We start from the raw sequence: 56,795 nt of genomic DNA on the forward strand, positions 1-56,795 counted from the left end.
CTTTCCGGCGGACCCGACTTTATCAGAAGCATTTCGGCCGACCAAATCGGCGAGCTGTCCGGATAAAGATTCGGAATGGCTTCTCGGGAATCGGATCCCGGCGGAAGCGAGAGAGACTCTAGATGTTCACGCCCGAACCTGTCCAGTCCAGGCAACTGTCTGAATCTACCTCCCCACGGCTCCCGTGTCAACGGGTCCGGTGGGCGAAGAGGAGACTAGCAGCTCACAGGGCCTCTCTGCACATCCGCCCCTCAGGCCGCGGACGGGAGCTCCGCGCTCCGGTCCGCCTCGTCCACGTCACCGATGTCGCCCGCCCGGGCGGCTCGGCCGCCGAGGACGTACACGTATGCCAGAAACACCAGCTCAGCGACGACGCCGATGGTGATCCGGGCCCAGGTCGGGAGACCGGACGGGGTCACGAAGGCCTCGATGACGCCGGAGACGAAGAGGACCAGGGCCAGGCCGATGGCCATCCCGATCGCGGCCCGTCCCCGTTGGGCGAGGGCGGTCCGTCGCGACTGCGGACCGGGATCGATGACGGTCCAACCCAGCCGGAGACCGGTGCCCGCCGCGACGAAGACTGCCGTCAGTTCCAGCAGCCCGTGCGGAAGGATCAGCCCGAGGAACGTGTCGAGGCGCCCGGCGGACGACATCAGGCCGATGCCGACTCCCAGGTTGAGGACGTTGATGAACAGGATCCAGATGACAGGGACGCACAGGAACGCGCCGAGGGCCAGGCACATGGCCGCAGCCCGGGCGTTGTTCGTCCAGACCTGGGCGGCGAACGACGCCGCGGGGTGGCTGGAGTAGTACGTCTCGTAGTCCCCGCCCGGCTTGGTCATCTGCCGCAGCTCCTCCGGAGCGGCGATCGCGGACTGGACCTCGGGATGGGCGCCGATCCACCAGCCGATCACGGCCGCGAGCAGCGTGGAGAGGACGGCTGTCGGTATCCACCAGTGACGGGAACGGTAGACCGCCGCCGGAAAGCCCGCGGTCAGGAAGGTGACGACGTCCCGCCAGCCGGCCCGCCGGGTGCCGGTGACCGTGGCGCGGGCGCGCGCGACGAGCTGCGTGAGCCTCCCTGTGAGCGCCGGGTCCGGCGCGCTGGACTGGACAAGGGACAAATGCGTGGCCGTGCGCTGGTACAGGGCGACGAGTTCGTCGGCCTCGGCTCCGGTGAGATGGCCTCCCCTGCGCAGGAGGTAGTCGAGTCGGTCCCACTCTGCGCGGTGGGCGGTGACGAAGACGTCGAGGTCCATGGTCGGCTGCTGCTCCAGGCACTGGGTGCGTACGGTCCGTACTACTGCGGCGCGCTGCCGGTCAGCTTGGCAGACTGAGGAACCAAGGGGCAGGGAAGGTCGAGGAACGCGAGGGGTGGCAGCGGTGAGCGGGCTTGTGACGGGGGACGCGGTCGTACTGGGGCTGCAGCCTGCGAGGTTGCCGAGCCGGGCGCTCGCGCTCGCGATCGACCTGGTGGTGGTGTGGACGGCGTACCTGCTGGTGTCGATCGGGCTGGCGGTGGCCACGGCGTCTCTCGACGAGGCCGCGGTCATGGCGGTGTCGATCGCGACGTTCCTGCTGGTGCCCGTGGGTGCGCCGATCGCTGTGGAGACCCTCAGTCATGGGCGGTCACTCGGCAAGCTGGCTTGCGGGCTGCGGGTCGTGCGGGACGACGGCGGGCCTGTCCGGTTCCGGCACGCGCTGGTGCGCGGTGCGATGGGGGTGGTGGAGATCCTGATGACGTTCGGGGTCATCGCCTGTATCGCTTCGCTGGTCTCGGCGCGGGGGCGGCGCATCGGTGACGTCTTCGCCGGGACGCTGGTCGTGCGGGAGCGGGTGCCGGCGGCCCGTGGGGCGCTGGTGGTTCCGCCGCCGCCACCGTGGCTGGTCGGACGGTTCTCCGGGCTCGATCTGTCCGGTGTGCCGGATGATCTGTGGCTCGCCATACGCCAGTATCTGACGCGCATGCGGCAGCTGGACGCCGCCGTGAGCTGGTCGATGGCGCAGCGGCTCGCGGGCGACCTGGTGGCGCGTACGGGCACGCCGGCGCCCGAAGGTGTGCCGCCCGCCGCGTATCTGGCGGCTGTGGTGAACGAGCGTCAGGCGCGCGACTCACGGCGTGCCTTCGCTGCGGCGGCCAGGTCCGCCGAGGCCGACGATCGTGCCGCTGCGGCCTCGGGGGCACATGCGGTGCCGTCGCGGGCGCCGGACACGGAAGGGCCGGACACAACCGGGGCGGGTGTCGGCCCGGACCCGGAGGCGGCCCTTCCCGCCGGGCCGGGCAGCGAACGGCGGGGAAGAGCAGGTCAGGGATCCACAGGGCACGGATCGGTCGAATCCGGTTCGGGCGGGAGGGGCGGGGCCGCCTGGGCGAGTCCCGGCCTGGCAGCCGGGACCGATGCCCGAGTCGCGGCGGCGGGGGCGGCGGCGGTCCCGAACGGTGCGCCAGGGCGTCCAGAGCCCGTCGAGGTCAAGCCGCCGTCGTCGTCGACCGGATTCGCACCACCCGCCTGACCCCGCCCGCCCGGCCGGCTTCCCCAGTGGCGGCCGGCGGGCCGAGGCCCCGCCGCAGAGCCCGCCGTCAGGGGAAGACCGACGGCGGGCTTTCGAGGTCTTCCAGCTCGATGCCCGGCGCCGCGAGGACCACGTCGCCGGCGATGTGGACGGTGTGCTGCTCGCCCGTGTCCAGGGCGCTGACCTGGTATTCGTCCACGGTCAGGGGGCCGTTGTCAGTGGCGTGCGCTTCACTCTTCATCAGGGCCCAGGACTGGTCGACGGTGCGGGGGGCGAGGACCGGGTCCGTGAAAGCGACCATGCGTACGCGGGTCGCGGGGGCGGTGGGGGTGAGACGCAGCAGGCGGGCGGTCGCGACGAGGAAGGCGGGGGAAGTGCCGGTGAAGGCATGGGCGCGCACATTGCCTTCCGTGGCATGGGCACCGGAGGGGTCGGTCCTGACCCAGGTGACGCCGTCCAGGGCGGCGCCTCGGACCTGCCAGCCCGCTGCGTGGAGTTCGAGTCGGATGGGGCGGCCGAGATCGTCGATGGCCAGATCGACGGTGCCGGCCTGATCACCGGAGGGGGTGAGTGTGCGGGAGACGTAGCGCCAGCCGGAAGGGCCGGGGGCGCACTGGAAGTGCTCTTCACCGAGGGGGGTGTGATCGTGCGGATCGTGGAGCGAATAACGGCCGCGTGGCATGGGGGCGTGAGTGTCCTTGTGCGGTGAGGCTCGGCGGCGTGGCGACACGCCCTGACCGGACCGTTCGAGGAGAGGTACGGGGCAGGCCCCCGACACGGGGGTGCGGGGGCCTGCCTGGTACCGGTCACGTCCGCCGCCGGCATCCGGCGGCGGACCAGCGATCAGATCCGGACCAGCCATCAGATCCGGATCAGCGACCAGATCAGTGACGATCGGAGGTGATCGGTGTCGCGGTGGTGATCAGTAGCGGTAGTGGTCGGACTTGTACGGCCCCTCGACCTTGACGCCGATGTACTCCGCCTGCTCCGGGCGCAGGGTGGTGAGCTTGACGCCGAGGGAATCGAGGTGGAGACGGGCGACCTTCTCGTCGAGGTGCTTGGGGAGCACGTAGACGTCGGTCGGGTAGTCCTGGGGCTTGGTGAACAGTTCGATCTGGGCCAGCGTCTGGTCGGCGAAGCTGTTGGACATCACGAACGACGGGTGTCCGGTGGCGTTGCCCAGGTTGAGCAGCCGGCCCTCGGACAGGACGATCAGGACCTTGCCGTCGGGGAGGGTCCAGGTGTGGACCTGGGGCTTGACCTCGTCCTTGACGATGCCGGGCACCTGCGCCAGACCGGCCATGTCGATCTCGTTGTCGAAGTGACCGATGTTGCCCACGATCGCCTGGTGCTTCATCCTGACCATGTCGGAGGCCATGATGATGTCCTTGTTGCCGGTCGTGGTGACGAAGATGTCGGCCGTCTCGACGACCTCGTCGAGGGTCGTGACCTGGTAGCCGTCCATGGCCGCCTGCAGGGCGCAGATCGGGTCGATCTCGGTGATGATCACCCGGGCACCCTGGCCGCGCAGGGACTCCGCGCAGCCCTTGCCGACATCGCCGTAGCCGCAGACGACGGCCGTCTTGCCGCCGATGAGGACGTCGGTGGCGCGGTTGATGCCGTCGATCAGCGAGTGCCGGCAGCCGTACTTGTTGTCGAACTTCGACTTCGTCACGGCGTCGTTCACGTTGATCGCCGGGAACAGCAGCGTGCCTTCGCGGTGCATCTCGTAGAGACGGTGGACGCCCGTCGTCGTCTCCTCCGTCACGCCGCGGATCTCGGACGCGAGCTGCGTCCACTTCTGCGGGTTCTCGGCGAGCGTGCGGTTGAGCAGGGTCAGGATGTGGCCGTACTCCTCGCTGTCCGCGGTCGAGGGGTCCGGGGCCGAGCCGGCCTTCTCGAACTCGACGCCCTTGTGCACGAGCAGGGTGGCGTCACCGCCGTCGTCGAGGATCATGTTCGGGCCGCCGGTGGGGGTGTTCGGCCAGGTGAGGGCCTGCTCCGTGCACCACCAGTACTCCTCCAGCGTCTCGCCCTTCCAGGCGAAGACGGGGACGCCCTGCGGGTTCTCGGGGGTGCCCTCGGGGCCGACGGCGATGGCGGCCGCGGCGTGGTCCTGGGTGGAGAAGATGTTGCAGGAGGCCCAGCGGACCTGGGCGCCGAGGGCGACCAGGGTCTCGATCAGCACGGCGGTCTGCACGGTCATGTGCAGGGAGCCGGTGATGCGGGCGCCGGCCAGCGGCTGGGCGGCGGCGTACTCCTTGCGGATCGACATCAGGCCGGGCATCTCGTGCTCGGCGAGAGTGATCTCCTTGCGGCCGAAGGCGGCGAGGGAAAGGTCGGCGACCTTGAAGTCCTGGCCGTTGGCGACAGTCGACATGCGAGCTGCTCCTCGTGGTTCGGGTCGAGGGTGGGTACGGCTTGCTCTGCGGCGGCCTGGACATACGAATGCCCGGGCGCCCGCAGGACAGTCCGTCGGAGGCCCTCTCTCCCTCGGCCGGTCCGCGCGGGACCGCCCGACCGCCATCAGCAGCGACGTCTGACCGGTGACGAATCTACACCGATCAGCCCAGTCGGCCCCAGCCCGCCCGGGCCCTGGTTCCGGCCAGGTTCCGCGGTTCGCGGCCCGATCCGACAGCGCTTTCCGCGCTTTTGATCCCGGCGATGGCGCTCGGCCAGGGCCCCTCGCCGCACTCATCCGGCGCAAGCTGTACTCGGAGCAGGAGCGCGAACCGGCATGTCCGCGTTGTTCATGGGGGACCGGCAAGGTGGCCGGAGCCGAGGCGCTGGTCGCGGGCGCGTTCGCGCGTTGAGGAGCAGGGCCGAGGGGTCTCGGCGAGGAGAATGCCATCCCCCATGCCCGCCCCGGACGAGTCGGCGGTTCTCGACGTGCTGCGCGAGGGCGGGTGATCGGCGTCCCGTAGGGTGCGGGCGCCGCGCGGGTTTCGCGCGGCGCCCGCACCGCCCGTCGACGGCGGTCGCCGGGGCACGGGTGGTTCCGGGGAGGGAACACAGATGGGATCGGGGAGACCGGGGCGCGGCCTGCGCCTGGCCGGATGGGTGCTGGCGCCGCTGGGCGTGGCGCTGTTCTTGGGCTCGCTGCTGACGTTCCGGGCGAACTACTCGGGGCTCACGGTCGCGAGCGAGGGCATGAGTCCGACGTACGGCGTCGGTGACCGGCTCTTCTACGAAAAGGTCGGCGGCTCGCAGGTGCGCCGTGGGGACGTCGTGCTCTATCGCATGCCGGCCCGCTACAGGGACCTGCCCGTGGTCCAGCGGACGGTCGGCGTCGGCGGCGACCGGCTCGTGGGCCGCATCGGCGGCGGGCCGATCACGGTCAACGGGAAGCCGCTGCCGGAGCCGTACGTCCGGGATGCCGACCCCGTCGGAGGGATGCCCTTCGAGGTGACGGTCCCCGAGGACCGGTTGTTCATGCTCGGGGACAACCGGGGCAACTCCCGCGATTCCCGCTCCTTCGACGACGAGGCCGGCGGAGGGGCCGTGCCGCTCACGGCCGTGCAGGGCCGGATCGTCGAGGACGTGAGCGTGCCGGTGGCGCTCGGTGCGGCCATGGTGCTCGGAGCGGTGACCGGGCTGGCGGGAGCGGGATGCGGGCTGGCTGGGTGGCTGGTCGGACGCGGGCGCCGCGCTCCGTACGGCCCGCCCCCGGTGTACACCCCGTAGCGCGAAGGCGGTTCACGGGAAAGGCCCCGGACCTCACCGGTCCGGGGCCTTTCCCGTGCTGTCAGCGGTTCCTGTGCTGTCAGCGGCTCAGTGGCCGGAACCGCCCGGCGCCTCGCCGCGGTCGGCGCCCGCCGCTGCCGCGGACTCGTCGTAGATGTCCGGCTCCAGGTAGATCACGCGCGCGATCGGCACGGCCTCGCGGATGCGGCTCTCGGCGGCGTCGATCGCCGCGGCCACCTCGGCCGCCGTCTCCTCGTGCTGGACGGCGATCTTCGCGGCGACGAGCAGTTCCTCAGGGCCGAGGTGCAGCGTGCGCATGTGGATGATGCGGGTGACCACCTCACCGTCCACGAGGGCGGCCTTGATCTTCTCGACCTCTTCCGTCCCGGCGGCCTCGCCGAGCAGCAGGGACTTCGTCTCGGCGGCGAGCACGACGGCGATGACGATCAGCAGCACACCGATGCACAGGGTGCCGATGCCGTCCCAGACGCCGTTGCCGGTCGCGAGAGCCAGGCTCACGCCGACCAGCGCCAGGATCAGACCGACCAGCGCGCCCAGGTCCTCCAGCAGGACGACGGGCAGTTCGGGGGCCTTGGCCCGACGCACGAACTGCGGCCAGCTCAGCTTGCCCCGCAGCTCGTTCGACTCCTTGATGGCAGTGCGGAAGGAGAACGTCTCCGCGATGATCGCGAAGACGAGGACGCCGATCGGCCAGTACCAGTCCCTGATCTCGTGGGGGTGCTTGATCTTCTCGTAGCCCTCGTAGATGGCGAACATGCCACCGACGGAGAAGAGCACGATGGAGACGAGGAAGGCGTAGATGTAGCGCTCGCGCCCGTAGCCGAAGGGGTGTTGCGGGGTCGCCTCGCGCTGGGCCCTCTTGCCGCCGAGCAGCAGAAGTCCCTGGTTGCCGGAGTCGGCCAGCGAGTGGACGCTCTCCGCGAGCATCGAGGACGACCCGCTGAAGAGGAACGCCACGAACTTCGCTGCCGCGATCGCGAGGTTGGCGGCGAGTGCCGCCACGATCGCCTTGGTGCCGCCTGACGCGCTCATGTGTGCCGGGTGTCCCTTCGTGCTGACGTCGATCGCTTCCGGGCTTTGCCCGGCCTTTGCGGTGCGCCATTGTTGCAGCACCCCGAAGGGGCGCCGTCTCAGGCCACCACAGTGGCGCGGAAGAGCGTGCCCGGACCGCCGTCGGTGCCCGTGATCCGCACTGCTTCCCCGGCCGGTACGAAGGCCGACTCGCCGGGGCGGAGCGCCAGCTCACCCACCGTCACCCCGCCCGCGGTGCACAGCAGGATCTGCGGCGTCGGGGCCGTCAGGTCGCAGGGCGCCGAGTCGGCGGCCAGCACGAAGCGGGAGAGCCGGAATTCGTCGATCGGGGTGTCGTACACCTCCTCGCCGGTGGACGAGGGCTCGGGGCGCAGCACACCGGGGTCGGTCGCCTCGAAGCGGACGATGCGCAGCAGTTCGGGTACGTCGACGTGCTTGGGCGTCAGTCCGCAGCGCAGCACGTTGTCGGAGTTGGCCATGATCTCGACGCCGAGGCCGGTCAGGTAGGCGTGCGGGACTCCGGCGCCGAGGAACAGGGCCTCGCCGGGCTGGAGTCGGACGTGGTTGAGCAGCATCGCCGCGATGACACCCGGGTCGCCGGGATAGTGGCGGGCGACGGAGGCGTACGGGGCGTAGGGGCCGCCGAGCCGTTCGGCGGCGGCGGCCGCCTCGTGGACCGTGGCCGCCATCTCCTCGCGGTCTGCGGTCAGTACGGCGGTGAGGACCTCGCGGAGGGCTGCCTCCTCGGGGTGGGCGTGCAGCAGGTCGACGTACGGCTTGAGGGAGTCGACGTCGAGACCGGCGAGCAGGTCGGCGGCCTCGGCGGGTGCGCGGAAGCCGCACAGGCCGTCGAACGGCGTGAGCGCGCAGATCAGTTCGGGCTTGTGGTTGGCGTCCTTGTAGTTGCGGTGCGGGGCGTCGAGCGGAACGCCGGCTTCTTCCTCGGCGGTGTATCCGGCCTTCGCCTGGGCGAGGTCGGGGTGGACCTGGAGGGACAGCGGGGCACCGGCCGCGAGCAGCTTCAGCAGGAACGGCAGCCGGGGACCGAACTTGGCGACGGCCGCCGCGCCGAGCTCCCGCTCGGGTGCGTCGGCGATGACCTCGGAGAGCGGCCGGGCGTTCTCGCCGCCACGGCTGACGTGGGACGGCGCGCCGGGGTGGGCGCCCATCCACATCTCGGCCTGCGGCTCGCCCGTGGGAGCGACGCCGAGCAGCTCCGGGATGGCGGTCGTGGACCCCCAGGCGTAGGGGCGCACGGTGTTGGCGAGGCGATCCATGGGCTTCCCGGTCCTTCTTCGGTACGGCGGTGTGCGGGGCGGTACGGCCGGCTGCGGGGCACCGGCTCCGGTTCGTCGGCCCTTGGTACGGCGGGCCCGCGTACGCGGAGCGTCGGTTCGGCGGACGCCCGGTGTCCGGCGGGTGTCCGCTGCGCGAGATCGCCTACGACTGGTCGCCCCGGCCGCGGTCGCCCGATTCCGCGAGCGACAGGTACACGGCGGCGAAGTCCGTCACGGCGAGCAGCTCGGCGATCGATTCGAGTTCCGAGCCGTCCTCCGGTTCGAGTTCGCTGATCGGGGTGTCGTGACCGAGGGCGAGTTCGCGTGCGGCCGGCGCGGCGGTGAGCCCGCCCGCGGGCCGGTCGCGCAGCAGGACGATGCGGGCCCGCAGCGCCTGCGGCTCGTCGACCCGGTCACGGAAGAAGTCCTCGGGGTCCGCCCCGGCAGCGAAGTCCCCGACCAGGAGCACGCCGTGGGCGGGCAGCGCCTCGGGAAGCTCGGCGGCGAGCGCCGGCAGACCGGCGAGCTCGGCGAGGACGGCGGCGAAGCGACGGCCCGCGGGGGCCGCGCCCGCGCCCTCCGTCCAGATGAGGGGCAGGCTGTCGGCGAGTTCGGCGGCGAGCGTCTTGGCCGGGTTGCTGTACGTCGCGATGGCGGGCCCGCACCGCTCGGCGGTGCGGTCGAGCCGGTCGGCGACCTTGGCGAGGATCTCGGGGGGCGCTTCGAGGAGCCCCACGCGGTCGAGGAGGGACAGCAGCGGTGTCAGCAGGGCCCACAGGGCGCCGGGGCTCGCCGCCTGGCCCTCCTCGTAGAGCTCGTAGGGGGCGGTGGCCATCGGGACGACCAGGCCGTGGGCGCCGTCGACCGCCTCGGACAGCGGGGAGGTGCGGGGTGCGACGGCGACGACGGTGCAGCCGCGCCGGTAGGCCTGCTCGGTGAGCAGGGCGAGGCCCGGTTCGCTGCCGTCGGTGGTGACGACCAGCAGCAGGTCCAGCGAGCCCGCCCAGCCGGGGAGGGCCCAGCGCAGGGCGCCCGCGGCGTGGGCCACGCCCGTGGGCCGCAGTGCGATGACGGGGGCGGACGCCCCGGCGAGGGCGCCGATGAGGTCGGCGACCCCGACGGCGGCGGTGCCGGGCCCGGCGACGAGCACGACCCGCGGGCGTCCCTCGGGGGTGAGCTCGGCGACTCCGGCCTCGGCCGCGTGCCGGGCTGCGGTGCGTACCCGCGCCCCGGCTTCGGCGGCGCCGCGCAGGAGGCCTCGGTGGTCGATGCGGGCGAGAGCGTCCGGGGCGTCGAGGAGCGACTCGTCGAGCATGGGGTGGGGCCTCCGATCGCCGTGCGCGTGCGGGGGGTGTCGGTGGTGGGGCCGGTCCCGCGCGGGGCGGGGCGGCCGCGCTAGGCGGGGCGGCGGGCCTCGTCGACCAGGAGGACCGGGATGCCGTCCCGTACGGGGTAGGCCAGACCGCAGTCCGCGCCGGTGCAGATCAGCTCGGGCGTCTCGGCCTCCGTGCGGTCGTCGAACGGTGCGTGGCACGCCGGGCAGGCGAGGATCTCCAGGAGGCCGGCTTCGAGCGGCATGTCAGCGGTGTCCCTTCGGGCGTCTCACAGGTCCGGGGTGCGGTTCGGCCGCGCCGGACGTGCGGTCAGGGTCTTGCGGATCGGGCCTCGTCAGCCTACCGCCGGGAAGCGGGGTGCGGCTCGTTCTGACCACGCCCCCGTCGGTCCGGCGCGCCGGGGGCGGGCCGACGGGCGTGCGTGGCCGGAGGGGCCGGGCGGCCGGTGGGGCCGGTGGGGCCGGTGGGGCCGGTGGGGCCGGGCTCAGGCGCGGACGAGTGCGAGGACCTCGTCGCGGATCTTCGTCATCAGCGCCTCGTCCCGGGCCTCGACGTTGAGCCGCAGCAGTGGCTCCGTGTTGGAGGCCCGCAGGTTGAACCACCAGTCGCCGGTGGCCACGGTCAGACCGTCCAGCTCGTCGGTCGTCACACCCTCGCGGGTGGCGAAGGCGGCCCGTACCGCGGCCGACCGGCCGGCCTGGTCGTCGACCTGGGAGTTGATCTCGCCGGAGGCGGCGTACCGGTCGTACCGGCCGACCAGCCGGGACAGCGGGCCGTCCTGCGTGCCGAGGGCCGCGAGCACGTGGAGCGCGGCCAGCATGCCGGTGTCGGCGTTCCAGAAGTCGCGGAAGTAGTAGTGCGCGGAGTGCTCGCCGCCGAAGACGGCGCCGGTGCGGGCCATCTCCTCCTTGATGAACGAGTGCCCCACCCGGGTGCGCACCGGCCTGCCGCCCTGTTCGCGTACGACCTCCGGGACCGACCAGGACGTGATCAGGTTGTGGATCACCGTGCCGCCCGGGTGCCTGGCCAGCTCTCGCGTGGCGACGAGGGCGGTGATCGCGGACGGCGAGACGCCCTCGCCGCGCTCGTCGACGACGAAGCAGCGGTCGGCGTCACCGTCGAAGGCGAGGCCCAGGTCGGCGCCCTCGGCGACGACGCGGGCCTGGAGGTCGACGATGTTCGCGGGGTCCAGGGGGTTGGCCTCGTGGTGGGGGAAGGTGCCGTCGAGCTCGAAGTACATCGGGACGAGGGTGACGGGCAGGGAGCCGAAGACGGTGGGGACGGTGTGGCCGCCCATGCCGTTGCCCGCGTCCACGACGACCTTCAGCGGACGCATCGCGGACAGGTCGACGAGCGAGAGCAGATGGGCCGCGTAGTCGGCGAGCGTGTCCCGCTGGGTGACCGTGCCGCGCCGGGCGGCCGGCTCGGGCCCGCCGTCGGCGGACCAGGCGGTGACGAGGTCGCGGATGTCGGCGAGGCCGGTGTTCTGGCCGACGGGCGCGGCGCCGGCGCGGCACATCTTGATGCCGTTGTACTGCGCGGGGTTGTGCGACGCGGTGAACATCGCCCCCGGCAGGTCCAGGTGCCCGGAGGCGAAGTACAGCTGGTCGGTCGAGCACAGGCCGATCAGGGTGACGTCCGCGCCGCGGGCGGCGGCGCCGCGCGCGAAGGCGCCGGACAGGCCGGGCGACGAGGGCCGCATGTCGTGGCCGACGACGATCGCGTCGGCGCCGGTCACCTGGACGAACGCTGCGCCGAAGAGCTCGGCGACCTGCTCGTCCCACTGATCCGGCACCACTCCGCGGACGTCGTACGCCTTCACGATCTGCGACAGATCAGCAGCCACGGCCCAATCCTCCTGAAGTCTTGGCGGTCGCATCAAACTACCCGCCGCAGGTGTGCGCATCGTGCCCGGACCGGGCTTGCGGGATGTGATCCGCTGCGGCGCGCCCGCCCGGGCCGGGTGCCCTACGCGCCGGGCGCGCCGGCCGGGGCGACGGGAACGGGTCAAGTGGGCGGCGGTGGGGGCGAGTTGGCCGGGAACGGCAGTGCGCCGCGGGAGCGGGCGGGACGCCGGGGAAGCCTCCGGCCGGCAGCGCGGCCGGGCACCGGGGAAGCGGCGGGGCGGAGGGCGAGGGGAGCGTGCGGCTCAGTTGTCCGGGGAGCGAAGCACCCGCAGGTGGCCGCGGCGCGCGACCTCCATCGGGTCGGCCGAGCGGCGGCCGCCCTGTCCGCCCGCCTGCGCGGTACGTCCCTGGGGCCGGGCCGCCTCCCGCACCGCGTTCGCCAGCGCTTCGAGGTCGTCACCGCTGGGGCGGGCCGGGGCCGAGCCGTCCGTGAGCCGCACGACCTCCCAGCCGCGTGGAGCGGTCAGCCGCTCGCTGTGCTCGGCGCACAGGTCGTAGCAGTGGGGCTCGGCGTAGGTGGCGAGCGGGCCGAGGACCGCAGTCGAATCGGCATAGACGTACGTCAGTGTCGCGACGGCAGGGCGGCCGCACGCGGTGCGCGAACAGCGACGTACAGGGCTCACGACGTTGGACGGTACCGCACTCTTGAGCGGGCTGCGACGACTCTCCACCAGGTCACTCCCCCGTGTCGTGATGTGACATCCGACAAAACGGCTGTTCCTGCAACTGGCCTGACCTGCACGGAAAGAGAACCACACGGGCGACGGGCGCACAGGTGCCGGTCACGACTTGGGGTGAACAATGTCAATCGGGCCGAGATCACCGATCTCCCGGGTCGTGCAATCGAGCCGAACCTTGGCCGGAATGGTCAATTGGCGACAAGGGGCGTGGCAGGGTCCACGCGCCGGTCGCCGCTCGCGCGGGAGAGTTACCCTGCGTCGGTGATGGACAGTCCTGTACCGCCCCGCCCGACCGAGCCGAGACCGCGCCGCCGCGACCGCCACGGCCGGGGCATGCGCGGCCCGGTCGCCCCGCCGCAGGTCCCGCTGGCCGCCAGCCGCTCGGAGACCTTCCGTGACCTGGTGCAGGACTCCGTGGAGCGACTGGAGCGGCACTGGCCGCAGCTGGCCGATGTCGACTTCCTGGTCCTGGACGTACCGGCCTCACCGGACGACTCGGTGCCGCTCGGCAGCGCGGAGCCTGCGGCGAAGGACCGTCCGGCCCGGATCATGATCTACCGCCGGCCCGTCGAGATCCGGACGAAGAACCGCGACGAACGAGCGCTGCTGGTGCACGAAGTGGTCGTCGAGCAGGTCGCGGAACTGCTCGGGCTCTCGCCCGAGTCGGTCGACCCCCGCTACGGCCAGGACTGACCCGGCCGCCCGCCCAAGGCCGCCCCGGGGCTCACGCGTGCCGGTCGGACCGCCGACGACAACCTGTGTCCGGCGCCCCGCCGCAGGAGGGACCCGCGACCGGCCCGGCCCGCGCGCCGCGGCGCGCGGGCCGGGCTCGCATCGTCAGTCGTCGAGCACGGACAGGTCCTGCTCCGCCTCCGGGACGACCACCGTGCCGCGGTCGTCCGGGAGGTTCTGGATCGTGAACATCGGGATGCCGTCGTCCGCGATCTCCAGCGCGCGCGACGCGTGCACCGGTCCGCCCGAGAGCGTCTCGACCGTCACCGCGTAGGAGCCCTTCAGCCCGGCCGGCACCGGCGGCGTGATCGCCAGGGTCGTACCGGCCTTCACCTTGTACGTCTTGACGGCCTGCGCGCCCCCTTCCGTGCCCGCCGACGCCGTGACCCTGACCTCGGCCGCCTCGCCGGGCGCGGTGAGCGAGAGGACCGAGCCCTTCGCGCGGTTGTCGGCGGCGGTGGCCCGCTCGCCGACCGGCGCGGCGGCGGGGACGAAGGCGATCTCCTTCTCGTCGCCCTTGCCGCGCACCACCCTCAGCGCCGCCACGACGGGCGTGGCGCGTCCCTTCTCCGCGGGACTGAGGATCAGCGATCCGGCCTCTCCCTTGGTGATGTCGGCGAGGTCGACACTCGCCGTCATCCCGGACTTCACGTGCAGCAACTCGTGTCCGGCCGGGGTGATCGTCCCGGTGGAGCCCGCGAGTTGGACCTTCAGCGCGGCGTCGTCGTCGCCCGGGGCGAAGGCCACCAGCTGCACCGACGTCGCGTCCGACGGGATGCCCGGCAGTACGACGGTGCCGGCCGGGTCGGCGGAGGCGGCGAGCCAGTCGCTGCCGTCGGTCTCGTCGGCGGCCCGTACGACCGCGCCCACGCGGCCGGTACGAGTGGTCACATGGACGGTCACCTCGTCCGCCTTGTCGGCGGTGAGCGTCGGGAGCAGCACGGGGACGCTGGAGCCGGCCGGAACGGGGATGCCCTCCGTCAGCGTCGTCCTGAGTGCCCCGTCCTTGCCGTACAGCTCGATGTCGGCGACGGCCCCGGCCTCGTCGGGGTTGGTCAGGTGCACGTAGTCCTGGCGGCCCTCGGCGAGAGAGGCGCCGGGGAACCAGAAGTCGGTGTCGGGTCCGGTGCAGCTGACGCCGAGCAGCCCCCGCCCGCTGCCCGCGGTGACCGAGGTCGTCTGCTGGGTGGTCCAGCCGGGCGCGAGGGAGCCGGTGGCGGTGCCGACGAGGGCGGGGGCCTCGCCGCCGTCCACCTCGGCGGAGACCGGCTTGCCGGGCTCCTTCACGGCGACGACGGTCTTCTCGGGAGCGGGCTTCTTCGCGCCGTCCTTGTCCGCGCCCTTCTTCTTTGCGTCCTTGGCGGGCGCGGCTTCGGTGTCGGCCGACACGGCGGCCGAGGGCCGCAGTGCGGCCGAGTCCGCCGGCTCGCCGGCGTCCTTCTGTCCCCCGCTCTGCTTCCGCGCGGGCGTGAACGAGATGTAGCGGGTCTCGGCGATCTCCGAGCTGCTCGGCGCCGGGCACAGCAGGCTGGAGCGTTCCACGGGCAGCGGCAGCGCGAGGTCGCCGCGCGTCGGCTCGGTGCCGTCCGGGACGGTCAGCGAGGCGAATCCGGTGACCGCCGCGAGGGCGGTGGTGACCGCGATCAGGGAGATGGTCGTGCGCTTCACTCTGACTCGCCTCGCGTCGTGCCGGGGGCCTGGGCGGGCGGCTCGGGGTACGGGCCGCCGTCGGGGTACTGCTCGCCGTATCCGTACGGGTCGTGGTCGCGCCCGTCCTGCGGGTACTGCTCGTCGCCGTAGGGCTCCGTCCCGTACGGGTCGCCCTGGTAGGGCTGCTGGTACGCGCCGTCGCCGTAGGGCTGCTGGGAGCCGTAGGGCTGCTCGCCGGCGTACTGGCCGCCCGGGTACTGCTCGTTGCCGTACGCGTAGCCGCCGTCGCCGTAGGGCTGCTGGGCCTGCCAGTCGCCGTAACCCTGCTGGGGAACCGCCGCGTAGGGAGCGGCCTGTTCGTCCTGCCCCGCGGTGAACGGGGCGTGGGCGTCCGGCTGTTGGGCGTACGGGCCGGGGTCGGGTGCGCTGTCCTCGGCGGCTGCCGCCTCGGCCTCGGCCTGGGCGCGCAGCCGGCGCGCCCTGCGGCCCTCGCCGGCCTCCGGCTGGAGGGGAACGGCCACTTCCTCCTCGGGGAGGTCGTCGTCGATCTCACGGCGGCGGCCCGGCAGCGCGAGCACCACCAGGACGAGCGCGAGGAACGCCTGGACCCAGATCCACGCCGTGTGCGTCGCCGGGTCCTCGTACGTCAGGTCGAGCCGTCCGCCCTCGGCAGGCAGTTCGAAGCCCTGCGCCCAGCCGTCGACGGTCGTCTTCTCCAGCGGGCGGCCATCGAGTGCGGCCTGCCAGCCCTCGGCGGCGCGGTCGGCGATGCGCAGGACGCGGCCGGAGCCGCCGGCGGGGATCTCGGTGTGCGCCTCGACGGCGTCGGAGGCGATGGGCAGCGGATCGCTCCTGCCGTCGACGATCGTGGCCCGGGCGACCTGGCGGTCCACGCGCCACAGCGCGCTGCCGTCGAGCTGGCTGAGCCGGCTCAGTCCGGGGGTGGCGTCGAGGACGCGGCTGGTCTGGCGGGGCACTCCGTCGCGTACGAGCACGTAGCGGATCGCGTAGCCGCTGAGCTGGTCGGTCTGGTCGGCGCCGGAGCCGGCGACCAGGTGCGCGACGATCTTGTCGAGGCGGGTGTCGCCGCCGCCCGCCTCGGCGAGCTCGGCGTCACCGAGCCGGCCGCCGGAGCCGCGCACCAGGGTGTACGAGACCTTGGCGTCCGAGGTGCCGCCGAGGACGAGGGTGCGAGGCTGGTCGCGGGTGTCGCTCTCCTCGGCGACGAATGCGGGCACCTGGACCGGGTCCCGGCGCGTGAGCGGGCCCGCGGCGCCGTCGATCATCCAGCCGGCCGCGGCGGCGACGGGTGCGAGCGCCGCGGCGAGCCCGACCAGGGCGGCGACCGGCTGCCGCCAGCCGAAGCTCTGGGCGGCGACGCGGGTGCGGCCGCCCTCGGCGCCGAGCACGGCCGCGGACAGCAGTGCGATGCCGTAGACGAGGGTGGCGGGCCCGGCCCAGCCGGAGCCGTTGGTCAGGGCCGCGAGGACCAGGGCGACCAGGGCGACGACCCAGGAGGTACGGATGGCGAACTGCCGCTCCTCGCGCAGCAGGGCGGCGAGCGCGGCCAGCACGATGCCGAGCATCAGGACGCCGCCGACGGCTCCGGGGCCGCCGGGGCTGATGCCGAGCAGGTCGAGCGCGTCGGCCGAGCCGCTGCCGAACTCGAGACCGGCCTCGCGGAAGAATCCGGAGGGGCTGGTCAGCAGGGAGAGCGACCAGGGAGCGAGGACGAGCACCGGGGTGCCGACGGCGGCGAGGAAGCGCAGCGCGTAGGCGGTGATGTCGTTCCGGCGCAGGACCAGCACGGCGATGCCGGTGAACACGGCGAGCGGCCACACGACGGGCGTGAAGGCCATCGCGAAGGTCAGCAGCAGGGCGTACGCCCAGGTGGCCCGCCAGCTGCCGCGACCGCCGCCCCTGATGCGCAGTCCGTGTGCGGCGACGGCGGCACGGGCGACGAGCGGCAGCACGATCGCGAGGACGGCGGTGCCGAGCCGTCCGGTGGCGAGTGCTCCGGTCGCGGCGGGCAGGAAGGCGTACGCGATGCTCGCCCAGGCGCGCAGCAGGCGGGACTCGACGATGGGCCGGGACGCGAAGTAGGCGGTGAGGCCGGCGAGCGGGACCGAGCAGACGAGCAGCACGGTCAGGGCGAGACCGGTGGAGCCGAGGAACAGCGCGGACAGGACGGCGAGGACCGCGAGGTAGGGAGGTGCCGTCTGGGTGCCGCCGGTGCCGACCGGGTGCCAGCCGTCCGCGTAACGGCTCCACAGGTCGAAGACGTCGGCGGGTGCGGGCAGCAGGGCGCCGCCGGCCAGCGCGCCGCCGCCGTACAGTCCCCGGCAGGCGACGAGGGAGACGACGAGGAGGACGGCGAAGAGGAGCGGCCCCGGCTTGCGGGCGATCTTCTTCAGCCGCGCGAACTGCTCGATCTCCAGGAATTCCGCGTCGTCGCCGCCGGGCCCCGACTCGACGACGCCGTGCCGGGAGCCGCCGGAGTCGGCCTGCGAGCCGCCGAAGTCCGAGACGACCTGTTCCACGGTGGCGCGGACGGTCGCTCCGGGGGGCGGGAACAGCGGTCGCAGCTCGCTCGCCTCGACCGCCCGCCGTGCGCGTCTGCGACGGCCCGCGAGGAGGCGCTCGGGCCGCAGCAGGACGCCGAAGAGACCCATGACCTCGTCGACGGCCTGGCCCGGGACCTTGCCGACGAGATAGGCCAGGGTGCGCAGCAGGGTGCCGACGACGAGGCGCATCAGGACCCAGGGCAGGGCGGCACCGCGGGTGTTGGTCAGCAGGGTGTAGACGGCGCCGGCCTTGTCGACGCGGTGCGGGCTGGCGACGGACCGGCCCACGCAGTCGACGGTGCGCCGCTCGCGGGCGGCGGCCTCCGCGTGGCGCAGGACGGCGCCGGGGGCGACGAGGACGCGGTGTCCGGCGGCGTGGGCGCGCCAGCACAGGTCGACGTCGTCACGCATCAGCGGCAGCCTGCGGTCGAACCCGCCGAGCTCCTCGTACACGTCGCGGCGGATGAGCATGCCCGCGGAGGAGACGGAGAGGACCGAGCGGATCTGGTCGTGCTGGCCCTGGTCCTGTTCGCGCCGGTCGAGGCCGGTCCAGCGGCGGCCGCTGTTGGCGATGGAGACGCCCGCTTCGAGGAGCTGCTTGCGGTCGTACCAGCCGCGCAGCTTGGGGCCGACGACCGCGGCGTATGCGTCGGAGTCGGCGACGCGCAGCAGCTCGGCGAGTGCCGTGGGCTCGGGTGCGCAGTCGTCGTGGAGCAGCCACAGCCACTGCACGGGCTCGCCGTGCGGCAGCTCGGGCATGTCGTACGCCTCGTCGCGCCAGGTCCTGGTGACCGGGTCCCAGCCGCTGGGCCGCTTCAGGTAGGGCAGATCGTCGGGGGTGAGCACCCCGGCGGTGCGGACGGCCTCGTCGACGGCGGCGCCGAAGCCGGTGCGCCGGGCGAGGTGCAGGACGCGGTCGGCGCCGAGGGCGTCGGTGAGCGTCTGCGCCGAGTCGTCGGCACTGCCGGTGTCGGCGGCCACGACGTTCTGTACGGGGCGTTCCTGGCCGAGCAGTCCGGCGAGGGCGTCGGGCAGCCAGCGTGCGCCGTCGTGGGAGACGAGCACGGCGGTGACGACGTGCCTCGGGAACTCGGGCGCGTGTGCCGGGACAAACGCGGCGGTGGTGGCGGACATTGAGGTACGGGCCCTCCGGCCAGGGTCGCCCCGAAGGGGCGTTGGTGCGTCACGGACGGGGCCCCACACTAACGGCACGAGGAAAGCGCTGCGGCGCGGAGCGCTTCGTTGAGGGGCGGTGGCCGGGCGACGGGAGGGCGAACGGTCCGCCGCCTGTGCACCGGGCACAGACGGCGGGCCGTTTGCTTTGTAGTCAGTTGTACCTTTTGGCCGGGCGGTGACCGGCCCGCGATCAGACCGCGGCCTTCTTGAGCCGACGGCGCTCGCGCTCCGAGAGGCCGCCCCAGATTCCGAATCGCTCGTCGTTGTTGAGGGCGTACTCAAGACATTCGGAGCGGACCTCGCAGGCGAGGCAGACCTTCTTGGCCTCCCTGGTGGAACCGCCCTTCTCGGGGAAGAAGGACTCGGGATCGGTCTGGGCGCACAACGCGCGCTCCTGCCAGCCGAGTTCCTCGTCCGCGTCCTCGACCAGCAGTTGCTGGAACAGCTCGGTCATGTGCGCCCCTCGTCTGTCTTTACGTCCCCGTGATGTTGCCGCGATCGTTTTCGGCCGAACGACACGAGTGAAATTACAAGTGTGTGGCTCCGGGCCAGTCAAGCCACGATCTGCTATTGGGCCCGGTATTCACTCTGCGGAACCAAGGCTATGCGGAAAGTGTTCAAATCACCAAAAACCTGACACATGCCAGCGGCCTGTTCCGCACCTCCTCCCTCGGAGGGGGAAGACGTCGCAAACATCGATCATGTTGCGATCAAGCCATCGAAGCGATCCGGATCACAGTACGGTCACGGCGCCCCAACGGCGTTTGCGAGAACGGTTGCTGCCGCATGTCTCCCGGCCAGCGACTGCACAAACCTTTCTCTGCTCGCAGCAACCGGATGTGATGAAACATTGCCGCCAAATCGGTCATTGGGTTGACATGGGGTAAGGGGAGCAGTCACCTTTGATCCCATGCCAGCGACCTCAGCGCCCCACGCGACCCGCCTCCGCGGGTTCCGCAGCGCTGTCCAGGCGCGCTGTTGCTGTTGCTGTTCCAGCTGTTGACGCCCACGAGCTCCAGCTTCTTCTTCTCGCATCGCCCCGCACTGCCTGCTCTGCGACACCCCAGCACTTCCTGCCGAGGAACCCCCGCACCCATGAACAGCGACAGCGACCTCCAGATCGCCGGCGACATCCTCGCCGTCCAGCACCTGCTCCAGCCCGCCCGCGAGCACCCCGCCACCGTGGCCGAGTTCGCCGGGCTCGCCCGGTCCATCGCCGCCGACCGCGCGCGCTGGGAGCACCTCGTCGAGTACGACGCCACCTCCCGCTGGTACCACCGCCTGCAGACCGGCCCCGGCTACGAGGTCTGGCTGCTGAGCTGGGTCCCCGGCCAGGGCAGCGGCCTGCACGGCCACGGCGCCTCCTCCGGCGTGCTCACCGTGCTCGACGGCGAGCTCACCGAGCGCACCGAGGGCGGCGAGCGGTCCCTGGCCGCGGGCGCGCAGCGTGTCTTCGCCCCCGGCTACGTCCACGAGGTCGTCAACGACTCCCTGGAGCCGGCCGTCAGCCTGCACGTGTACTACCCGGGCCTGACCGAGATGCCCATGCACACCTCCGCGCGGTGCACGCAGGAGTCCGTTCCGGTCTGAGGGGCCGTCCGCGCGCCTGCCAAGATGGGCGCATGCGCATTGTGGTTCTGGCCGGCGGTATCGGCGGCGCCCGTTTCCTCCGTGGTCTCCAGCAGGCCGCGCCCGAGGCGGACGTCACGGTGATCGGCAACACCGGTGACGACATCCATCTGTTCGGGCTGAAGGTCTGCCCCGACCTCGACACCGTGATGTACACCCTCGGCGGTGGCATCAACGAGGAGCAGGGCTGGGGACGCAGCGACGAGACGTTCCAGGTCAAGAGCGAGCTGGCCGCGTACGGCGTCGGGCCCGAGTGGTTCGGGCTCGGCGACCGCGACTTCGCCACGCACATCGTCCGCACCCAGATGATCGGCGCAGGCTACCCGCTCAGCGCCGTCACGGAGGCGCTGTGCGACCGGTGGCAGCCGGGCGTACGGCTGCTGCCGATGTCCGACGACCGCGTCGAGACGCATGTCGCCGTCACCCTCGACGGAGAGCGCCGCGTCGTCCACTTCCAGGAGTACTGGGTCAGGCTGCGGGCGTCCGTGCCCGCCGAGGCCGTCGTGCCGGTCGGCGCCGAGCAGGCCAAGCCGGCGCCCGGCGTGCTGGAGGCGATCGCCGAGGCGGACGTCGTCCTCTTCCCGCCGTCCAACCCCGTCGTCAGCATCGGCACCATCCTGTCCGTGCCCGGCATCCGCGAGGCCATCGCCGACGCGGGCGTGCCGGTCGTGGGCCTGTCCCCCATCGTCGGCGACGCGCCCGTGCGCGGCATGGCCGACAAGGTGCTCGCTGCCGTGGGCGTGGAGGCGACGGCAGCGGCCGTCGCCCGGCACTACGGCTCCGGGCTGCTCGACGGCTGGCTCGTCGACACGGTCGACGCGGCCGCCGTGCCGGACGTCGAGGCGGCGGGCATCCGCTGCCGCGCCGTGCCGCTGATGATGACCGGCACCGACGCGACCGCGGAGATGGCCCGCGCGGCCCTGGCACTGGCCGAGGAGGTACGGGGGTGAGCTCGCCCTCCTACCGGGTCTGGGCGCTGCCCGGCATCGGCGAGGTCCAGCCGGGCGACGACCTGGCCAAGCTGATCGCCGCGACCGCGCCCGGACTCGTCGACGGCGACGTCCTGCTCGTCACCTCGAAGATCGTCAGCAAGGCCGAGGGCCGGATCGTCGAGGCGGCGGACCGCGAGGCGGCGATCGACGCCGAGACGGTGCGGGTGGTCGCGCGGCGCGGCACCCTGCGCATCGTCGAGAACCGCCAGGGCCTGGTCATGGCCGCGGCGGGGGTCGACGCCTCCAACACGCCCGCGGGCACCGTGCTCCTGCTCCCCGAGGACCCGGACGCCTCGGCCCGCGCGATCCGCGCGGGGCTGCGCGACGAACTGGGCGTCGAGATCGGCGTGATCGTCACGGACACGTCCGGGCGGCCGTGGCGCAGCGGGCTGACCGACGTCGCGATCGGCGCGGCGGGGGTGCGCGTGCTGGACGACCTGCGCGGCGGCACGGACGCGTACGGCAATCCGCTGACCGCGACCGTGGTCGCCACGGCCGACGAGCTCGCCGCCGCGGGCGACCTGGTGAAGGGCAAGGCCGAGGGGCTGCCCGTCGCCGTCGTCCGGGGACTGGCGCACGTGGTCGACGAGGCCGGCCCCGGTGCGCGGGCGCTCGTACGGGACGCGGCCGACGACATGTTCCGGCTCGGGACGTCGGAGGCGGTGCGCGAGGCCGTGACGCAGCGGCGTACGGTGCGCGCGTTCACGGACCAGCCGGTGGACGGCGGGGCGGTGCGCCGCGCGGTCGCGGCGGCGGTCACGGCGCCCGCGCCGCACCACACCACGCCCTGGCGCTTCGTCCTGCTGGAGTCCGCGGCCTCCCGCGTCCGTCTGCTCGACGCGATGCGCGAGGCGTGGGTCGCGGATCTGCGGCGCGACGGCGCGACGCAGGAGGCGATCGCGAAGCGCGTACGGCGCGGGGACGTCCTGCGGCGCGCGCCCTACCTGGCGGTCCCCTGCCTGGTCGCCGACGGCGCGCACACGTACGGCGACGAACGCCGGGACACCGCGGAACGCGAGATGTTCGTGACGGCGGTGGGCGCGGGCATCCAGAACTTCCTGGTCGCGCTCGCGGGCGAGCGGCTGGGCTCGGCGTGGGTGTCTTCGACGATGTTCTGCCGCGAGGTGGTGCGCGAGGTGCTGGGGCTGCCGTCCACGTGGGACCCGATGGGCGCGGTGGCGATCGGTCACCCGGCGGCCGCGCCGACGGCACGGCCGGCGCGGGACGCGGCGTCGTTCATCGAGGTGCGGTAGCCCCCGGCCGGGCGGCGGCCCGGGTCACGCCCTCGGGTGCGGCCCCGGTCGCACCGGGCGGTGTCACCACGCCGCGATGTCCACCCGGCGCATCTTGGGCTCGCGGCGGGGCGGCACGCGGCCCGAGAGGAGGATCAGCCGAGCGGCGCGGTGGCGCTGGCCCTCGTAAGGGGCCAGCAGCTCCAGCATCGCCGCGTCGTCCGCGTTCCGGTCGCCCGCCAGGGCGTAGCCCACGATCCGGGGCAGATGGAGGTCGCCCACCGTCACCGCGTCGGCCGCGCCGTTGCTGCGCTGCACCGTCTCGGCCGACGTCCACGGGCCGATGCCCGGGATCAACTCCAGCCGCGCTCTGGCCTGTTCGGGCTCCATCGCCGCCGCCTCCTCCAGGCGGCGCGCCACCTTCACCGCGCGCAGGATCGTCGAGGCACGCTTGTCGTCCACACCCGCGCGGTGCCACTCCCAGGACGGGATCATCGCCCAGCCGCGCGGATCCGGCATGACGTGCAGCCGCTCGTCCGGGCCGGGCGCCGGCTCGCCGTACCGGCGGACCAGCAGCCGCCACGCCCGGTACGCCTCGTCCGACGTGATCTTCTGTTCGAGGATCGAGGGGATCAGGGACTCCGTCACCAGCCCCGTGCGCACCAGCCGCAGCCCCGGCCGGCGGTGCTGGGAGGCGGCGACCAGGCGGTGGCGCGGTGTGAAGCCCTCGGGTGTGTCGGCCGCGCCGAGCAGGTCGGGCAGCCGGTCGAGCAGCCACTCGCCGCCCGAGCCCCACGCCTCGGCCTCGACCACGGCGCCCCGCAGGGCGACCCGCAGCGTGCCGGGACCCTCGGGCGTGCGGCTGGCCCGCCAGACGGAGCCGTCGGGCGTGGTGCGGAAGGTGGGGTCGGCCGGGCCGCGGCGCAGCGGCCCGAGGACCAGGCCCAGGTCGAGGGGCCACGGCGGCGTCCACCTGCGTGTGCGGGCGGCCGAGACCTGACGCGGTACGGCGGCGGGTACGCCTGTCGCGCCGCCACGCACCCTCGCGCGGCCGGCGCCCGGTTCGAAGCGTCCTGCCATGCGGTCAGGCTACTGGTCGGAGGAGAAGCGGACCGCGCCCGCCGGGAGCACCGCGTCGCACCACACCCGCGCGCCGTCCCTGAGCTCGTTGTCCTCCCCGACGACCGCGCCGTCGCCCACGACCACGCCGGACAGGACGGTACGGGCCCCTATGCGCGCGCCTTCGCCGACGAGGGAGGCGGAGATCACCGCGCCCGCCCCCACGACGGCGCCCGCGAGGACCGTGCTGCCGTCGATGCGCGCGCCCTCGCCCACCACGGCGCCCTCGCCGACGACCGTGCCACCGGTCAGCTTCGCGTCGGCCGCCACGCGCGCGGAAGGCAGCACCAGCCGGTCGCCGCGCCGGCCGGGGACCGCCGGGGACGGGGCGCGGCCGAGCACCAGGTCGGCGGAGCCGCGCACGAACGCGTGCGGGGTGCCGAGGTCCAGCCAGTACGTGGAGTCCACCATGCCCTGCAGGTGGGCGCCGCAGCGCAGCAGCTCCGGGAACGTCTCGCGTTCGACGGAGACGGGCCGGCCGTCGGGGATCGTGTCGATGACCGAGCGACGGAAGACGTAGGCGCCGGCGTTGATCTGGTCGGTGACGATCTCCTGTGGCGTCTGCGGCTTCTCCAGAAAGGCCGTGACGCGTCCGGTGCCGTCCGTCGGCACGAGGCCGTAGGCGCGCGGGTCGTCGACGCGGGTGAGGTGGAGGGAGACGTCCGCACCGGTCACGCGGTGGGTGTCGACCAGGGCCCCGATGTCGAGGCCGGTGAGGATGTCGCCGTTGAAGACGAGAACGGGGTCGTCGGGCCCGGACCGCAGCCGGGATGCGACGTTGCGGATCGCGCCGCCGGTGCCGAGCGGCTCCTCCTCGGTCACGTACTCCAGGTGGAGTCCGAGCGCCGAGCCGTCGCCGAAGTACGGCTCGAACACCTCGGCCAGGTAGGAGGTGGCGAGCACGATGTGCTCGACGCCCGCGGACCGCGCCCGCGCCAACTGGTGGGTGAGGAAGGGCACACCGGCCGCGGGGACCATCGGCTTCGGTGTCCTGACGGTCAGCGGACGCAGCCGGGTGCCCTTGCCTCCGACCAGGAGAATCGCTTCTGGGGCCTGGTTCAATGCGGTCTCTGCTTCCTGCTGGGGCCGGCACGGTCGCTGGTGGGACCGGTCAGTTTATGCAGTGGGTGCGGCTGTCACGACGCGCACGGCCCCGGGTACGGGTCAGCGGCCCTGGTAAGAGGCCGATGCCGTACGGGTGATGCCGAGCTTGCCGTAGAGCCTGCCGCCGGGGCAGTCCGTGTCGAACCCGTCGCGGTGTCCGGCGATGGCGTTGAGTGTGACCTCCGTGCCCTCCGCGTACTTGCCGCTGCCACCGGAGGTGAGTGTGACCTTGCCCCTCGGGTTGACGCCGTACAGTCCGAGCTTCCACGCCGTCAGCCTGGCCACTGCGGTCACGGCGGCCGCCGGCGGATTGGAGGAATTGTACGAGCCGAGGACGGCGATTCCGGTGCTGTTCTTGTTGAAACCGAGAGTGTGGGCGCCTTGCACCGGCTTGGCCACGCCTCCTGCCCGGCCTTCGTAGATGTTTCCGCACTTGTCGACGGCGAAGTTGTAGCCGATGTCGCGCCAGCCGCTGCTCTCGACGTGGTAGCGGTAGATGCTGCGCAGGACGGAGGGCGCTTCCTGGCAGGTGTAGTTGTTGCCGGTGTCGCTGTGGTGCACGAAGGCGGCCTTCACGGAGTTCGTGTAGACGAAGCCCTCCTCGCGCAGGCTCTCGTCCGCGCCCCACCCCCTGCGGGTGACGATGCGAGGGCGGGGCCCGATGTAGGGCTTGGCCGTCACGGCGTCGAACACGAGGTCGCCCGCCGCCGCTGCCTCAGCTTCCGTGTCCAGCTGGTTGAGCGCCGGGATCTCCAGTCCGCCGGCCGGGGCACGCCCTTCGGAGCCCTCGGTGCCGGGGCCCGGGGTGATGGTTCCGCTGTCCGCCGGGTCGTCACCGGGATCGACGAGTTCGAGGCGCATGCCCTCCGGCAGCGGCCGGCCCGCCCGGCGGTGGGCCTGCACCCGCACCTCCACTCCGTCGGACGCGCCGACCCATAGGGGCGCCGTGGTCCCGCGCACCCGGCCCGACTCGCTCTCCGCGGTGCCGGGGTCGGCGGCGTGGTCCTCGTTGTGGGTCTCGACCTCCTGCCAGGCGGACCAGGTACGCGAGCCGATGCCGCGGGTGCGGATCTCGACGGTGCCGTCCAGCGGGACGGAGGCGTCGTCCCAGACGATGCCGACCAGGGAGAACGACTCCACGTCCTGGCGGGGCAGGCCCTGGACCGGAGCCTGGAGCGTGCGGTCGGCCGTTGCCGTGCCGAGCGGCCGCAGCGGCATCGACCGCGTGCTGCCGGGGACGTCCGGTACGTCACTCCTCATGCCGCCGAGGACATCCGGTACGTCACCCCTCATGCCGCCGAGGACGTCCGGTACGTCGCCCGGGGGTGCGGCGAGCGCGCCGGAGGTGAGCGAGAGCGGAAGGACGAGCGCGGCCGCGCACGCCACGGTGATCGAAGATGCCAGGTATCCACGCATGGCAGAAATCCTGGGACGGGTGCACGCAGACCGCCTGCCGGGAAATCGGCCCCGCACCCGGCCGACCGGAGGACCCCGTTCACTGGTACGGCGGTCCCGCCGGGCGCCCCGGCGTACGCTTGCGCGGGTGAACGCCAGCGACCGTACCCCTGCCGACCTGCTGCGATCCGCGCTCGCCGCGGACCCGGCACGCCCCTTGGTCACCTTCTACGACGATGCCACCGGTGAGCGCGTGGAATTGTCCGTCGCGACCTTCGCCAATTGGGTGGCCAAGACCGCCAATCTCCTTCAGGGAGACCTCGCCGCCGAACAGGGCGAACGCCTGGCACTGTTGCTGCCGGCGCACTGGCAGACCGCCGTGTGGCTGCTGGCCTGTTCGTCGGTGGGCGTCGTCGCGGACGTCGGCGGCGATCCGGCCCGCGCGGACCACGTGGTCGCGGGTCCGGGCCAGTTCGACGCCGGTCTCGCGTGCCGGGGCGAGCGGATCGCCCTGTCGCTGGCACCGCTCGGCCGCCGCTTCCCCGTCCCTCCGGCCGGCTACGCCGACTACGCGGTGGAGGTTCCCGGCCAGGGCGACCGGTTCGCCCCGTACGCGCCGGTGGACCCGGGCGAGGCCGCTCTCGCGGTGGCCGGTCTCGAGCTGAGCGGCGCCGAACTCGTCGATCGGGCACGCGCGGACGCGGAGCGCCTCGGGCTCGGCCCGGGCTCCCGGCTGCTGTCGGGTCTGCCGTACGACACCTGGGAGGGACTGTCCGCCGGGCTGTTCGCTCCGCTGGCGGCGGGCGGTTCCGTCGTACTGTGCCGCAATCTCGGCGAGTTGTCCGAGGACGGGCTGGCGAAGCGGATCGAGAGCGAGCGGGTCACGGGCACCGCGGTATGACAAGCCGCTGAGGTCCACTCATGTGGCGCACACCCGGGCCGAGCCCTCCCGGCCCGGGCGTCAACTCCGGTGGATGATCGGCGACAAGCGCGTTTGCCACGCACAACCAAGCGCCGGGTTCAGCTGTCCAGCCGGGTGTCCGGCGGCCCAGCGCGCCGCCGATGCCATGAAGGATGGACGCACACGTGACGGACAAGGCTGGTACGCCCGCCGAACCGGACGGCCCGACCGGGGACGAGGCCGAGCCGTCGGACGCGGCCGCCACGGATGCGGACTCCGGCCCGGACGCGGACTCCGGCCCGGACGCGGCTGCCGTGGCTCCGGAGGGCGTGGACGGCGGGTCCGGGAGCGGTGACGAGGCGGGGGACGCCGATTCCGGGTCCAACCTCAGGCGCCACTGGCTGCGTTGGACCGCGCTCGGCACCTCGGTCGTCGTGCTCGCCGCCGCGGGCGCCGGCTGGTGGCTCTACCGCAAGCTCGACGGCAACATCACCACCGACACCTCGGCCGCGGCGGAGCTGGAGGCGTACGAGAAGGAGCGCCCCACCGCGCTCGTCACCGGCGCGCAGAACATCCTGCTGCTCGGCTCCGACACGCGGGAGGGCGAGGGCAACGACAGGTACGGCAAGGACGCGAACGGCAGCGAGCGCTCCGACACCACGATCCTGCTGCACATCGCCGGGGACCGGCAGAGCGCGACCGCCATGTCCATCCCGCGCGACCTGATGGTCACGATCCCCGGCTGCGGCAAGCCCGACGGCAAACGGACCAGGGAGCAGATCGCGCAGTTCAACTGGGCGTTCCAGTTCGGCGGCGCGGCCTGCACCATCCGTACGGTCGAGCGGTTCACCGGGATCCGTGTCGACCACCACATGGTGATCGACTTCCGCGGCTTCAAGGACATGGTCGACGCGGTGGACGGCGTCGAGGTGTGTCTGACCGAGCCGATCGACGACAAGGCCGCACGACTCGAGCTGCCCGCGGGCCGCCAGACGCTGCGCGGCGAGCAGGCCCTCGGGTTCGTTCGGGCGCGGAAGACACTGGGTAACGGCAGCGACACCGAACGCATGGAGCGCCAGCAGCAGTTCCTGGGCGCCCTGGTCAAGAAGGTGCAGAGCAACGGCGTGCTGCTCAATCCGACCCGGCTCTATCCGGTGCTGGACGCGGCGACCAAGTCCATCACCACGGACGCGGGGCTCGACTCCCTCAAGAACCTTTACGACCTGACTCGGGCACTCCGCAACGTACCGACCGAAAAGGTGCAGTTCCTGACTGTCCCGCGCAAGCCGTACCATCTCGATCCGAACCGGGACGAGCTGATGGAGCCGGAGGCGAGCGAGCTCTTCGAGCGGCTCAGGGAGGACGCCGAGGTCGCGGTCGTGCCGAAGGAGAAGACGGACCGGGAGGAGGGCGACGGCGCAAGCCCCGCCCCGACGCCGACGTTCTCGGGCACCAACGCGGCCGAGGGCATGTGTGAGTAAAGCAATGGCCGAACGGAGACCGGCAGCTCAGGCGAATTGGGCGGAATGGCCCCTTGTAAGGGCCGTGGAATTTGTCACGGCCGTCGCTTGCAGCTGAACTGGGCGGATAGTGTGACGCGATCCGGTGCTTCCGACCCTGTGTCGCGCACTGCTGGATCGAAGGACCGAGCGCCTGCCGGGGGAGGCGCCTCGCGTGGCACCGACGGAGGACTCAAGCAACCGTGGATGCACAAGGCCGTGGACGGGCGGACGAGATCGACCCCGCCGACCAGTGGGTGATGAACCCGCACACCGGCAACTACGAACTGCGACTGGACCAATCCGCACCGCAGTCGACAGCCTCCCCCAGCAGAGTCTCGGGCGCAAGAAGGTCTCGGCGGTCCGCGGAGTCCTCCGAGGCGGCGACCCCGGCGGCCGGCACCGCCACGCGCCGCAGGCCGGCGAACCCGGCCCCCGAGGTCCCCGCGCAGCGCAGCCGCCGCGCCGGTGGCGCCCAGGGCCGCGTACCGCAGCAGCAGGCCGGGCGGCGCAAGCGCAGGCAGGCCGCCTCGGGCAAGAAGAAGGTGCTGCTGTGGACCGGTGGCACCCTCGCGCTGCTGATGGTCGCGACCGCGAGCGCGGGATACCTCTACTACGAGCACCTGAACTCGAACATCACGTCCGTCCCCGACGACAACGCCGGCACCGGCGGCTTCAGCAAGGACCGGGCGATCAACATCCTGCTGATCGGCACGGACAAGCGCACGGGCGAGGGCAACGGAAGCTACGGCGACAAGAACAGTCCCGGCCACGCGGACACCACGTTGCTGCTGCACGTCTCCAAGGACCGCACCAACGCGACGGCGCTGAGCATTCCGCGTGACCTGATCACCGACATCCCCGACTGCCCGACCACGCAGGAGGACGGCTCCAGCAAGGTCATCCCGGGGACACAGGGCACGCGGTTCAACGAGAGCCTCGGCCAGTCGGGCCGAACGCCGAGCTGCACCATGCGTACGGTCACCGAGCTCACCGGCATCAAGATGGACCACTTCATGGTGGCCGACTTCAATGCCGTCAAGACGCTCTCGTCGGCGGTCGGCGGCGTGCCGATCTGCCTCGACAAGGACATCAAGGACGACAAGTCGAAGCTGGACCTGCCAGCGGGCGATCACACCCTCGAGGGCGAGCAGGCGCTCGCCTTCGTCCGCACACGGCACGCGGTGGGCTTCGGCGGCGACCTCGACCGCATCAAGATCCAGCAGCAGTTCCTCAGTTCGCTGATGCGCAAGCTGAAGTCGAACGACACGCTCACGAGCCCGACGAAGCTGGTCAAGCTGGCGGAGGCGGGCACCAAGGCCCTGACCGTCGATTCCCAGATCGACGACATAGGGAAGCTCCGTGACCTCGGTCTGGAGCTCGGTAAATTCGACATGAAGAACCTCACCTTCGCCACGGTGCCCGTCCTGGACAACCCGGCGGAGACGGTCAAGGCGACGGTCGTGCTGGACACGTCCAAGTCGGACGCGCTGTTCTCGATGGTCAGGAACGACGTGTCGCTGACCGAGGTCGAGGAGAAGAAGAAGGCGGCCAAGGACAAGCAGGCCGACCTGCTCAAGGGGCCGAGGGCCGAGGCCTCCGACGTCCGCGTCGACGTCTTCAACGGCGGCGGCCCCACCGGATCCGCGCAGAAGACGCTGGACTGGCTCCAGAACACCGAGGGCGTGCTCAAGTCCACCAACAAGGGCAACGCGCCGGCGGACGTCACCAGGACGACGCTGGAGTACGCGCCGAACCAGGCCGACCAGGCACGCAAGCTCGCGGACCTGATGGGCCTGCCCGCCGCGGCGCTCAAGCCGGGCACGGAGGACGCCCAGGGCCTGGAGGCGATGACGCTGACGCTCGGGCCCGACTTCAGGGGCGCGGGCGTGCCCATCACCGGTCCGGCGAAGGCGCCCAAGGACGCGGTGCAGGCGGACAAGAGGATGTGCGCCAAATGACACCGGTCGGCGGCTCATGGGGAGAGCCTGAACACAGGGGGTTCTAGGGGTGGGAAACAGCAGCGTGCGTGGGGAGGGGACGCGGCGACGCGGACCGCACGCCCGCGATCTGGGCTGGGACGACAGCCTGTACGAAGAGGAGGCGGGGCGCGTCCCGGGCGCCCGTACGGCCCTCGACGACGAGCAGGACCGAGGGGGCGAGCGGGACCGAGGGGGCGAACGGGACACGGCGGCGGAGGGCTCCGGCCCGCACCGCCGCCGGGCGCCCACCCGGCGCGCGAAACGCGGCAGACGCCGCATACTCCGCGGGATCGCGGTGACCGTGTCCGTGGTGGTCCTGGGTACCGCGGGGGCCGGGTACCTGTACTACGAGCACCTCAACAGCAACATCCGCAAGGGCCAACGCACTTCGGGCGATTCCGACGTGAAGAAGTCGGCCCCGAACGCGGCGGGGCAGACCCCGCTGAACGTCCTGCTGATCGGCTCCGACAGCAGGAACTCCACCGAGAACCTCGAACTCGGCGGCTCGAAGAAGAGTGTCGGAGCGCCTCCGCTCGCGGACGTGCAGATGCTGCTGCACGTCTCGGCCGACCGCAAGAACGCCTCGGTGGTCTCCATCCCGCGTGACACCAAGGTCGAGATACCCGCGTGCACCGACTCCAAGACGGGGGAGGAGCACGCCGCCACCAGGGATCTGATCAACGCGACACTCGGACGAGGCGGCCCCGGCTGCACCCTCGCCACCTGGCAGGAGCTCACCGGCGTCTACATCGACCACTGGATGATGGTCGACTTCGCGGGCGTGGTTGACATGGCGGACGCGATCGGCGGCGCCGAGGTCTGCGTCAACCACAACGTGTACGACGGCCCCAAGCCGGGCGTGCCCGGCGGCTCCGGCCTCCGGCTGACCGAGGGCTCGCACGAGATACAGGGCGTCAAGGCCCTCCAGTGGCTGCGCACCCGGCACGCCTTCGAGAGCGACTTCGGCCGCTCCAAGGCCCAGCACATGTACATGAACTCGGTGATCCGCAAGCTCAAGGAGCAGAACGCCTTCACCGACGGCGGTCAGCTCATGGACCTGGCCGAGACGGCCACCAGGTCCCTTCAGGTCTCGGAGGAGATCGGCACGGTCAAGGAGCTGTTCGACCTCGGCATGACGCTCAAGGACGTGCCGACCGACCGGATCGCGATGCTCACCATGCCGCGCGTCCCGGACCCGGACAACCCGAGGAACCATGTGCTGCCCGCCCCGGGCGAGGCCGACCGCCTCTGGGAGATGCTGCGCGACGACGTCCCGGTGGACGGCAAGGCCCCGACGTCGAAGCCGAAGACGCCGGCCGCGCCGAAGGACCCGGCCGCCGACCCTGCCGACATCGGCGTCATGGTCCGCAACGGCACGGGGGCCGACGGGCCGGCCACGCCCCAGCGGGCCAACGCCGTCGCAGTCCTGCTGACGCAACAGGGCTTCACCGGAGCGAAGGCCGACTCGACTCCCGATCCCCAGGAGCGCACGCAGGTGCTGTTCCCGAGCGCCGACCTCCAGGGCGACGCACACGCGGTCGCCAAGGCGCTCGGGGTGCCCACGAGTGCGGTGAAGAGGTCGACGGACGTCTCGGGCGTGACCCTGGTGGTCGGCGCCGACTGGCGGACCGGGGACACCTTCCCCAAGCCCGAACCGGCCGCGGGCCCGCCGAAGAACACCGAGACGGTCATGGGCGACGACAAGAAGGCGTGCATGGACATCTACGCGCCGTACCGCTTCTGAGGCCACGCACCCATACGGACGCCGGTCCGCCCCACTGGGGCGGACCGGCGTCCGGCGTTGTGGTGCGGGCGGGTCAGGCCGCGGCGGTCTTCACCGAGGGGCGTCGGCTCGCGATGACCTTCTTCGCCAGCGAGCGCGGGCTCGTCAGGAAGCCGTACCCCCACGACATGTGCATCGTCGCCAGCGCGAGGGGGATCTGCACCCGGGCCTTCAGGGGCAGTCCCTTGCCGGCGGGGACCGAGCCGGCCGTGATCGCGGCGAGGTAGCCGCCGGGCACGACGAGGGCCCACGGGGTCACGGTGGCGCCCAGGACCAGGCCCGCGGCGACCGCGCACACCGCGGTCGGGGCGGCGAGGTAGCGCAGGTTGATGGAGCCCTGGTGGTAGCGGGCGACGACATGGCGCCAGCGGCCGTAGTCCTTGTACTGCTTGGCGAGCGCCCGCACGGACGGCCGGGGGCGGTACTGCACCCTCAGCTCCGGCGAGAACCAGATCAGCCCGCCCGCCTCGCGGATGCGGAAGTTCAGCTCCCAGTCCTGGGCACGGATGAACTCCTCGTTGTACCCGCCCTGCTGCTCCAGGGCCTCCCGCCGGAAGACACCCAGGTACACCGTCTCGGCCTCGCCCGCCGTGCCGCCGGTGTGGAAGGCGGCGTTGCCCACTCCTATCCGCGACGTCATCGCGGCGGCGACCGCGTCCTCCCAGGCGTTCTCGCCCTCGGCGTGCATGATGCCGCCGACGTTCTGCGCCCCGGTCTCCTCCAGGAGACGGACGGCGGTCGCGATGTAGTTCGGCGAGAGCATGCCGTGGCCGTCGACGCGCACCACGATCGGGTGGCGCGAGGCCCTGATGGCGGCGTTCAGCGCGGCGGGGGTGCGACCGGTCGGGTTCGGCACGGTGTGGACCCGCGGGTCCTCGCGTACGAGTTCGGCGGCGATCTCGTCGGTGCGGTCCGTGGACGGTCCGAGCGCGATCATCACCTCCATCTCGCCGTCGTAGTCCTGCTCGAGGATGTGACGGACCGAGTTGCGCAGGTGCCGCTCCTCGTTGAGGACCGGCATGATCACGGAGACAGCGGGCGTGGCGTTCATCGCCCGCCACGTTACCGCGAACGGGGGACACCCAGGCGCGGCGGCCGGTGTCGCAGATCGTATGGACCTACGGTGCTCAAGATCGCCTGTCGTCGCGGAGGTGTCCCCTTGCCCCCACCGCCCCGCCCCCGCTTGCCCCCACCGCCCCGCCCCCGTCGCCCGGCGCAGATCCCGGCGGGACATGCCAGACGGCGTCCGGCCGCGGCGCCCGTCCGGCACCGGCGGCCGCGCTGGGGTGTGCGGATGGTCACCTCGCTCTCGGTGCTGGTGCTCGGCGTCGGCGGGATCGGGCACGCGGTGGTGACGAACCTCGACACCGGGATCGAGCGGGTCGACCCGTTCCGCGACATGAAGAACCGTCCCGGGGACAGCAACGGCATGAACATCCTGATCGTCGGCACCGACGGCAGGGACAAGATCACGCCCGAGCAGAAGAAGAAGTACCGGCTCGGCGGCGCAGGCTGCCGCTGCACCGACACGATCATGCTGGTGCACATCTCGGAGGACCGGGAGCGCGCCAGTGTGGTGAGCCTGCCGCGGGACAGCTACGCCGAGATCCCCGAGCACACCGACGCCACCACCGGAAAACACCACAAAAAGCACCCGGTGAAGCTGAACGCCGCGTACTCGGAGGGCGGCCCGGCGCTGACGGTGCGCACGGTGGAGCACATGACCAAGGTGAAGATCGACCACTATCTGGAGATCGACTTCACCAGTTTCATGAAGACGGTGGACGCGGTCGGCGGCGTGGAGGTCTGCACGGCCCGCCCGATGAAGGACTCGCACACCGGCCTGGACCTGCCCGTCGGCACGCACAGGCTGAACGGGGGGCAGGCGCTTCAGTACGTGCGCGCCCGCCACATCGACGGGGCGGCGGACCTCGGGCGCATGCAGCGCCAGCAGCGGTTCCTGGCGGCCCTCGTCCACCGGGCGACCAGCAGCGGGGTCGTGCTGAACCCGGTGAAGTTCCGCAGGGTCACGTCGACGATGCTCGGCTCGGTACGGGCCGACAAGGGCTTCGGCCCCGAGCAGATGCTCGCGCTGCGCAGGGCGATGCGGGGCTTCACGCCGGCTTCGTCGGAGTTCACCTCGGTGCCCGTCGGCGACGTGGGCCACCACGTGAAGGGCGTCGGTTCCACGGTGAAGTGGGACGCCGCGAAGTCGAGGAAGCTGTTCCAGCTTTTGCGGGAGGACAAGCCGCTGGCCCCGCACCGCCCCGAGCGCCCCGAGCGTCCGAGCGCGACGCCGGTCGACGTCTCGCCGCAGCAGATCCGGGTGCAGGTCTACAACGGCACCCTGGTGACCGGCCTCGGTGACCGGGTCGACAAGGCCCTGCGCGGCACCGGCTTCCGCACCACCCAGGCCCCGCTCAACACCGGGAAGGGCCAGGTGCGGCGCACCTATGTGACGTACGACCCGCGCTGGGACCGGTCGGCGAAGTCGCTCCGGGCGGCCCTGCCGGGCTCCGAACTGCGGCCCGTGAAGAACCAGGGGCCGACGCTGCGGGTGGTGACGGGCGCCGACTACAAGGGCGTCACGCCGGTACGGGCAGAGGATGCGCACCAGGGCGAGTTCGGCGCGGTCACGGGCGACCAGGTGGTCTGCCCGTAGCGGTGTCCCGCCCGTCAGTCCTCCATGCCCTCCGCTGCCCGCTTCTCCCGCAGCTCCTTGATCGCGCGGCGCCTGGCCAGCCGGTGGGTGCGGCGGATCTGCGCCTCCTGGTAGCGCCGCCGGTCCCGTTCGGTCTCCGGGAGCACCGGCGGCACGGGACGCGGCTTGCCGTCCGCGTCGACCGCGGCGAAGACGAGATAGGCGCTGCCGACCTGGGTCGCGGGCGTCGACTCGTTCCAGCGCTCGGCGAGGACGCGTACGCCGACCTCCATCGATGACCGGCCCGTCCAGTTGACCTGGGCCTTCACGTGGACCAGGTCGCCGACCCTGACCGGCTCCAGGAACACCATCTCGTCCATGGAGGCGGTGACCGCCGGGCCGCCGGAGTGCCGGCCCGCGACGGCGCCCGCGGCGTCGTCCACCAGCTTCATGATCACGCCGCCGTGCACGGTACCGAGGAGATTCGTGTCACTGCCGGTCATGATGTGGCTGAGCGTGGTACGTGACGCCGAAGTGGGCTTACCCGGAATTTCGTCCTCCGGGCGCTGGGCCTGATCTGTCATGCCCTCCACCATATGCCGGGGCCGCATTGCATCAGGTTCGCTACAGCCGTGGTGTGATTCCCCACCCGCCCTGTCGGCGCACCGCGTCCCACCGGCACACTGTTCGGCATGAACGACTGGCCCGAAGGATGGACCGACGACGGCGGCACGGGACGCGGCTACGGGCGCGGCAGCGCCGGTGCGCAGCCCGAAGGTGCGCGCGTGATGCGCCATGTCCAGCGCCCGGCCGCACCTCCGCGCGGCTCGGTGCCCCCGCAGCAGCGCGGCTACGACCAGGGCTATGCCGAGCCCGGGTACGACAGCGGCTACAACACGGGCCAGGTCTACGGCGCCCCCGGCGGGGGCGGCCGGGGCATCCCGCCGCAGGGCGGCCCCTACCGGCAGCCCGGACCGGCCCCGGACTGGCGTCGCCGGTTCAAGGTCGGCTCCGTCGTGGTGCTGGTGGCGGTGCTCGGCACGGCGATCGGCACCTACTTCTGGGCCGACTCCAAGGTGCGACGCGAGGTCGACCTCGCCAAGGTCATCGAGCGGCCGCAGGAGGGCGACTGCACGACGTACCTGATCGTCGGCTCGGACAGCCGTGAGGGCATGACGGCCGAGGAGAAGAAGAAGCTGCACACCGGCTCCGCCGAGGGCAAGCGCACGGACTCGATGATGATCCTCGCGGCCTGCGGCAGCGGGAACACGATGGTGTCCCTGCCGCGCGACTCGGACGTGGAGATACCCACCTTCGTGGGCTCGGAGTCCGGCAAGACGTTCCAGGGCACGGGCCGGCGGGTGAAGCTGAACGCCGCGTACGCGGAGGACGGCCCCGAACTGCTGGTGCGCACGGTCGAGCACAACACCGGTCTGCGCATCGACCACTACGCGGAGATCGGCTTCGCGGGCTTCGCGAACATCGTGGACGCGCTCGGCGGTGTCGAGATGAACATCGAGAAGGGCTTCACGGACAAGAAGTCCGGCGCCGACTTCCAGGCGGGCAAGCAGACTCTCGACGGCGAGCAGGCCCTGGCGTACGTCCGTACGCGGTACGCCTTCGCGGAGTCGGACCTGGCGCGCACCAAGAACCAGCAGAAGTTCCTGTCGGCGATGGCGAACCAGGCGGCGACGCCGGGCACGATCCTCAACCCGTTCAAGCTGTACCCGACGATGGGCGCCGGCCTGGACACCCTGATCGTGGACAAGGACATGTCCCTGTTCGACCTGGGCGAGATGTTCTTCGCGATGAAGGGCATCACCGACGGCAGCGGTACGTCGTTGAACATGCCGACGTCGGGCAGCCGCGGCGGGAACCTCGTCTGGGACAAGACCAAGGTGCGGCAGCTGGTGCAGCAGATCCAGAACGACGAGAAGGTCACCGTGTCCGACAAGTGACGTCTCACACGCAAGGGCCCGCCGCATGCGAGTGCGGCGGGCCCTTGCGTGCGCCCTCAGCCCCCGAAAGGGTTGACGTGGCCCGGCAGTTGCTGGCCCGGTCGCAGGAAGCGGTCCGTGCCGTGCGCGTCGCGTACGGCGGTGAACCCTGCGGCTGTCAGGCGCTGCGCGATCCGCTGCCGGCGGACCTCGCCGACCTTGAACGCGCCGAGGAGGAACGCGGCCAGCGCCGCGCCGCCCACCAGCGCGCCCACGTACATCTGCGCCAGCAGCAGGACCACGACCAGCACGCCGCACATGCCCCAGGCGACCGCCTTCTGGCCGGCGTCCGCCGCCTTGGCCATGACGTCGTAGCCGATGCGGTCCTTGATGCGGTCGACGGCCTCCTCGGCCTCGGCCGTCGGCTTCAGCGTCCCCGGCTGCAGGCCGGGCGCCGCGCCGCCCCTGCCGGCCTCCGGGAAGGCGGCGATGGTCGCGGCCTCGCGGGCACGGGCCTCGGGCCGCGGGTCCCGGTACATGTACACCGCGAGGACCTGCTTCCGAGGGCCCTCGCGGCGGGCCTCGCCGTACTCGAAGCCGTACTGCTCGGCGACGTACGCCTGAGCCGCGGCCCGCCTGGCGATCGCCATCTCCTGCCGCAGGACGACGACGTCCTGCGTGGCGATCTGCCGCAGCAGCGACGCGATCCGTCTGTCGGAAGCGCCCATTTTCTTCTCCCGCCCCATGTGTGCCGATGACGCGCCGCCCGATGGCGGCAGCGCAGCCTAACCGCATCGAAACGGATCATTCCGCTTACCCCGTCTCAGAGGGGCGCTCCGGCGACCACGGGCCTGTGGGCGCCGGGCGTCCGCCGATGGCGACGCGTCGCCGATGAGTTCCGGCGGTTCGCGTCGTCTACTGGGACGACAGGACACAGAGGACTCGCGTGGAGGCCGGCATGAGGAAGATCATCGCGCAGCTGTTCATCTCGCTCGACGGTGTCGTCGAGGCACCCGACCAGTGGCACTTCCCCTATTTCAACGACGAGATGGGGGTCGCCGTCGACTCGGTCCTCGGCAGGGCCGACACCCTGATCCTGGGGCGCAGGACCTATGACAGCTTCGCCGGCGCCTGGCCCGAGCGGGAGGCGGCCGGCGGGGAGGACGCTCCCTTCGCCAAGATCCTCGGCGACGCCCGGAAGATCGTCGTATCGCGACAGCAGCTGGAGTTCACCTGGCGGAACTCCGAGTTGATCAAGGGTGACCTCGTCGAGGCGGTCACGGCGCTGAAGAAGGAGCCGGGCGACAGCGCCATCGCGATGAGCGGTTCCGTCTCCGTCGTCCGGCAGTTGCTGGCCGCGGGGCTGCTGGACCAGCTGCAGTTGCTCGTGCACCCGATCGCCGTCCGCAAGGGCATGCGCCTGTTCGACGAGGGCGACGCTCCGATCCCGCTGAAGCTGCTCTCCTCCGAGACCTTCGAGACGGGGGTGCTGCACCTCTTCTACGCCCCCGCCGAGCAGGCGGGCGAGGGGACGTACGAGGACGCGAAGGCGCACCTCCCACAGGACGAGCGGTAGGACCGGACATGCCGACGGCCCCCGGCGCGCTGCCGGGGGCCGTCGTGCCGGTCACTACGGCAGGTTGCGCGCCATGACGATGCGCTGGACCTGGTTCGTGCCCTCGTAGATCTGCGTGATCTTGGCGTCGCGCATCATCCGCTCGACGGGGTAGTCACGGGTGTAGCCGTAGCCGCCGAGCAGCTGGACCGCGTCCGTGGTGACCTCCATCGCCACGTCGGAGGCGAAGCACTTAGCCGCCGCGCCCTGGAAGGTCAGATCGGCGTCGCCGCGCTCGGACTTGGCGGCGGCCGCGTAGGTCAGCTGACGGGCGGCCTCGATCTTCATCGCCATGTCCGCGAGCATGAACTGGATGCCCTGGAAGTCCGCGATCGGCTTGCCGAACTGCTTGCGCTCCTTAACGTAGCCCTTGGCGTAGTCGAGCGCGCCCTGCGCGATACCGAGTGCCTGGGCCGCGATCGTGATGCGGGTGTGGTCCAGGGTCTTCATCGCCGTCGCGAAGCCCGTGCCCTCCGCGCCGATCATGCGGTCCGCGGGAATGCGGACGTTGTCGAGGTAGACCTCACGCGTGGGCGAGCCCTTGATGCCGAGCTTCTTCTCCGGCGCACCGAAGGAGACGCCCGGGTCGGACTTCTCGACGACGAAGGCGGAGATGCCCTTGGAGCGCATCGATGGGTCCGTGACGGCCATGACCGTGTAGTACTCGGAGACACCGGCGTTGGTGATCCAGCGCTTCACGCCGTTGAGGACGTAGAAGTCGCCGTCGCGCACGGCCTTGGTCTTCATGCCGGCCGCGTCCGAGCCCGCGTCGGGCTCGGAGAGGCAGTAGGAGAACATCGCGTCGCCCTTGGCGAGCGGGCCCAGGTACTTCTTCTTCAGCTCCTCGGAGCCGGAGAGGATCACGGGGAGCGAGCCCAGCTTGTTCACCGCGGGGATCAGGGACGAGGACGCGCAGACGCGGGCGACCTCCTCGATCACGATGACCGTGGCGAGCGCGTCGGCGCCCGCGCCGCCGTACGTCTCCGGCACGTGCACGGCGTGCAGGTCGGAGGCGACGAGCGCGTCGAGCGCCTCCTGCGGGAAGCGCGCCTCCTCGTCGACGGCGGCCGCGAACGGCTCGATCTTCGCCTCGGCGAGGGAGCGGACCGTTTCGCGGAGCATGTCGTGCTCTTCGGACGGGCGGTACAGATCGAAATCGGCCGATCCTGCCAAGGTCTCTCACTCCCCAAGTGCTAACTACCGTTAAGTAACCCAATTTTAGACGGCGTGGCCGACCGTGGCATACGTGAGTTTGCCGACAACGCTGTAATCCGGTGCCGGCAAGGACTCCGGACACGGCCGATATGCTCGGGCGCGGACCCCGCACGCATCGGCACTGGAGCATCCGCATGGCCCTCAAGATCACGGTGATCGGCACCGGCTACCTCGGCGCCACGCACGCCGCGGCGATGGCGGAGCTGGGATTCGAGGTGCTGGGGCTGGACGTCGTCCCGGAGAAGATCGAGATGCTCGCGACGGGGCGCGTGCCGATGTACGAGCCCGGTCTCGAGGAGCTGCTGCGCAAGCACGTCGCCGGGATCGAGGGCTCGACCGGGCGGCTGCGGTTCACCACGTCGTGGGAGGAGGTCGGCGAGTTCGGCGACGTCCACTTCGTGTGCGTGAACACACCGCAGAAGCACGGCGAGTACGCCTGCGACATGTCCTACGTCGACGCGGCCTTCGCCTCCCTCGCCCCCCGGCTGACCCGCCCCGCCCTGGTCGTCGGCAAGTCCACCGTCCCCGTCGGCAGCGCCGACCGGCTGGCGGCCCTCCTCGACGAGCGGGCCCCGGGCGACGTGGAGCTGGCGTGGAACCCGGAGTTCCTGCGCGAGGGCTTCGCCGTCGACGACACCCTGCACCCCGACCGCATCGTCGTCGGCGTGCGCAGCGAGGCCGCCGAGAAGCTGCTCCGCGAGGTCTACGCGACGCCCGTGGCCGAGGGCTCGCCCTTCGTCGTGACCGACTTCCCCACCGCCGAACTCGTCAAGACCGCCGCCAACTCCTTCCTCGCGACCAAGATCTCCTTCATCAACGCCATGGCCGAGGTCTGCGAGGCCGCCGGCGGTGACGTGGCGAAGCTGGCGGAGGCGATCGGGCACGACGAGCGCATCGGGAAGAAGTTCCTGCGGGCCGGGGTCGGCTTCGGCGGCGGCTGCCTGCCCAAGGACATCCGGGCGTTCATGGCGCGCGCCGGCGAGCTGGGCGCGGACCAGGCCCTGACCTTCCTGCGCGAGGTCGACTCCATCAACATGCGCCGCCGCGGCCACATGGTCGAGCTGGCCCGGGAAGCCGTCGGCGGCTCCTCGTTCCTCGGCAAGCGGGTGGCGGTGCTGGGCGCCACCTTCAAGCCCGACAGCGACGACGTCCGCGACTCCCCCGCCCTCAACGTCGCCGGCCAGATCCACCTCCAGGGCGGCCAGGTCACGGTCTACGACCCCAAGGGCATGGACAACGCCCGCCGCCTCTTCCCCACGCTGGGCTACGCCGACTCGGCGCCGGAGGCGGTACGCGGCGCGGACGTGGTGCTGCACCTGACCGAGTGGCGCGAGTTCCGCGATCTCGACCCGGCGGAACTGGGCAAGCTCGTGACGACCCCGATCATCCTGGACGGCCGCAACGCCCTCGACCCCGACCAGTGGCGCGAGGCCGGCTGGACCTACCGCGCCATGGGCCGCCCGCGGGCCTGATCCGGACCCCCGGGCGGCCCACCCCCCGTCAGTCGGCGCCCGCAGTACGGCGGGCCCGGTAGGTGCGCATCTTGGCGCGGGCGCCGCACACCGCCATGGAGCACCAGCGGCTGCGGGCCGCCGGGCTGCGGTCGTAGTACGCCCACTGGCAGTCGTCGGCCTCGCACGCCTTGAGGCGCATCCATGTACCGTCCGCCGCCCCCGCCGCGACGGCTTCGGCGACCCGCGCGAGCAGAGTCGGCGGGCCCGACGGGCGCAGCGCGGCCTCGCCGGACGGGGACACCGCGACGCGCAGCGGCGCGTCGGCGAGGAGGGCGTCGAGCGCCGTCGACGTCCCGTGGCCCGCATGGGCCAGGCATGCCTCGCGCAGGGCCTCGCGCAGGACACGGGCCCCCGGCACGTCCTGCGGTGTGAGGGCGAATCGCGCCTGTGCCTCCGGCGCGTCGAGGCTGTCCGCACCGCTCTCGATGTCCAGCGTGTTGACCAGGGCCTCGATCAGCGCGAGGCCGCCGGGTGCGGGAGCCCTGTCATTCATGCTTGCGACGTTACCCCCTATGCGGGACCATGCAGTAACCGTTACCGGTTGAATGCACATAGGGGTAACACCGAGGAGGAAGCATGAGCATCGCGAAACTCGGCGCCGTCGTCGTGGACTGTCCCGACCCGGTCGCGCTCGGGCGCTTCTACGCCGAGCTGCTCGGCGGGGAGATCGAGGACGACGGCGAGGGCTGGGTCGACCTGAAGGGTGTGCCGGGCGCACCCCTCGCCTTCCAGCTGTCGCCCGGACACGTGCCGCCGAAGTGGCCGTCGCCCGAGGAGTCGCAGCAGTTCCACCTCGATGTGACCGTCGAGGACATGGACGCGGCGGAGGAGCAGGTCCTCGCGATCGGCGCGACCGTGCTGGACGCAGCGGACCGCAAGCGGAGCTGGCGGGTGTACGCCGACCCGGCCGGTCACCCGTTCTGTCTCTGCGCCTGCTGAGTTCCGCGAGCGGCGCGGCTTTTGCGGCGCCGGTTGCGGGCCTCGACGAGCTGGTCGGCCCGCCGTGCGAGGCGCAGGCCCTCGGGGCGTGGCACGGGAGGACGCGCCGGTCGCGGCGGACGGTGCGTTCGGGGGTGCGCCGCCGAGGAGCGGCGCACCCCCGCCGTCCGTCACACCCCGTCGAGCTGGTCGATCGTCGCGTTGGACGGGCCGCGCAGCTCCTGGAGATCGCGGGCCACGTCCTCGGCGGCGCGCAGCACACGGACCGCGTTCTGCCAGGTCAGCTTGGCCAGGTCGGCGTCCGACCAGCCGCGGCCGAGCAACTCCGCGATCAGGTTGGGGTAGCCCGCCACGTCGTCGAGGCCGGCCGGGGTGAAGGCCGTCCCGTCGAAGTCGCCGCCGATGCCGATGTGGTCGACGCCGGCGACCTCGCGCATGTGGTCGAGATGGTCCGCGACGGTCGCCGCGGTCGCGACCGGCCGCGGGTTCGCGGCCTCGAACGCCTCGTGGATCTTCATGGCCTGCGGCGTGGTGTCCAGATGGTGCAGCCCGTGCGCGCGCATGTTCTCGTCCGCGGCCCGGGTCCACTCGACCGCCGCGGGCAGGATGAACTTCGGGACGAAAGTGGCCATCGCGACGCCGCCGTTGGCGGGCAGCAGGGCCAGCACGTCGTCGGGGATGTTGCGCGGGTGGTCGCAGATCGCACGGGACGAGGAGTGCGAGAAGACCACCGGCGCCACCGAGGTGGCGAGTGCGTCGCGCATCGTCGTCGCGGCGACGTGCGAGAGGTCGACGAGCATGCCGATGCGGTTCATCTCGCGGACGACCTCGTGGCCGAACGGGGACAGGCCGCCCACGGCCGGCTCGTCGGTCGCCGAGTCCGCCCACGCGATGTTGTCGTTGTGCGTGAGCGTCATGTAGCGCACGCCCAGCGCGTACAGGGCGCGCAGTGTGGCGAGCGAGTTGTTGACGGAGTGGCCGCCCTCGGCGCCCATCAGGGACGCGATACGGCCCTCGGCGCGGGCGATCTCCATGTCCTCGGCGCTGAGCGCCCGCACGAGGTCCGCCGGGTAGCGGGTGATCAGCTGGTCGACGATGTCGATCTGCTCCAGCGTGGCGCTGACCGCTGCGTCGCCCGCCATGTCGCTGCGCACGTACACGGACCAGAACTGCGCGCCGACCCCGCCGGCGCGCAGCCGCGGGATGTCGGTGTGCAGGCGGCCCCTCTGGTCACCGGCGATGTCCATCCGGTCCAGGTCGTAGCGCACGTGCTCGCGCAGCGCCCAGGGCAGGTCGTTGTGGCCGTCGGCGACGGGGTGGGCGGCGAGCAGCTCCCGCGCCCGGCGGAGGTGATCCGTGGGGGTGTCCATGGGCTGTTACTTCCCGAAGCCGAAGGACTCCGCACCTCCGACCCTGGAGCGCAGCCGCTTGCCCTTCTCCGTGGCCTGGTCGTTCAGCTCCTGCTGGAACTCACGCATCCGGCCGAGCAGTTCCTCGTCCTGCGTGGCCAGGATGCGGGCGGCCAGCAGGCCCGCGTTGCGTGCGCCGCCGACCGAGACGGTGGCGACGGGGACGCCCGCCGGCATCTGCACGATGGACAGCAGCGAGTCCATGCCGTCGAGGTATTTCAGCGGAACAGGGACACCGATCACGGGCAGCGGGGTGACGGAGGCCAGCATGCCCGGCAGGTGGGCCGCTCCCCCGGCACCCGCGATGATCGCCTTGAGACCCCGGCCGGCGGCTTCCTCGCCGTACGCGATCATCTCGCGCGGCATGCGGTGCGCGGAGACGACGTCGACCTCGTACTCGATCTCGAACTCGTCCAGGGCCTGCGCGGCCAGCTCCATGACGGGCCAGTCGGAGTCGGATCCCATGACAATGCCGACGACGGGGCTCATGCTGCTCACTCGGTGATCGTTCCTCGCAGATAGCCGGCGGCGTGGCGGGCGCGCTCGAGCACGTCGTCCAGGTCGTCGCCGTAGGTGTTGACGTGCCCCACCTTGCGGCCGGGCTTCACGTCCTTGCCATACATATGGATCTTCAGCTGCGGGTCCCGCGCCATGCAGTGGAGGTAGGCCGCGTACATGTCGGGGTAGTCGCCGCCCAGAACATTGCACATCACGGTCCACTTGGCACGCGGGCGCGGGTCGCCGAGCGGCAAGTCGAGCACGGCACGGACGTGGTTGGCGAACTGGGAGGTCACCGCGCCGTCCTGGGTCCAGTGGCCGGAGTTGTGCGGGCGCATCGCGAGCTCGTTGACGAGCAGCCGCCCGTCCGCCGTCTCGAAGAGCTCGACCGCGAGATGGCCAACGACGCCGAGTTCCTTGGCGATGCGCAGCGCCAGCTGCTGTGCCTCGCCGGCCAGCTCGTCCGACAGACCGGGCGCGGGCGCAATCACCGTGTCGCAGACGCCGTCGACCTGCTGCGACTCGACGACGGGGTAGGCGACGGCCTGGCCGTGCGGGGAGCGGACGATGTTCGCCGCGAGCTCGCGGACGAAGTCGACCTTCTCCTCGGCGAGGACCGGCACACCGGCCTTGAAGGGGGCCTCGGCGTCCGCCTGCGTACGGACGAACCACACGCCCTTGCCGTCGTATCCGCCCTGCACGGTCTTGAGGATGATCGGGAAGCCCCCGCCCTCCTCGGCGAAGGCGGCCGCGTCGGCCGGGTCCGCCACGATGCGGTGGCGCGGGCAGGGCGCGCCGATCTCCCTGAGCTTGGCGCGCATGACGCCCTTGTTCTGGGCGTGCACCAGCGCGTCGGGGCCCGGCCGGACGGGGATGCCGTCCGCCTCCAGGGCCCGCAGGTGCTCGAACGGCACGTGCTCGTGGTCGAAGGTGATCACATCACAGCCGCGCGCGAACTCACGCAGGGTGTCCAGGTCGCGGTAGTCGCCGATGACGACATCGCTGACGACCTGGGCCGCCGAATCCTGGGGGGTGTCACTGAGGAGCTTGAATTTCAGGCCGAGGGGGATACCCGCCTCGTGGGTCATACGGGCGAGCTGACCGCCGCCGACCATGCCGACTACCGGGAACGTCACCCCTTCAGGGTATCCGCCGAGCCGACCGGCCCTGTCCGCCGTAGGTTCCGACAAGCGATGTAGTGGCCGTCACATCACTCTCAGGACTCACAGGCGACCCGGAGAGCCGCTGGTTAGCATGGCGGTGTCGACGCTGCCGCTCGACACTGCCGATCCGATGAGGCTGGTCCCCCGATGAGTGAACCAGGCGGAGGACTGCGCGGGCGGGTACGGCAGCTCGCGCGCGAGGTCGCCAAGTTCGGCGCGGTGGGCGGCGCGGGCGTATTCGTCAACCTCGGGGTCTTCAACGTGGTGCGGAGCACGACCGAGATCCCGGTCGTCCGGGCGTCGATCATCGCCACGCTCGTCGCGATCTGCTTCAACTACGTGGGTTTCCGCTACTTCACCTACCGTGACCGCGACAGGAGCGGCCGGACCCGGGAGCTGACGCTGTTCCTGGCGTTCAGCGGGGCCGGCCTGGTGATCGAGCACGGCATCCTGTACGCGGCGACGTACGGCTTCGGCTGGAACACCCCGCTGCAGAACAACGTGTTCAAGTTCCTCGGCATCGGGATAGCGACGCTGTTCCGGTTCTGGTCGTACCGCACCTGGGTATTCCGGGCGCTGCCCGTGCAGCAGGCCGAATCGCTCCTGGAGCGGCGACGGGCGGGGGCCGGGCCGGAGCCCGTGCCCGACCGCGCCGCCCGCTGATCCGGCGGCCGCGTCACCTCACGGTCGGCCTGTCGTCGTCCTTGCGCTTGTGCGCGACCCTGCTCAGGAACAGGGCGAAGACCGGCGGGTGCTGCTGGAGCAGTTCGAGCCTGCCGCCGTCCGCCTCCGCGAGGTCCCGGGCCACGGCCAGGCCGATGCCGGTGGAGTTGCGGCCGCTGATGGTCCGCTCGAAGATGCGGGCCCCGAGGTCCGCCGGGACGCCGGGCCCCTCGTCCGTCACCTCGACGACGGCCTGGTTGCCGGTCACCCGGGTCCGTACCGCGACCGTGCCGCCGCCGTGCATGAGCGAGTTCTCGATGAGCGCGGCGAGCACCTGGGCGACCGCGCCCGGCGTTCCGACGGCCTGCATGCCGCGACGGCCGGAGTGGACGATCGCGCGGCCCGCGCTGCGGTAGGCCGGGCGCCACTCCTCCAGCTGCTGCTTGACGACCTCGTCGAGGTCGAAGGCGACGGCGGAACCGATCCGGGGGTCGCGCGAGTTCGTCAGGAGCCGCTGCACCACGTCGGTGAGCCGCTCGACCTGGTTCAGCGCGATGCTCGCCTCCTCCTTCACGGTAGCCGGGTCGTCGGTGACCGTGATCTCCTCCAGCCGCATCGACAGCGCGGTCAACGGGGTGCGCAGCTGGTGGGAGGCGTCGGCGGCGAGCCTGCGCTCCGCGGTGAGCATGCGGGCGATCCGCTCGGCGCTGGCGTCCAGCACGTCGGCGACCCGGTCCAGTTCGGGGACCCCGTAGCGCCGGTGGCGGGGGCGGGGGTCGCCGGAGCCGAGCCGTTCGGCCGTCTCGGCGAGGTCGGTGAGCGGCGCGGCGAGCCGGTTTGCCTGCCGTACGGCGAGCAGGACGGCCGCGACGACGGCGACCAGCGCCACCGCGCCGATGATCAGCAGCGACCTGCCGACCTCGCGTGTCACCACGGAGCGGGACTCCTCCACGGTGACCGTGATGTTGCGCGCGCCCTCAGCCGTGCCGCGGATGATGCTGCCGCCGGGCCGCTTGCCGATCTCGATGGGGTCGCGGCCCGCGATGCTGATCAGGGCGTAGCGGGTGACGTCGCCCTGCTGGGCGATGATGTCCGGATTGACCGGCTCACCCCCGACCAGCCTGCTGTCGACGATGCTGGCCAGGCGCAACGCCTCCGAGTCCACGCTCTCCTGCGCGCTGCTGCTGATGGTGCGCGTCTCGACGATGACCAGCGAGACACCGAAGACGGCGATCACGACGAGCACCACGGCGAGCGTGGAGTGGATCAGACGGCGGCGCATGGGGTCTGCGTGTCAGGGCTCATGGCGTGTGCCTATCAGGACTTCTCGAAGCGGAAGCCCACGCCGCGCACGGTCGCGATGTACCGGGGGTTGGCCGCGTCGTCGCCGAGCTTCTTGCGCAGCCAGGAGATGTGCATGTCCAGGGTCTTGGTCGACGACCACCACGTGGTGTCCCAGACCTCGCGCATCAACTGGTCGCGGGTGACGACCCGGCCGGCGTCGCGCACGAGGACGCGCAGCAGGTCGAACTCCTTGGCGGTGAGCTGGAGCTCCTCCTCGCCCATCCAGGCGCGGTGCGACTCGACGTCGATCCGCACGCCGTGCGTGGCGGGAGGGGGCGCGGGCTCGGCGGAGCCGCGCCGGAGCAGGGCCCGGACCCGGGCGAGCAGTTCGGCGAGGCGGAACGGCTTGGTGACGTAGTCGTCGGCACCCGCGTCGAGACCGACCACGGTGTCCACCTCGTCCGCCCGCGCGGTCAGCACCAGGATCGGCACGGTGTGCCCGTCGGCGCGCAGCCGCCGCGCGACCTCCAGGCCGTCCATACCGGGCAGCCCCAGGTCCAGCACGACGAGATCGACGCCGCCCGCGAGTCCGGCGTCGAGCGCGCTCGGACCGTCCTCGCGCACCTCCACCTCGTAGCCCTCCCGGCGCAGGGCTCGGGCCAGTGGCTCGGAGATGGATGCGTCGTCCTCGGCGAGCAGTACACGGGTCATGAAGGTGATGGTAGTCCGCATGGCCCAGCCGCCGGGGCGTGATCCACAAGGGCTCGGTCTTAGGCGTGCGATCCTGGTGATGACCTTCGATTCAGGGCAGATGGTTCCGTGTTTACCTGTGATTCATATCTCAAGTCCTTTTATATGCCGCACTGTCGTGGCGTATGGTGTCGAGACGCCTGAAGTAGTGACTGAGGACCTTTGGACGATCCACGCGCCAAAGGTCTCATTTCTGCAAAGGGTTGTCCTGCCGGTCTTGACGGCAGCGCGAAGTGACCCCACCGGGCGCGTCACCGCTCACGAAGCGCCGCGTCCCGAGCGAGCAAGGATCGACATGGCGTCCAGCCTGACGAGGGACTCGGCCGGCACCGCCGGCCCGGAGAAGACGTTCCTCGGCCACCCCCGCGGTCTGGCCAATCTCTTCATGACCGAGATGTGGGAGCGCTACAGCTTCTACGGCATGCGGGCTCTGCTCGTTCTCTACCTGTCGGCCACCGTGGCCAAGGGCGGTCTCGGCTTCGACACGGCTACCGCCGTCGCCGTCTACTCCGTCTACAACGCCATGGTCTACCTGCTCGCCCTGCCGGGCGGCTGGTTCGGCGACCGGGTGTGGGGTGCGCGGAAGACCGTGGCGGTCTCCGGCACGGTCATCATGGTCGGCCACTTCATGCTGGCCCTGCCCATGGAGATCTCGTTCTTCATCGGTCTGGCGCTCATCGCCGCCGGTTCCGGTCTGCTCAAGGCCAACATCTCGACGATGGTCGGCCACCTCTACCGGGACAAGAACGACCCGCGCCGTGACGGTGGCTTCACGATCTTCTACATGGGCATCAACCTCGGTGCCTTCGTCGCCCCGCTGACCATCGGTTACGTGGGCCAGAAGATCAACTGGCACTACGGTTTCGCCATGGCCGGTGTCGGCATGGCCCTCGGTCTCGCCTTCTTCTTCCTGGGCTTCCGCAACCTGGCCCCGGAGTCGAACCAGGTGCCCGCCCCGCTGTCCGACGCCGAGCGCGCCGGCATCGTCAAGAAGGCCCTGCTCTGGCTCGCCGTCGCGGCCGCCGCCTACGGCGTCGTCGGCCTCTCCGGCTCGTTCAGCATCGACTGGGTGCTGTGGCCGCTGACCATCCTGGGTCTCGTCCTGCCCGCCTGGTACCTGATCCGTATCAAGCGCGACTCCGACCTGGAGCCGGTCGAGCGCTCGCGGATGTCGGCGTACGTCTGGTTCTTCGTCGCCGCCGCCGTCTTCTGGGGCATCTACGACCAGACCGGTTCCACGCTGAGCCTGTTCGCCGAGAACAACACCTCGGGCACCCTGTTCGGCTTCGACTTCCCGGCCAGCTGGTTCCAGTCGCTGAACCCGCTGTACGTGATGGCGCTCGCCCCGGTCTTCGCCTGGCTGTGGGTCGCGCTGGCCCGCCGCTCCAAGGAGCCCAGCACGCTGGTCAAGTTCACGCAGGGCCTGGTGCTCATCGGCGCCTCGTTCTTCGTGATGATGCTGGCCCAGGCCGCCTCCGCGGGCGGCGTCATGGTGACCCCGCTGTGGCTGTGCTCGGTCTACCTGATCCAGACCGTGGGTGAGCTGACCCTGTCCCCGGTCGGCCTGTCGCTGACGACGAAGCTGGCGCCCGCCAAGTACGCGTCCCAGATGATGGGTGTCTGGTTCCTGGCCGTCACCGCCGGCGACTCGGTCATCGCCCTGCTCCAGCTGATGGGCGCGCCGACGGACACCGAGTGGTGGTTCGCCAGCCAGGGTGCGCTCGCGGTGCTCGGCGGTGTCGCGATCTTCATGTACCGCAGGAAGGTGCAGCCGCTCATGGGCGGCGTGCACTGACACGCCCCGTACCCGCACGGAGGGCCGCCGCACCGATTCGGTGCGGCGGCCCTCCGCCGTTCAGCGGGTGCCGCGCAGGCGCTGCCACGGCGTGAACGTGAAGACCGCGCCGCCGAGCAGGATCGCCGTGCCCGCCACCAGGGCCAGGGCGCGCAGGGCGCCGGTGTCCTCGGCGCCGGTCTGGGCCAGGCCGCCGCTCGTGGCCGAGCCGCCGGCGCCGCCGCTCGTGCCGCCCCCTCCGGTGGAGCCGCCGCCGGCCGCTCCGCCCGGCTGGGCCGAGGTGTCGAGTTCGAGGGAGAACGGCACGTCCGCCGGCGGGGTGCAGGTGGTGGTCGTGCCGAGCGCCTTCACCGTGAGGACGCCCGGGCTCAGCGTCGTCCGGCCCGTGGCACCGGGCTTGTACGTGCCCGTCAGGTCGGGGATCTCGATCGGGTCGCCGGCCTTGATGGGCTCCTTGTTCGTCGGCCCCTCGACATGGACGAAGCCCTTGTCGGCGCCGCCGAGTTTCACCTCCATGGACGGCTTGACCGAGTCCTTGGGGATGTCGGCCGGGCTGTCCATGACGGACTTGGAGAACTTCACGGTGAGCCCGTAGTCGCCGCCGTTCTTCCTGGCGTTGATGCGGACCGGGGAGACGGCGTTCTTGTCGCCGATGGGGGTCTTGCACTCGTAGGCGACCTCGATCTCCTTGCCCTCGAAGTCCGTCTGGTCACCGCCACCGCCGCCGGACGTCCCGCCGGAGCCGCCGCCACTCGTCGTGCCGCCGGAGCTCGTGCCGCCGGAGCTCGCCCCTCCGTCCGTCGTACCGCCGGAGGCGGTTCCGCCGGAGCTCGTGCCGCCCGACGTCGTGCCGCCGGAGGCGGCTCCTCCGGAACTCGTGCCGCCGCCCTGCGACACCTTGATCGTCGCCCCGACCCGGACCGTCTCCTTCGGCGCGCACCTGGTGTCCGTCGAGATCGGCTTCGAGACGTTGATGGCGTACGGCCCCGGTGTCAGCGTGACCTCGCCCGCCTTCTCCAGCTTCAGCGTGCCCTTCATGTCGGGCAGCACCATCGGGCTGTTCTTAGGGATCGGCGGGTTCTGCCGGGGCCCCTCCATCGCCAGCTCGCCCGTGGCGGCGCCGCCGAGGGTGATCGTGCCGGTCGGTTTGACCGTGTCCTTCTGCAGGTCCAGGATGTCCGGGTTCCTGGAGGCGGCCTGGACCGTCTTCCAGACCACCTCGACCTCGTCGCCCACCTTGGCCTCCGCCGGCGCGGTGATCTGCACCGTGGTCGTGCCCTGGACGGGCGGCAGGCCGGAGATCGGCGGCGGAACGCACTCCGTCGCGTACGAGACCTCGGCGGCCTGTGCGGGGCTCGCGGCCAGCAGGATCCCCGCGCCGCCGAGCATCAGCGCGACCCCGGCCGCGCTCATCCTCCGTTGCGTACTCACGAATGTCCCTTCGTCGTGGGCCGGTCGGTCCGGTTCTCTGACGGTGCGGAGTCAGGGGTGAACCACGGCAGTGCCGCCGTGGTGGTCGAGGGGGAGGCGGGCGGGCGGGCCCGGCCGGTGCGGCGGGCGTGCCGCGAGCCCGGCGGCCGTACGCGGTCGACGACCGCCATGCCGATGCGGAACAGCGCCGTGGGCACCACCAGGGCCAGCAGGATCCAGAAGACGGTCACGCCCCAGGGCCGGCCGACGCCCCAGGGCTGTTCGGCGACGACCTTGCCGCCGTACTTCACCGAGACCGCGTAGTCGCCGTGGGCCCCTGCCGCGAGCCGGACGGGCAGTTCGATCCGCGCCTTGGCCCCCGGCTTGATCGTGCCGCGCCACTGCTGCTCCTCCCACTGGGGCGCGAACACCCCGTGGGCGGTACCGACCTGGAAGACGGGGTCCTTCACGGGCGTCGTCCCGAGATTGCCGACGGTGAACTCGAGCGTCCGGGAGGGCGGGGCGCCGAAGAGGACCAGCAGGCCCGACGCGCCTTGCAGCCGGGTGGGGGCGAGGACGGCGAGGCGGCCGTCGCCCGTCTGCTCGGGAAGCGGTGCGGTGGGGTGGCCCGCGACGACGAACTCCGCGTCCACCACTTGCTGTTCCCCGGTCACGGTGGCGACGTGCACGACACAGGGACACGGCTCGGGCGGCTCGGCGACCGGCAGCTTCTTGTCGAAGACGCCCCGGGAGTCGGTGGTGACCGCGCGTCCGTCGGCGTTGGCGCAGGAGTTGGTGCCGCCGATGACGCCCGTGCCGGGCGAGGACTTCCCGCAGATCAGCAGGATCAGCAGGGTCTTCGCCCGCCACCCGGCACCGCTGACGGTGAGGTCCCCGCCCTTGCCCGCCTGGGACGCGGACAGCTCGACGGTCGGGGTGGGCGCGGGCGTGCCCAGCGCGGAGGCCGCGGGCAGGAGCAGGAGCAGAAGGGCCAACAGGGCGGTGGGAACGGCACGTTGCATGGTCAGGCTCCTGCTCCCGGCGGTCGGCGTTCGGAGACGGTGCGGCCACGGCGGCGGCTCGGCACGCGGCGGCGGAGGACCAGGGCCGCCGCCGTCACGGCGCACGTCAGCAGCGTCGCCGTCACCGGCCAGGCCGCGAACGTCCGCGAGACGGTCGCCTCGGCCCGGGCGGCTCCCGGCGCGCCGGCCGTCACGCGGATGTCCACGGCGTCCAGGTGCGGCGGGTCGGACCAGGGTTCGGAAAGGGTGACCCGGCGGCCCGGGGGCAGCTCGGCCCGCACGCGGGCGGGGCGGCTGAGGACCTCGCCGAACAGGCCGTCCGCGCGGAGCGCCACCCGCGGCGTCAGCGGCGTGTTGCCCCGGTTCACGAGGGCGTAGCGGATCGAGCCGTCCGCGTACGACACGTCCTCGACCGTGAGGGCCGCCAACAGCGGCCCGCGCACCCGCAGATGGAGCCGCACCGGTTCCTCACGGCCCCGGCCGGACGCCGTGATGGTTGCCGTCCGGCCGCCGGGCGGGGTGCTCGCGGGGAGGGTGACGGTGAAGGGGATCTCCGCGCGGGTGCGGGCGGGGACGGTGACCGTACGGGCGGCCAGCGCGATCCACGGCCCCGCCGCCTCGGCCCGCAGGCGCAGGGTGAGCGGCTCGCCGGACCGGTTGGTCACCGTGAGCCGGTCCTCCAGTACGGCGCCGGGCGCGCCCTCCAGGTACAGGTACGCGCGGTCCGGCGCCCACGGCCCGGACGCCGCCACCGCCGGAGGCGCCGCCGGGAGGAGCGGGGCCGCCGTGAGCGCGAGGACGAGCGCGAGCGCGGCCCGCACGGTCAGCCCGCGGCCCGGCCGCCGCCGCGCCGGGTCAGCCACAGGACGCCCGCGGCACCGGTGAGCAGCACCGTCCCGCCGAGCGTGCCGAGTGCCACGGCCGAGTCCAGCGGGCCCGTCCTCGGGAGCCGCGAGGACGCGGACGCCGTGCCGCCGCCCGCCGCCGTGACGTCCAGTTCCAGCGACGGTCCCGGGTTGTTGCGCGGTGTGCACGTGGTCGTCGTGCCGAGCGCCTTGATCGTCAGCACGCCCGCGGTGAAGGTGACCTTGCCGCTCCTGCGCGGGGTGTACGTGCCCGACAGGTCGTTGATCTTGATGGGCGTTTCGGCGGGGATCGCCGCGGCGTTGGCCGGGCCCGACACCCGCACCTCTCCCCGGTCCGCGCCGCCCACCTGGATGACCGCGCTCGGGTTCATGGCGCCCTTGCCCAGCTCGACCGGGCTGGACGAGACGCCCTTGCGGAAGGACATCGTGAGCCGGTAGGCGCTGCCGCTCCTCTCGGCCCTGATGTCGATCGGCGAGACCGCCCCCTTGGGGCCGATGGGGGTCCGGCACTGGTAGTCGACGTCGACGACGGCGGCCTGCGCGGCGGGGGCGGCGATCAGCACCGCCGAGCCCGCCACGGCCGCTGCTGCCGCGAGAGCTGTCCGCTTGCGGTTCCGGTACGACACCTCGGTTCCCCTCGTGCGCGCATGGACTGACGGCGTTACTGACGGCACATCAGATCGGGGGCTCAAGGTACGCCGGGGGCCCTGGGGAGGGAAGACAAAGAGCACGCCGTATCGGCGTGCTCCACAAGAGAATTCGGCAACGGCCTGCGCAACGCTCACGCGGGTGCGGCGAGTTCGGCCCACACCGTCTTCCCCGGCGAGCCGGGTGTCCGCACGACTCCCCAGTCCAGGCAGAGGCGTTGGACGATGAACATGCCGTGGCCACCTGGCCGTCCCGCGCGGTGCGGGGTGCGCGGTGCGGGCTGGCCCGTGCCGCGGTCGGTGACCTCCAGACGCAGGACCTTCCCGTCGCAGCCGATGCGCAGTTCCTCGGGGCCCTCGGCGTGCAGACAGGCGTTGGTGACCAGTTCGGAGACGACCAGCAGCACGTCCTCGGCCGCCGCCCTGCGGTCCGCCGTCCCGGCGGGCAGCCAGCCCCAGTCGTGGAGCGCCTGCCTGGTGAAGTCGCGGGCGAGCGGAACGATCCCGCTGGCGCTGCCGAGCGAGAGCCTGCGCACCGCGCCGCCGACCGGTGCGGCGGATACGGGCACGGTCGGCGCCGCGGCGGCGGCTCCCGGCTCGGGGCCGAGATCGCCCGGCTGTTGCTGCCGGGTGGTGCTCATCAGCGCTTCACCTCACCGATTCACCGGTTCACCAGTTCGCCATGGATTCAGTACGCAGAGTATTGGGCGTTCAACGTTCTGCGGGGGTTCTCCTGCCCGACCGAATCGTGACAACACCCACTAGGTCGGCACGGCGCACGTGACGCCGGCTACAGGTGCGGCACGGCGGGCCCCGGACTCAGTCGGACAGGGCCGCTTCGAGGGAGTCGTGCACGGTGAAGACCGCCTCGGCTCCGGTGATCTCGAAGACCCTCGCCACCACGGGCTGCATCCCGGCCAAATGGACCCCTCCCCCACCGGCCTCTGCCTTCAGCCGGGCACCCAGCAGAACATTGAGCCCGGTGGAGTCGCAGAAATCGAGGCGTGAACAGTCGATCACCAGGCGCACACGGCCTCGATCGATCGCCTCGTCCAGGGGCGCGCGCAGCAGTTCGGCGGTGTGGTGATCCAGCTCACCCGCCGGCTGCACGATCTCGCTGCGGCCCTCGGTCCGAACCTCGACCTGAAGCCGGCCCCGACTCACGCTGCCGACCGTCTCGCGGTCCATGCCGTCCCTCTTCGCCGTGTCGTTCGCTGCGTCGTCCACCGTTTCGTGCCACACGTCACACGCCGCCACTCGGGCGGCGCCGGACGCCCGACGAACCCTACGCCTTCCCCGCGTCGACCGGTACCCGAACTACCCCCCAATGCGGACATACGCGACATACGCCACTTGCGATCGGCCCTGCCGAGCCGGTAGGGCTAGTAAGGACACACCGACACGGCCGGCTTTGGAGGCGCCGCTCACCGCAGCAGCATGCATGGCATCGGCAGCCATATGCCGAGAACGATGGAGGAGACCATGTCACCCCGGCTCGACGAACCGCGTACCCCCACCGCGCCGTCGGCACACCCCGCCCGTACGACCGCTCACGACCCCGCCGAGACGACCGGTCCCGGCGCCGCCGCGACCGACGTGGCGCCCCAGGCAGCCGCCGCGTGCGACGCGGCGGCCGAAGCCGCCGTGACCGAGGCCGCGCCTGCAGGACAGCAGCAGTCCGCGGGCCTGGAAGACCTTGCGGATCTGCCGGCGATTCCGCCTTTCGACGAGGTGGACTCGCTGGACGCGCGAGCGCTGTCGAAGACGCTCTTCGAGCGGCTCACGATCCTCGAAGAGGGCACGCACGAGTACGCCTACGTCCGCAACACGCTGATCGAACTCAACCTGGCCCTGGTCAAGTTCGCCGCCTCACGGTTCCGCACGCGCAGCGAGCCGATGGAGGACATCGTCCAGGTCGGCACGATCGGCCTGATCAAGGCGATCGACCGGTTCGAGCTCAGCCGGGGCGTCGAGTTCCCCACGTTCGCGATGCCGACCATCATCGGCGAGATCAAGCGCTTCTTCCGGGACACGTCCTGGTCGGTGCGGGTGCCGCGGCGGCTGCAGGAACTGCGGCTCGACCTCGCGAAGGCCGGTGACGAGCTCTCCCAGCAGCTGGACCGCACGCCCACCGTCGGCGAACTCGCCGAACGCCTCGGCATCGGCCGGGACGAGGTCGTCGAGGGCATGGCGGCGAGCAACGCGTACACCGCGAGCTCACTGGACGCCCAGCCCGAGGAGGACGACACCGAGAGCGCGCTCGCCGACCGCATCGGGTACGAGGACCACGGCCTCGAGGGCATCGAGTACGTCGAGTCCCTCAAGCCGATGATCGCGGGGCTCGCGCCGCGGGACCGCACGATCCTCAGCCTGCGGTTCGTGGCGAACATGACGCAGTCGGAGATCGGCGAGGAGCTCGGCATCTCGCAGATGCACGTGTCCAGGCTGCTGACAAGGACGCTGGTCAAGCTGCGCAGGGGGCTCACTCTGGAGGAGTGAGCCGACCGCTCCCACTGCCTCCGGAAGGGTCCGCTCCGTCAGGAACGGGCCCTTCCCCCGTCGTGGAGCCCGTCAGGGGCCGCAGGGCCCGTCAGGGGGCGGCGGGCGGTTGCAGCGCGGCCGTCACCGCCGCCTCCGCGTGCAGCCGCGTCGTCGGGAACACGGGCACCGGGCTGTCGTCCGCCCCGATCAGCAGCTCGATCTCCGTGCAGCCGAGGACGACGCCCTGCGCGCCCTCCGCGACGAGCTCGCCGATGACCCGCCGGTAGGCGGCCCGGGACTCCTCGCGGACGACTCCGAGGCACAACTCCTCGTAGATCACCCGGTGGACGAGGGCGCGCCCGGCGGCGTCCGGAGTGAGGACCGTCAGGCCGTGGGAGGCCAGCCGGTCCCGGTAGAAGTCCTGCTCCATGGTGAAGGCGGTGCCCAGCAGGCCCACGGTGGCGAGGCCCTGCGCCCGCACGGCCGCGGCGGTGGCGTCCGCGAGGTGCAGCAGCGGCACACCGACCGCGTCCTGCACCTGGCCGGCGACCTTGTGCATGGTGTTGGTGCAGATCAGCAGCAGGTCCGCGCCCGCCGCCTCCAGACCCTTCGCGGCCTCGGCGAGGATGTCGCCGGCCCGCTGCCACTCGCCGGCGACCTGCAGTTCCTCGATCTCGGCGAAGTCCACGGAATGCAGGACGCACTTGGCGGAGTGGAGTCCGCCGAGGCGTTCCCGTAC

The 56,795-nt window shown here is 71.8% G+C and carries 50 protein-coding genes (1 of these 50 running past the window's edge); 18 read left to right on the forward strand and 32 right to left on the reverse strand.

Going from position 1 to position 56,795, the window contains the following annotated elements; all coding sequences use genetic code 11:
* Nucleotides 1-251 precede the first annotated feature (251 nt).
* A complete protein-coding gene (locus HW130_RS26780) occupies nucleotides 252-1,259 on the reverse strand; it encodes a stage II sporulation protein M (RefSeq protein ID WP_177152294.1) in 1,008 nt (335 codons plus the stop codon).
* Nucleotides 1,260-1,383: 124 nt separating this feature from the next.
* On the opposite strand from HW130_RS26780, the gene HW130_RS26785 reads away from it, so the two are divergent.
* Nucleotides 1,384-2,514, forward strand: a complete 1,131-nt coding sequence (locus HW130_RS26785; protein WP_177152295.1) for an RDD family protein — start codon at nucleotides 1,384-1,386, stop codon at nucleotides 2,512-2,514.
* Between the two features lie 67 nt (nucleotides 2,515-2,581).
* On the opposite strand, the gene HW130_RS26790 is transcribed toward HW130_RS26785, so the two are convergent.
* Complete coding sequence (locus HW130_RS26790) at nucleotides 2,582-3,196, reverse strand: hypothetical protein (RefSeq protein ID WP_177152296.1); 615 nt, start codon at nucleotides 3,194-3,196, stop codon at nucleotides 2,582-2,584.
* Between the two features lie 240 nt (nucleotides 3,197-3,436).
* A complete protein-coding gene (gene ahcY, locus HW130_RS26795) occupies nucleotides 3,437-4,894 on the reverse strand; it encodes an adenosylhomocysteinase (protein WP_177152297.1) in 1,458 nt (485 codons plus the stop codon).
* Nucleotides 4,895-5,529: 635 nt separating this feature from the next.
* Between ahcY and lepB the strand changes: the two genes are divergently transcribed.
* A complete protein-coding gene (lepB, locus tag HW130_RS26800; protein WP_177152298.1) occupies nucleotides 5,530-6,198 on the forward strand; it encodes a signal peptidase I in 669 nt (222 codons plus the stop codon).
* An 87-nt stretch (nucleotides 6,199-6,285) separates the two neighbouring features.
* On the opposite strand, the gene HW130_RS26805 is transcribed toward lepB, so the two are convergent.
* From HW130_RS26805 to HW130_RS26830, 6 genes are all read right to left on the reverse strand, one after another.
* The gene (locus HW130_RS26805; RefSeq protein WP_177152299.1) at nucleotides 6,286-7,251 is read right to left on the reverse strand and encodes a cation diffusion facilitator family transporter; all 966 of its coding nucleotides are present in this window, start codon (nucleotides 7,249-7,251) and stop codon (nucleotides 6,286-6,288) included.
* A gap of 98 nt (nucleotides 7,252-7,349) precedes the next feature.
* Nucleotides 7,350-8,528: a mannose-6-phosphate isomerase, class I gene (gene manA, locus HW130_RS26810; protein WP_177152300.1), complete on the reverse strand. Its 1,179-nt coding sequence runs from the start codon at nucleotides 8,526-8,528 to the stop codon at nucleotides 7,350-7,352.
* A gap of 163 nt (nucleotides 8,529-8,691) precedes the next feature.
* Entirely contained in the window at nucleotides 8,692-9,843 is a 1,152-nt protein-coding gene (locus HW130_RS26815; RefSeq protein WP_177152301.1) for an SIS domain-containing protein, read from the reverse strand.
* 80 nt (nucleotides 9,844-9,923) lie between these two features.
* The gene (locus HW130_RS26820) at nucleotides 9,924-10,106 is read right to left on the reverse strand and encodes a Trm112 family protein (protein WP_177152302.1); all 183 of its coding nucleotides are present in this window, start codon (nucleotides 10,104-10,106) and stop codon (nucleotides 9,924-9,926) included.
* 240 nt (nucleotides 10,107-10,346) lie between these two features.
* Complete coding sequence (locus HW130_RS26825; RefSeq protein WP_177152303.1) at nucleotides 10,347-11,708, reverse strand: phosphomannomutase/phosphoglucomutase; 1,362 nt, start codon at nucleotides 11,706-11,708, stop codon at nucleotides 10,347-10,349.
* Nucleotides 11,709-12,011: 303 nt separating this feature from the next.
* The gene (locus tag HW130_RS26830; RefSeq protein ID WP_177152304.1) at nucleotides 12,012-12,440 is read right to left on the reverse strand and encodes a DUF3499 domain-containing protein; all 429 of its coding nucleotides are present in this window, start codon (nucleotides 12,438-12,440) and stop codon (nucleotides 12,012-12,014) included.
* A 273-nt stretch (nucleotides 12,441-12,713) separates the two neighbouring features.
* Here HW130_RS26830 and HW130_RS26835 point away from each other — a divergent pair, with 273 nt between their 5' ends.
* Nucleotides 12,714-13,142, forward strand: a complete 429-nt coding sequence (locus HW130_RS26835; RefSeq protein WP_177152395.1) for a metallopeptidase family protein — start codon at nucleotides 12,714-12,716, stop codon at nucleotides 13,140-13,142.
* A 144-nt stretch (nucleotides 13,143-13,286) separates the two neighbouring features.
* Here the strand turns inward: HW130_RS26835 and HW130_RS26840 are convergent, their stop codons facing one another.
* From HW130_RS26840 to HW130_RS26850, 3 genes are all read right to left on the reverse strand, one after another.
* Nucleotides 13,287-14,849 carry a DUF5719 family protein gene (locus tag HW130_RS26840; protein ID WP_177152305.1) on the reverse strand — a complete coding sequence of 521 codons (1,563 nt, stop codon included), beginning with the start codon at nucleotides 14,847-14,849 and terminating at the stop codon, nucleotides 13,287-13,289.
* Nucleotides 14,846-18,529: a glycosyltransferase family 2 protein gene (locus HW130_RS26845; RefSeq protein ID WP_177152306.1), complete on the reverse strand. Its 3,684-nt coding sequence runs from the start codon at nucleotides 18,527-18,529 to the stop codon at nucleotides 14,846-14,848. The genes HW130_RS26840 and HW130_RS26845 overlap by 4 nt, the downstream gene beginning before the upstream one ends.
* 232 nt (nucleotides 18,530-18,761) lie before the next feature.
* On the reverse strand, nucleotides 18,762-19,025 hold the full coding sequence (locus HW130_RS26850; RefSeq protein ID WP_018846780.1) for a WhiB family transcriptional regulator: 264 nt from the start codon (nucleotides 19,023-19,025) through the stop codon (nucleotides 18,762-18,764).
* Between the two features lie 641 nt (nucleotides 19,026-19,666).
* Between HW130_RS26850 and HW130_RS26855 the strand changes: the two genes are divergently transcribed.
* From HW130_RS26855 to HW130_RS26865, 3 genes are read left to right on the forward strand one after another with little or no spacing between them, the layout of a single operon-like run.
* Complete coding sequence (locus HW130_RS26855; RefSeq protein ID WP_177152307.1) at nucleotides 19,667-20,161, forward strand: cysteine dioxygenase family protein; 495 nt, start codon at nucleotides 19,667-19,669, stop codon at nucleotides 20,159-20,161.
* A 32-nt stretch (nucleotides 20,162-20,193) separates the two neighbouring features.
* A complete protein-coding gene (cofD, locus tag HW130_RS26860) occupies nucleotides 20,194-21,150 on the forward strand; it encodes a 2-phospho-L-lactate transferase (protein ID WP_177152308.1) in 957 nt (318 codons plus the stop codon).
* The gene (locus HW130_RS26865) at nucleotides 21,147-22,445 is read left to right on the forward strand and encodes a coenzyme F420-0:L-glutamate ligase (protein ID WP_177152309.1); all 1,299 of its coding nucleotides are present in this window, start codon (nucleotides 21,147-21,149) and stop codon (nucleotides 22,443-22,445) included. Before cofD ends, HW130_RS26865 begins: the two co-directional genes overlap by 4 nt.
* Before the next feature lie 63 nt (nucleotides 22,446-22,508).
* Here the strand turns inward: HW130_RS26865 and HW130_RS26870 are convergent, their stop codons facing one another.
* From HW130_RS26870 to HW130_RS26880, 3 genes are all read right to left on the reverse strand, one after another.
* The gene (locus tag HW130_RS26870; RefSeq protein ID WP_177152310.1) at nucleotides 22,509-23,504 is read right to left on the reverse strand and encodes a DNA-3-methyladenine glycosylase; all 996 of its coding nucleotides are present in this window, start codon (nucleotides 23,502-23,504) and stop codon (nucleotides 22,509-22,511) included.
* 9 nt (nucleotides 23,505-23,513) lie between these two features.
* Nucleotides 23,514-24,605 (reverse strand): NDP-sugar synthase, encoded by a 1,092-nt coding sequence (locus HW130_RS26875; protein WP_177152311.1) that lies wholly within the window; start codon nucleotides 24,603-24,605, stop codon nucleotides 23,514-23,516.
* Nucleotides 24,606-24,707: 102 nt separating this feature from the next.
* Complete coding sequence (locus HW130_RS26880) at nucleotides 24,708-26,063, reverse strand: peptidoglycan recognition protein (protein ID WP_177152312.1); 1,356 nt, start codon at nucleotides 26,061-26,063, stop codon at nucleotides 24,708-24,710.
* Between the two features lie 127 nt (nucleotides 26,064-26,190).
* On the opposite strand from HW130_RS26880, the gene HW130_RS26885 reads away from it, so the two are divergent.
* The 4 genes from HW130_RS26885 (at nucleotide 26,191) to HW130_RS26900 (ending at nucleotide 32,168) form a co-directional block, all read left to right on the forward strand.
* The gene (locus HW130_RS26885) at nucleotides 26,191-26,943 is read left to right on the forward strand and encodes a TIGR03089 family protein (RefSeq protein ID WP_177152313.1); all 753 of its coding nucleotides are present in this window, start codon (nucleotides 26,191-26,193) and stop codon (nucleotides 26,941-26,943) included.
* Nucleotides 26,944-27,128: 185 nt separating this feature from the next.
* Nucleotides 27,129-28,424, forward strand: coding sequence for an LCP family protein (locus tag HW130_RS26890; protein WP_309140589.1), 1,296 nt, complete (start codon nucleotides 27,129-27,131; stop codon nucleotides 28,422-28,424).
* Between the two features lie 221 nt (nucleotides 28,425-28,645).
* A complete protein-coding gene (locus HW130_RS26895) occupies nucleotides 28,646-30,403 on the forward strand; it encodes an LCP family protein (protein ID WP_177152315.1) in 1,758 nt (585 codons plus the stop codon).
* A gap of 49 nt (nucleotides 30,404-30,452) precedes the next feature.
* On the forward strand, nucleotides 30,453-32,168 hold the full coding sequence (locus tag HW130_RS26900; protein ID WP_309140590.1) for an LCP family protein: 1,716 nt from the start codon (nucleotides 30,453-30,455) through the stop codon (nucleotides 32,166-32,168).
* 73 nt (nucleotides 32,169-32,241) lie between these two features.
* Here the strand turns inward: HW130_RS26900 and HW130_RS26905 are convergent, their stop codons facing one another.
* On the reverse strand, nucleotides 32,242-33,258 hold the full coding sequence (locus HW130_RS26905) for a glycosyltransferase family 2 protein (protein WP_177152316.1): 1,017 nt from the start codon (nucleotides 33,256-33,258) through the stop codon (nucleotides 32,242-32,244).
* A 237-nt stretch (nucleotides 33,259-33,495) separates the two neighbouring features.
* On the opposite strand from HW130_RS26905, the gene HW130_RS26910 reads away from it, so the two are divergent.
* Nucleotides 33,496-34,869, forward strand: coding sequence for an LCP family protein (locus HW130_RS26910; protein WP_177152317.1), 1,374 nt, complete (start codon nucleotides 33,496-33,498; stop codon nucleotides 34,867-34,869).
* Nucleotides 34,870-34,883: 14 nt separating this feature from the next.
* Here HW130_RS26910 and HW130_RS26915 read toward each other — a convergent pair whose 3' ends face one another.
* Entirely contained in the window at nucleotides 34,884-35,432 is a 549-nt protein-coding gene (locus HW130_RS26915; protein WP_177152318.1) for an acyl-CoA thioesterase, read from the reverse strand.
* Nucleotides 35,433-35,540: 108 nt separating this feature from the next.
* Here HW130_RS26915 and HW130_RS26920 point away from each other — a divergent pair, with 108 nt between their 5' ends.
* Nucleotides 35,541-36,806 carry an LCP family protein gene (locus HW130_RS26920; RefSeq protein ID WP_177152319.1) on the forward strand — a complete coding sequence of 422 codons (1,266 nt, stop codon included), beginning with the start codon at nucleotides 35,541-35,543 and terminating at the stop codon, nucleotides 36,804-36,806.
* A 56-nt stretch (nucleotides 36,807-36,862) separates the two neighbouring features.
* Here HW130_RS26920 and HW130_RS26925 read toward each other — a convergent pair whose 3' ends face one another.
* Nucleotides 36,863-37,513, reverse strand: a complete 651-nt coding sequence (locus HW130_RS26925; protein WP_177152320.1) for a hypothetical protein — start codon at nucleotides 37,511-37,513, stop codon at nucleotides 36,863-36,865.
* A 230-nt stretch (nucleotides 37,514-37,743) separates the two neighbouring features.
* Between HW130_RS26925 and HW130_RS26930 the strand changes: the two genes are divergently transcribed.
* Nucleotides 37,744-38,361, forward strand: coding sequence for a dihydrofolate reductase family protein (locus HW130_RS26930; protein ID WP_177152321.1), 618 nt, complete (start codon nucleotides 37,744-37,746; stop codon nucleotides 38,359-38,361).
* A gap of 54 nt (nucleotides 38,362-38,415) precedes the next feature.
* On the opposite strand, the gene HW130_RS26935 is transcribed toward HW130_RS26930, so the two are convergent.
* Entirely contained in the window at nucleotides 38,416-39,573 is a 1,158-nt protein-coding gene (locus HW130_RS26935; protein WP_177152322.1) for an acyl-CoA dehydrogenase, read from the reverse strand.
* Nucleotides 39,574-39,749: 176 nt separating this feature from the next.
* Between HW130_RS26935 and HW130_RS26940 the strand changes: the two genes are divergently transcribed.
* Nucleotides 39,750-41,087 carry a UDP-glucose/GDP-mannose dehydrogenase family protein gene (locus tag HW130_RS26940; RefSeq protein ID WP_177152323.1) on the forward strand — a complete coding sequence of 446 codons (1,338 nt, stop codon included), beginning with the start codon at nucleotides 39,750-39,752 and terminating at the stop codon, nucleotides 41,085-41,087.
* 28 nt (nucleotides 41,088-41,115) lie between these two features.
* On the opposite strand, the gene HW130_RS26945 is transcribed toward HW130_RS26940, so the two are convergent.
* Nucleotides 41,116-41,622 (reverse strand): CGNR zinc finger domain-containing protein, encoded by a 507-nt coding sequence (locus HW130_RS26945; protein WP_177152324.1) that lies wholly within the window; start codon nucleotides 41,620-41,622, stop codon nucleotides 41,116-41,118.
* 83 nt (nucleotides 41,623-41,705) lie between these two features.
* Here HW130_RS26945 and HW130_RS26950 point away from each other — a divergent pair, with 83 nt between their 5' ends.
* Complete coding sequence (locus tag HW130_RS26950) at nucleotides 41,706-42,068, forward strand: VOC family protein (protein WP_177152325.1); 363 nt, start codon at nucleotides 41,706-41,708, stop codon at nucleotides 42,066-42,068.
* 170 nt (nucleotides 42,069-42,238) lie between these two features.
* On the opposite strand, the gene HW130_RS26955 is transcribed toward HW130_RS26950, so the two are convergent.
* The 3 genes from HW130_RS26955 to HW130_RS26965 are packed head-to-tail and all read right to left on the reverse strand — an operon-like array spanning nucleotide 42,239 to nucleotide 45,111.
* Nucleotides 42,239-43,438, reverse strand: coding sequence for a dipeptidase (locus tag HW130_RS26955; protein WP_177152326.1), 1,200 nt, complete (start codon nucleotides 43,436-43,438; stop codon nucleotides 42,239-42,241).
* 6 nt (nucleotides 43,439-43,444) lie between these two features.
* On the reverse strand, nucleotides 43,445-43,966 hold the full coding sequence (purE, locus tag HW130_RS26960) for a 5-(carboxyamino)imidazole ribonucleotide mutase (RefSeq protein WP_177152397.1): 522 nt from the start codon (nucleotides 43,964-43,966) through the stop codon (nucleotides 43,445-43,447).
* Nucleotides 43,967-43,971: 5 nt separating this feature from the next.
* Entirely contained in the window at nucleotides 43,972-45,111 is a 1,140-nt protein-coding gene (locus tag HW130_RS26965; protein WP_177152327.1) for a 5-(carboxyamino)imidazole ribonucleotide synthase, read from the reverse strand.
* Nucleotides 45,112-45,285: 174 nt separating this feature from the next.
* Between HW130_RS26965 and HW130_RS26970 the strand changes: the two genes are divergently transcribed.
* Nucleotides 45,286-45,801, forward strand: coding sequence for a GtrA family protein (locus HW130_RS26970; protein WP_177152328.1), 516 nt, complete (start codon nucleotides 45,286-45,288; stop codon nucleotides 45,799-45,801).
* A 13-nt stretch (nucleotides 45,802-45,814) separates the two neighbouring features.
* Here HW130_RS26970 and HW130_RS26975 read toward each other — a convergent pair whose 3' ends face one another.
* Both HW130_RS26975 and HW130_RS26980 read right to left on the reverse strand, forming a co-directional pair.
* The gene (locus HW130_RS26975; protein ID WP_177152329.1) at nucleotides 45,815-47,083 is read right to left on the reverse strand and encodes a HAMP domain-containing histidine kinase; all 1,269 of its coding nucleotides are present in this window, start codon (nucleotides 47,081-47,083) and stop codon (nucleotides 45,815-45,817) included.
* 35 nt (nucleotides 47,084-47,118) lie between these two features.
* Entirely contained in the window at nucleotides 47,119-47,796 is a 678-nt protein-coding gene (locus tag HW130_RS26980; protein WP_177152330.1) for a response regulator transcription factor, read from the reverse strand.
* A 334-nt stretch (nucleotides 47,797-48,130) separates the two neighbouring features.
* Between HW130_RS26980 and HW130_RS26985 the strand changes: the two genes are divergently transcribed.
* Nucleotides 48,131-49,630, forward strand: a complete 1,500-nt coding sequence (locus HW130_RS26985) for a peptide MFS transporter (RefSeq protein WP_177152331.1) — start codon at nucleotides 48,131-48,133, stop codon at nucleotides 49,628-49,630.
* A gap of 60 nt (nucleotides 49,631-49,690) precedes the next feature.
* Here the strand turns inward: HW130_RS26985 and HW130_RS26990 are convergent, their stop codons facing one another.
* From HW130_RS26990 to HW130_RS27015, 6 genes are all read right to left on the reverse strand, one after another.
* Nucleotides 49,691-51,043, reverse strand: coding sequence for a hypothetical protein (locus HW130_RS26990; RefSeq protein ID WP_177152332.1), 1,353 nt, complete (start codon nucleotides 51,041-51,043; stop codon nucleotides 49,691-49,693).
* A gap of 14 nt (nucleotides 51,044-51,057) precedes the next feature.
* On the reverse strand, nucleotides 51,058-52,062 hold the full coding sequence (locus HW130_RS26995) for a hypothetical protein (RefSeq protein ID WP_177152333.1): 1,005 nt from the start codon (nucleotides 52,060-52,062) through the stop codon (nucleotides 51,058-51,060).
* A gap of 2 nt (nucleotides 52,063-52,064) precedes the next feature.
* Nucleotides 52,065-52,925 (reverse strand): hypothetical protein, encoded by an 861-nt coding sequence (locus HW130_RS27000; protein ID WP_309140591.1) that lies wholly within the window; start codon nucleotides 52,923-52,925, stop codon nucleotides 52,065-52,067.
* Complete coding sequence (locus HW130_RS27005; RefSeq protein WP_177152334.1) at nucleotides 52,886-53,554, reverse strand: peptidase; 669 nt, start codon at nucleotides 53,552-53,554, stop codon at nucleotides 52,886-52,888. The genes HW130_RS27000 and HW130_RS27005 overlap by 40 nt, the downstream gene beginning before the upstream one ends.
* Before the next feature lie 155 nt (nucleotides 53,555-53,709).
* Nucleotides 53,710-54,216, reverse strand: a complete 507-nt coding sequence (locus HW130_RS27010; protein WP_177152335.1) for an ATP-binding protein — start codon at nucleotides 54,214-54,216, stop codon at nucleotides 53,710-53,712.
* A 178-nt stretch (nucleotides 54,217-54,394) separates the two neighbouring features.
* On the reverse strand, nucleotides 54,395-54,763 hold the full coding sequence (locus HW130_RS27015; RefSeq protein ID WP_177152399.1) for an STAS domain-containing protein: 369 nt from the start codon (nucleotides 54,761-54,763) through the stop codon (nucleotides 54,395-54,397).
* 282 nt (nucleotides 54,764-55,045) lie between these two features.
* On the opposite strand from HW130_RS27015, the gene HW130_RS27020 reads away from it, so the two are divergent.
* A complete protein-coding gene (locus tag HW130_RS27020; RefSeq protein WP_375256591.1) occupies nucleotides 55,046-56,074 on the forward strand; it encodes an RNA polymerase sigma factor SigF in 1,029 nt (342 codons plus the stop codon).
* 91 nt (nucleotides 56,075-56,165) lie between these two features.
* Here HW130_RS27020 and HW130_RS27025 read toward each other — a convergent pair whose 3' ends face one another.
* Nucleotides 56,166-56,795 carry the 3' portion of an aspartate/glutamate racemase family protein gene (locus HW130_RS27025; RefSeq protein WP_177152336.1) on the reverse strand. The gene runs 75 nt beyond the window's last position, so the window shows 630 of its 705 coding nt (coding positions 76-705); the start codon falls outside the window, past its right edge; its stop codon occupies nucleotides 56,166-56,168.

The organism is Streptomyces sp. PKU-EA00015 (assembly GCF_013387495.1).
In the GTDB taxonomy this organism is placed as follows: domain Bacteria; phylum Actinomycetota; class Actinomycetes; order Streptomycetales; family Streptomycetaceae; genus Streptomyces.

Coding starts and splice junctions, on each gene's coding strand:
- HW130_RS26870 (WP_177152310.1), bottom strand. CDS start 23,504: ATGGCAGGACGCTTCGAACCGGGCGCCGGCCGCGCGAGGGTGCGTGGC.
- HW130_RS26955 (WP_177152326.1), bottom strand. CDS start 43,438: ATGGACACCCCCACGGATCACCTCCGCCGGGCGCGGGAGCTGCTCGCC.
- HW130_RS26945 (WP_177152324.1), bottom strand. CDS start 41,622: ATGAATGACAGGGCTCCCGCACCCGGCGGCCTCGCGCTGATCGAGGCC.
- HW130_RS26805 (WP_177152299.1), bottom strand. CDS start 7,251: ATGAGCGCGTCAGGCGGCACCAAGGCGATCGTGGCGGCACTCGCCGCC.
- HW130_RS26820 (WP_177152302.1), bottom strand. CDS start 10,106: ATGCCGCTCGAAGCCGGCCTCCTGGAGATCCTCGCCTGCCCGGCGTGC.
- HW130_RS26905 (WP_177152316.1), bottom strand. CDS start 33,258: ATGAACGCCACGCCCGCTGTCTCCGTGATCATGCCGGTCCTCAACGAG.
- HW130_RS26950 (WP_177152325.1), top strand. CDS start 41,706: ATGAGCATCGCGAAACTCGGCGCCGTCGTCGTGGACTGTCCCGACCCG.
- HW130_RS26920 (WP_177152319.1), top strand. CDS start 35,541: ATGAACGACTGGCCCGAAGGATGGACCGACGACGGCGGCACGGGACGC.
- HW130_RS27015 (WP_177152399.1), bottom strand. CDS start 54,763: ATGGACCGCGAGACGGTCGGCAGCGTGAGTCGGGGCCGGCTTCAGGTC.
- HW130_RS27010 (WP_177152335.1), bottom strand. CDS start 54,216: ATGAGCACCACCCGGCAGCAACAGCCGGGCGATCTCGGCCCCGAGCCG.
- HW130_RS27020 (WP_375256591.1), top strand. CDS start 55,046: ATGGAGGAGACCATGTCACCCCGGCTCGACGAACCGCGTACCCCCACC.
- HW130_RS26855 (WP_177152307.1), top strand. CDS start 19,667: ATGAACAGCGACAGCGACCTCCAGATCGCCGGCGACATCCTCGCCGTC.
- HW130_RS26940 (WP_177152323.1), top strand. CDS start 39,750: ATGGCCCTCAAGATCACGGTGATCGGCACCGGCTACCTCGGCGCCACG.
- HW130_RS26980 (WP_177152330.1), bottom strand. CDS start 47,796: ATGACCCGTGTACTGCTCGCCGAGGACGACGCATCCATCTCCGAGCCA.
- HW130_RS26845 (WP_177152306.1), bottom strand. CDS start 18,529: ATGTCCGCCACCACCGCCGCGTTTGTCCCGGCACACGCGCCCGAGTTC.
- HW130_RS26930 (WP_177152321.1), top strand. CDS start 37,744: ATGAGGAAGATCATCGCGCAGCTGTTCATCTCGCTCGACGGTGTCGTC.
- purE (WP_177152397.1), bottom strand. CDS start 43,966: ATGAGCCCCGTCGTCGGCATTGTCATGGGATCCGACTCCGACTGGCCC.
- ahcY (WP_177152297.1), bottom strand. CDS start 4,894: ATGTCGACTGTCGCCAACGGCCAGGACTTCAAGGTCGCCGACCTTTCC.
- cofD (WP_177152308.1), top strand. CDS start 20,194: ATGCGCATTGTGGTTCTGGCCGGCGGTATCGGCGGCGCCCGTTTCCTC.
- manA (WP_177152300.1), bottom strand. CDS start 8,528: ATGGATCGCCTCGCCAACACCGTGCGCCCCTACGCCTGGGGGTCCACG.
- HW130_RS26925 (WP_177152320.1), bottom strand. CDS start 37,513: ATGGGCGCTTCCGACAGACGGATCGCGTCGCTGCTGCGGCAGATCGCC.
- HW130_RS26985 (WP_177152331.1), top strand. CDS start 48,131: ATGGCGTCCAGCCTGACGAGGGACTCGGCCGGCACCGCCGGCCCGGAG.
- HW130_RS26790 (WP_177152296.1), bottom strand. CDS start 3,196: ATGCCACGCGGCCGTTATTCGCTCCACGATCCGCACGATCACACCCCC.
- HW130_RS26780 (WP_177152294.1), bottom strand. CDS start 1,259: ATGGACCTCGACGTCTTCGTCACCGCCCACCGCGCAGAGTGGGACCGA.
- HW130_RS26970 (WP_177152328.1), top strand. CDS start 45,286: ATGAGTGAACCAGGCGGAGGACTGCGCGGGCGGGTACGGCAGCTCGCG.
- lepB (WP_177152298.1), top strand. CDS start 5,530: ATGGGATCGGGGAGACCGGGGCGCGGCCTGCGCCTGGCCGGATGGGTG.
- HW130_RS26915 (WP_177152318.1), bottom strand. CDS start 35,432: ATGACAGATCAGGCCCAGCGCCCGGAGGACGAAATTCCGGGTAAGCCC.
- HW130_RS26880 (WP_177152312.1), bottom strand. CDS start 26,063: ATGCGTGGATACCTGGCATCTTCGATCACCGTGGCGTGCGCGGCCGCG.
- HW130_RS26815 (WP_177152301.1), bottom strand. CDS start 9,843: ATGCTCGACGAGTCGCTCCTCGACGCCCCGGACGCTCTCGCCCGCATC.
- HW130_RS26995 (WP_177152333.1), bottom strand. CDS start 52,062: ATGCAACGTGCCGTTCCCACCGCCCTGTTGGCCCTTCTGCTCCTGCTC.
- HW130_RS26850 (WP_018846780.1), bottom strand. CDS start 19,025: ATGACCGAGCTGTTCCAGCAACTGCTGGTCGAGGACGCGGACGAGGAA.
- HW130_RS26835 (WP_177152395.1), top strand. CDS start 12,714: ATGGACAGTCCTGTACCGCCCCGCCCGACCGAGCCGAGACCGCGCCGC.
- HW130_RS26975 (WP_177152329.1), bottom strand. CDS start 47,083: ATGCGCCGCCGTCTGATCCACTCCACGCTCGCCGTGGTGCTCGTCGTG.
- HW130_RS26990 (WP_177152332.1), bottom strand. CDS start 51,043: ATGAGCGCGGCCGGGGTCGCGCTGATGCTCGGCGGCGCGGGGATCCTG.